Below are 54729 nucleotides of genomic sequence, written 5' to 3' on the forward strand. Positions count from 1 at the left end.
CGCGGCGATCGAACGCGGTTGCCGGATCGTGATTTTCCCCGAAGGAACGCGCAAGGCTCCGCTGGCTAAGGCGGATTATCGGCAGGGCATCGCCCGGCTTTATGCCCAGCTCAATGTGCCTGTTGTACCGGTGGCACTCAATTCAGGCCTGTTCTGGGGTCGTAATAGCCCTGTGATCTGGCCCGGCACGGCAAAGGCGCGCTTCCTCCCACCTATCGAGGCGGGGCTCCCGCCGGATGTTTTTATGCAGAGACTCAAAAAAGCCATCGAAACCGATTCGGATGCACTGATTCTGGAGGCTGCCGAGCAAGGACTCGCTCGTCCGATGGATGGCGACTTCCGGGCAAAGCTGGAAGATCTTAAGGCGGGCCAACAGAACGCTGACCAAACTACATATTGACGCTTCTGCTGCAGAAGCCATAGATGTAGTAGGCAAAGGCAGACGAGTTGACGCGCGTTTTAATTTGTTCTAGTTTTGTTCTAAGTTGATGCGCTCTGGGGCTGGCGTGAAATGATGATTACCGAAAGCAGAATCGTTGCACACGGCTTCAACCGGCACAGCAACTGGGTCGGCCGCTCCGGCCGGGCTTATGGCGCCGTCAGCGAAAGTCTTGAACAATTTGCCATGAATGATGGCCAGCTCTACCTGATCGCCAAGGGCAGTCATGTGCTGTGGGTTGGCTCAACGGATGAACTGGTAAGCGACCCCATGAGCCGCTCGCGTTTCCGCCTTGCGCTCGATTGTGGTGAGCGCGCTTTCCGCCTGATCAGCCCCGGTGCAGCGGATCAGCGGCTTTCCACGATCTGGGATCTGGAAGGTGCCGTGCCCCAGTTGAGCGCCAGAGTGGCCGCTTAGACAGCTTCCTGCTCGAGCACGGCGGCCAAGGTCATCAGGGCGCGGTCGCGAATGCCTAGTTCTGCCAGGTGCCGTGCGGTATTAAGCACATAATCGATATTGCGCCCCGATAAGCCAACGCCCGCCCGCACCATGGCCAATTGCTGCTCAGGGGTGAGGGTACCGGCAAATTGATGGTGTTGCTCATCCACCACAAAAGCCAGGGCACTTACCCTTCTGCCATCCGCCAAGCGCACCGGCCGCATGACATCACGGTAAACAGCCGTTACTTGTTCGCGCTCCTCCAGATATGCGCGCACGGCCGGCCATTCCCTGTCGGCCACCTCGAACACCATGCCCCGGCAGGAGCCGCCACGCACAAGGCCAAACACCAACCCCGGCATCTCCACAGTGCCGCGATGATAGTGCGAAACAATAGACAAGCTGCGATGGGCGCCGCGCAACAGGCCCTGTTGCGCGGAGACATAAGGAAAGCCCGGGTTCCAGATAAGCGAGCCGTAGCCAAAAACCCAATGGTTAGCGGCGTCAGTTATGGTGCTGGTCATGCGTCCCCAATATCAGACTTTCTTTGTTTGGTTGGATTTGCCGAACGAAGTGGATCAGCGCTTCAACCAGCCGGATGGCAAAGGTAAGACTGCCATCATGAAAAAACGAATCATTGTTCTGGGCAGCGCCGTTGTTCTCATCGTGGTCATCTGGAGCGTGGCCTGGTTTGTCCTCGCCGGCATGATCCGGCAGAATATCGAGGCCCAAGCCATGGCTGACGGCGTTTCGGAGCCTCGAGTGGTCTGCGGTACGCTCAATGTGAGTGGCTTTCCGTTCCGGTTCAATGTCCGTTGCGAAACGGCGCAGATCGCGATGGGGGACATTGCTGTGGATGTTCCCGAGATCCGCGCCGGGTTCGTGGTTTTTTCGCCAACAGCAATCCGCCTATCAGCTCAAGGTCCGTTGCAGCTCACCGATGGCTTCACCGGGACGCGCAATTCCGTGGCCTGGTCAGCGCTCGATGCCAGCATCCGCCTCAATGATTGGCGCATTGCGCGCGCCTCTGTGTCGGGCAAGGACCTTCAATGGTCCGACACGCTGATGGGCGAAACCACCATCGCGCAGAGCCCGCTCGTGGAGCTGCATCTGTTTGACATCCCCGAGCAGCATGATCCGCAGCGCGGGCTTGCAGCTCTGGCCGGCTATGCCCTGGCCAACGAGGTGTCCTATCCCGGCATGACGCTGACCAATGCCGCAGCCGAGGTCCAGCTCGAACTCACCGGGCTACCCGACGATATCAGGAATTGGGGTGATCCGCAGCTCCTGCTGCTGATGCAGCAGGCCGGCGCGCGGCTCAACATTGTCTCGATTCACGCTACGGACGCCGATTCCGTATTGGACGCCAGCGGCGCGCTCACGCTCGACGCACAAGGCCTGCCTGATGGCGCCATCGACATCAAGTCTGTCGGGGTTGCAGAACGGCTTGGGGCCATGCTGGCCGAGCCTTGGCGGACACTGGTATTCGGTACGCCGGCAGAGGATGGCTCCTTTGCCAACCAGATCCGGTTCAGCGGCGGCAGCGTTTACTCGGGCCTTGTGCCGATCGCCAGTGTGCCGCCCCTGTTCTAGGCGTCGTCACCACCGCCGTGCTCGCGAACCAGTTTGCGGTCCGGGGCTGGTGGGGCGTCATGCGGGCGGCCGAAATCAGGCGCCGCGGTTTCCTGGCCGGCTGAGATAATCGAGCGGCGGATGGCACGGGTGCGGGTGAACATGGCTTCCAGCGCGGGACCGTCACCCATGCGCACGGAGCGCTGCAAGGCCGACAGGTCCTCTGAAAAGCGCCCGAGCATTTCAAGCACTGCATCGCGGTTGGTAAGGAAAATATCGCGCCACATCACCGGATCAGACGCGGCAATGCGGGTGAAATCACGGAAACCAGAGGCCGAGAACTTGATCACTTCGGACTGTGTCGCAGCTTCAAGATCGGCCACCGTGCCCACGATGTTGTAAGCAATCAGATGCGGGATATGGCTGGTGATCGCCAGCACCATGTCGTGGTGAGGGGCATCCATGGCTTCAACCTGGCTGCCCATGGCACGCCAGAAAGCGGCAAGCTTCTCGGTTTGCGCCGGATCGACTTCGGCCCCAGGCGTCAGCACGCACCAGCGGCCGGCAAACAATTCGGGAAAGCCGGCGGAGGGGCCGGAATGCTCGGTTCCAGCCAGCGGATGGCCCGGGATGAAATGAACGCCTTCAGGAACCAGGGGCGCAACAGTCTTGACCACATGACCTTTAACTGAGCCCACATCGGACAGGATCGCACCCGTCTCGAGAGCTGGAGAGATCGTGCGCATCACGCCTTCATAGGCACCCACAGGCGTGCAGATGATAACGAGATCGGCCCCGCGCACGGCTTCGGCCGCGTCGAGCGTATAGATGTCGCCCAGCTTGAGCTCGCGCGCTTCGTCCAGTGTCTCGGGTTTGCGCGTTGCAATGGAGATCACATCCACCAACCCCTGGCGCCGAGCGGCCAAGGCAATGGACGAGCCGATCAGCCCGATGCCGATCAGGGCGAGTTTGCGGAAGTGCACGCTCATGAGATTTGAACCAAAGCCTTGAGGATACCAACAACGCCGCGCATGGCCTGTTCCGAGCCGATGGAAATCCGCAAACCTTGTGGAATGCCATAAGAACCGCCGATTTCACGCACGATCAGCCCGCGCTCCAGCAGCGTCTCGAAAGCAAGGGATGCGTGCTCGGCATCGGGAAACAGCACCATCACGAAATTGGCTTGGCTCGGCACCACATGCATGTGATTGCCGTCGAGTTCAGCCGTTATCCAGTCGCGCCATTGCGCATTGTGTGCCTTGAGTTTGGCTGTGAACTCAGTGTCACGAGTGGCTGCCGCGCCCGCCATCTGCGCGGGCAGATTGACGTTGAATGGCCCGCGAATGCGGTTGATGGCATCAACCAGATGAACTGGTCCGACCATCCAGCCAATACGTACGGCGGCCAGGCCCATCTTGGAAAAGGTGCGGACCATGGCAACGTTTTGCGCTTCGTTGACGAGGTCGAGCCCGGTCGTGAAATCGGGCGCCGTTACGTACTCGGCATAAGCGTTGTCGATCACCAGCAGGATGTCGGGTCGCAATCCGGCATGCAGACGTCGGATCTCGCTGTCGGGCAGATAGGTGCCGGTGGGATTGTTGGGGTTAGCCAGCCAGACGATCTTGGTCTGGGGCGTCACAGCCGACAGCAGCGCGTCGACATCGGCGGTATACTGGTCCTCATCCACCATGACGATCTCGGCGCCGGCGGCCTTGGTGATGATGGGATAGACTGAAAAGCCGTAGCGGCTCATGATCGCCTGGTCGCTTTCGCCCAGATAAGCCTGGGCGAGCAGGTGCAGCAGATCGTCCGATCCATTGCCGCAAACGATGTGATCGGGGTCGATGCCATGCACCTCGCCCAGTGCCGTCCGCAGAATCTTGGACGAGCCCTCGGGATAGATGTCGAGCTTTTCTGCTGCGGCCCGGTAAGCCTCGATCGCCTTAGGGCTCGCCCCCAGCGGAGATTCATTGGACGAAAGCTTGACCGCATTGCTGCCGGGTGCGCCGGCTTTGCCCGGCACATAAGCTGCAATGTCAAGAATGCCGGGCTGCGGGACGGGATGATCGGACATGGATATTACGCCGGGTTGAATGCGCGCGGACCATAGTCAAAGGGCCCGCCGAACGCAAAGGGAGTCAGAGCCAGTCAGGCACGCTGTCGAGCGCGATCAGCTCCTCCAGCGACTTGCGCGGGCGGATCACATGGAAGCGGTCGCCATCCACCAGCACTTCGGGAATGAGGGCGCGCGAATTATAGGTCGACGCCATAACAGCGCCATAGGCCCCCGCGCTCATTACTGCGAGCAGGTCGCCTTCCTTGACGCCGGGCATGGTGCGCGCCTTGGCCAAATAATCACCCGTTTCGCATACGGGCCCAACAATATCGGCCTTGATTGGGGCGAGATTGGAATGGTTTACCGGCACAATATCGTGGTGCGCTTCATAGAGGGTGGGGCGGATAAGATCGTTCATCGCTGCGTCAACGATCACGAAATTGGTGCTGCCTTCCTTGACGTATTCGACCTTGGTGACAAGGATGCCGGCATTGCCCACCAGCAAGCGGCCCGGCTCGATTACAAGGCTGACACCGAGCTGCCCAATCTTGTCCCGGACAACAGCGGCATAGGCGCTGGGCAGGGGTGGGGCGGTTTCGTCGACGTTATAGGGAATGCCCAAGCCGCCACCCACATCAACGTGCTCGATGTGGTGACCCTGCGCCCTTAGCGCCGTCACCAATTCGGCCATGAGGCCAAAGGCGTTGCCAAAGGGCTCAAGGTCGGTGATCTGCGAGCCGATATGCATGTCAACGCCGACAGCCTCGACATTAGGCAGATCGGCAATGCGCTGATAAACCTCATGGGCACGCTGATAGGAAATGCCGAACTTGTTTTCGGCCTTGCCAGTGGAGATTTTGGCGTGCGTGCGCGCATCGACATCGGGGTTGATGCGCACCGATACCCTTGCGGTCAGCCCCATATCGGCCGCGACCATGGAGAGCCGCTCGAGCTCGGGTTCGCTTTCGACGTTGAAGCACTTGATGCCAGCCTCAAGTCCCCGGCGCATTTCCGCGATGGTCTTGGCCACACCAGAAAACACGATCATGTTCGGCCGGATGCCTGCCGCCAGGGCGCGCTCCAGCTCGCCCAATGACACCACATCGGCGCCAGCGCCTTCGGCAGCCATGAGCTTGAGCACGGCTTGATTGGAATTGGCCTTCATCGCATAGGCGAGCAGGGTCGGAATGCCTTCAAAGGCAGACTTCACCACGCGCACATGTCGGCGCAGCGTCGCTGCTGAATAGACATAGAAGGGCGTGCCCACCTCCGTCGCAAGGTCATTGAGGTTGACGTCCTCGGCAAAAAGCGTGTCGCCGCGATGTTCGAAATGGTGGACCAAGGCTGTTGTTTCTTCCCGGTGGGGTCCCGCAACAGACCTCATCCTGAGCTTGTCGAAAGACGAGGTCGTGGCATGGTGCCGTTCAACCTTGTGGTTCGACAGGCTCACCATGAAGTTGAACCCGGGACCAATGCTGCACACGCTTCTTCCCCAAGAAAGAAGGGTTGTCATGCTCTAGTGCAGTGATGGCAAAAACAAAAGCAAGACTTACCGGTCCGGCTCATAAGCGGCTTCGATGCGGTCGGCTACCAGGGACTGCAGCTGCCAGAGATGGGGATCATGGATGCCCATTTCCTCAAGGTGCTGGACGGTGGCAAACAGATATTCGGCCATCGAACCCCGCGAGCCGACAGCCGTTGCGAGCACGTGGGCGATCTCCTCAACCGAAAGGCCCGAGACATAGCGACCCGAATTCCGATCGATGCAGAAGGTCAATGCCCTGACGGTCCTGTCGCCGGCGCGGGCATTGACCCAGCGCGGCGGGAAGGCGGAAGGCAGCCAGGCCATTTCGCGCTCAAGGAGCTGCGTCATGCATTCTTCGATCCGATTAGGCGGCAGGCGATAAAGGACGCCCTTGCAGGCGCCGCCACGATCAAGTGCCAGCATCAGCCCAGGATTTTCGTCCGACCCGCGGAAGCGATTGTTCCAGCCGAGGCAAAAGGCACGGTGCCAGCCGCGTACCAGGCCGGTGCGCATTTCCACGAAATCGCAGGCTGGTTTCCAGATCAGCGAGCCATAGGCAAAGATCCAGACCTCCCCCATGTCGCCTTCGCGGCTAATCAGCTCGGCTATGGTGCGCTGGTGATCCTCGGGCGTTGCCGCATGATAGCCCTCGGGCGGTGGCGGCATCTCCTCGGCGAGATCAAGCGGTTGCAGATAGCCGACATGACGCTCGGTGAGCCGCATCTGTCGGGTTGATCTGGGCACCGCTCGCTCCGTGTTTGCCTTGGGCAGACGGTGACTTATTCGCCCGACCTATTCAACCCCGCCATCGCCATGGCCGCCATGCTTTTTCTTGCCCAAGAGCTTGGGTTCATGGCTTTGTCCCGTTAGCAGGGTTTTCCAGCGAGCTGCCTGCACCAACACATTTGCTGGTGCCGTGCCGCCATAGGACTGCCGCGCTGCAACGGAGGCTTCCACGGTCAGCACCTTGTGGATACGGCTGTCGATGCGTTCATCGATCGTCTTGAAGTCCTCGATAGTGAGGCCCTCCAATTCACAGCCCTTCTGCTCGGCGAGAGCCACGACCTGCCCCGTGATGTGATGGGCATCGCGGAAGGGAATATTGAGCTCGCGCACCAGCCAATCGGCAATGTCGGTCGCCGTCGAGAATCCGGCCGAAGCCGAAGCCCGCATGCGCTCTCGATTGGCCATCATATCCCCGATCATTCCGGTCATAGCGGCGAGGGAAAGCGAGAGAGCATCAAGCGCGTCAAAGGCAACTTCCTTGTCCTCCTGCATGTCCTTGCTATAGGCGAGCGGCAGGCCTTTCATCACAACCAGCAAGCTCGTCAGCGCGCCCAGGATGCGACCGATCTTGGCGCGCACCAGTTCGGCGGCGTCAGGATTGCGCTTTTGCGGCATGATGGAGGAGCCAGTGGTGAATTTATCCGACAGCCGTACAAAGCCGAACTGCGCCGAACTCCAGATGACCATCTCCTCGGCGAAGCGGGAAAGATGCATGGCGCAAATGGCTGCAGCCGCCAGCGTCTCGAGAATGAAGTCGCGGTCTGAAACGGCATCGAGCGAATTGGCAGTGGGGCGATCGAAGCCGAGCTTTTCAGCCGTCATATGGCGGTCGATGGGGTAGGGCGTACCGGCCAGTGCCGCAGAACCAAGCGGGCTTTCGTTGAGGCGCTTGCGGGCGTCCAGCAGCCGTCCCGCGTCGCGGCCCAGCATTTCGACATAAGCCAGCAGATGGTGGCCAAAGGTCACCGGCTGGGCACTTTGCAGATGGGTGAAGCCCGGCATGATGGTTTCGGCTTCCGCTTCTGCGCGCTCCACCAGCGCGAGCTGAAGGGTGTGTACCTGAACCACCAGAGTATCGATTGTGTCGCGGACATAGAGCTTGAAATCGGTCGCGACCTGATCGTTACGCGAGCGCGCCGTATGCAGGCGACCGGCCGCATCGCCGATCTTTTCGCGCAGGCGCGATTCGACATTCATGTGAATGTCTTCAAGCGCCCGCGAAAAGGTGAAAGTGCCGCCCTCGATTTCGGCCAATACCTCGTTTAGACCCGCAACAATGCTGTCGCGGTCCTCATGCGTCAGAATGCCCGTCTCACCGAGCATTGTCGCATGGGCGATCGATCCGGCAATATCCTGGCGGAAGAGACGCTGATCGAATCCGATCGATGCGTTGATTTCTTCCATGATGGCGTCGGGTCCGGTTGCAAACCGGCCGCCCCACATCTTGTTGCTCATTGAATGACCTCGGAGACCGTTTATGACCGATACGCATGCGCCCCGCCCCGGAGCAACACGCAGCGTCCGGCTGGCGATCATCCTGGGCTTGGCTGGATTGGTGCTAGCTATAGCTGCGTGGGTGATGCTGGGCAATGCCGGAGAGGCGCGGGAATGCCCCGTGCAGGAAGAAGCGGCAACAGCAATCGGGGACGCAGCAGTGGGTGAGCTCGCCGCGCTCAATGGCACGGGGGAAGGGCGTGGCTACGGCACGATGGCGTTCAAGGACGCTGCGGGCCAGCCGGTGACCATCGCTGATTTCAAGGGCAAGAAGCTCCTCGTCAATTTCTGGGCCAGTTGGTGCGTGCCCTGCCGGGAGGAAATGCCGGCGCTCGACGCCTTGGCGACGCAGTACAATTCGGATGCGTTCATGGTGCTGCCGATCAATCTCGATATTGGTGCCGGCGGGCTCGAAAAGGCGCAGGCGTTTCTGGACGAGAACCAGTTCAGCAATCTGCCGCTTTATGCCGACAACACTTTCGCAGCGTTTGAGCGGCTCAAGCAGCAGGCCGTGGCCGTGGGGCTACCTGCAACGCTGGTGCTGGACGAGAACGGGTGCGAGCTTGCCGTGCTGCAGGGCCCGGCCGAGTGGAACAGCGATGACGGGCGTGCGGTGGTGGAAACACTGCTCCGCTTGGGCGCCTAAGCGGCCCGTCCAATAGCCTCACGGTGAGAGGTCACAGCTAGATCAGCCGGTCCACCACGGCGCCTGAGTCAACCACAGGCGTCTCGGCTTCTCCATCAGGGCTGAGCAGCGCTGCCCGAGCCTGCTCGTCACTGATAGCCCGCTGGAGCGCGAGGCTGAGTTCAGCCACCTTGCCAAGCTGGGCCTCCACTGGCGTGCCGGAGCGATCCACCATGCGGTTGATCATGACGCTTGAGCCGATGCCGAGCGGATTGCCCATCGCCGTCCTCCAGCCCCTTATGCGAGCTTGTCTAGCGCGCCCTGTCCTGGGGGTGGCGCCGAGCGCGCCGACTGCATGAGCGTATCAAGCAATTCGGCCTGCATCTCGTGCGTCTTCTTGAAGACGGCAATCTGCACGCTGCCCTGCAGCTTGGCCGAATTCATCGCCATCACCTGCATGCTCAGGTCAGTGTTCATCCGGACCTCCTTGGGTGATGTCCAGGAACGAACCTAGAGCCAAGCGGTAAACAAAGCTTTGGGCTATTTGTCCTTCTTGAGGTCTCCGTAATTGCCCGGCACCCAGAGCACGTCGCGGGCGCCATTGCCGTTGGCAACGCGGCAAAGAACGAACAGGAGATCCGACAGGCGGTTGAGGTAGCGCACAGCTTCCCCGTTGGTGTCGGGCTCGGCTGCCGCAAGTTCAACTGTCAGGCGCTCGGCCCGGCGCGTGATTGTGCGGGCGAGGTGGAGACATGCCGCGAGCGGCGTGCCACCCGGGAGGACAAAGCTTTTAAGCGGCTGCAGATCGGCATTGTAGTGGTCGATCTGTTTTTCCAGAAACAGTGTCTGCACGGGACGCACGCGCAGGGACGGGTGCTCGGCCGCGGGGTCGTCCTGCCCCGGTGTGGCTAGATCGGAGCCGACATCGAAAAGGTCGTTCTGAATGCGGCTTAAAAGCATATCGATCTTGGGCATGGAGCCGGTATGCAGCCGCGCCTGGCCAATGGTGGCATTGGCCTCCTCCACCGTTCCATAGGCATCGATGCGGATATCGTATTTGGGCCGGCGAGGGCCGCGGACCAGGCCGGTCGTGCCGTCGTCGCCAGTGCGGGTGTAGATGACGTTGATCTTGACCATTGCCTAGCTGCGCCCGCCAAACAGGAAGAGCGCACCCAAAAGCAGGGCGAGTGCCACGGCCTGGCCGATAACGCGCAAGCGCATCAGGCGTTGGCTGGTATTGCCCGGACCGCCCTTGAGCATGTTCCACAATCCCATGATCAGCACGATCACGACGAAAAGCAGAGCCAAGGCGATGGCGATATTGAGAAGGGTTTCCATGGAATCCTCGGTGGGGTCGGGCTAGCCTCTTATATACGCAGCGAGCCCCTCGGCCAGAGCATCGTAAATGGCGCGAATGCGATGGGAAGTGAACACTTCCTTGTGCGTGGTGAGCCAAACCTCGAGCGGCGGGATGCCTAGGTCAACGGGCAGGGCAACAAGGCCGGGCGTCAAATGCAACAGATTGCCCTGGGCAATGCCGATGCCCAGCCCCGCTCGAACCAGCTCCCACTGGTTTGCCTGATTGTCGGTACGCAAGACGAAATGATCGCGTCGCAAAGGTAGTCCACGCGCTTGCGCGAAATCGATAATGGCGTCGGAGCGATCGAGGCCAACCAGATCATGGTCGGTGAGCTCAAGTGGTGTTTGCGGCGTACCGCGCCTGTCCAGATAGCTCCGGTGCGCGGCCAGCACGAGAGGGATGTTGCCCAAATGGCGTGTCACCAGTTCCAGCTGGGTGGGTCGGAACATGCGAATGGCGATATCGGCTTCGCGCAACAGCAGGTTTTCAGTGGAGTCCGCGGGGACGATCTCGATGGCGATGCGGGGATAGCGCTCACGGATGGCAACCAGCATGGGCGGCAGCACATAATGCGAGATCATCACACTGGCGGTGATGCGCACCGTGCCACTATACTCGGCTTGTGCGCCTTCGGCCATCATGCTGGCCTGGGCGAGCGCTGCCTGGGCTTGTGAAACGGGCTCGAAAATGCGGAGCGCGGCAGAGTTGGCCTTGAGCCCGCTCAGCGTGCGCTCAAAAAGCGTGAGGCCCAGATCGCGTTCCAGCGTCTCGATGTGGCGTCCGACCGTAGGTTGGCTGATGCCCAGCTCGCGCGCGGCGGCGGAAAGGGAGCCATGGCTGACCACGGCGGCAAAGCTGCGCCACAGCGCCCAATTTGGTTCCCTGTCCATGCCAGCCCGCCCCTTATCGGCTATCGAGCAATAGCCGATAATTGCGGAGCAAACAAACTGGCTAGCTCAGGCGGTAGGCATCCTTGGCCGCCTGGTAGCTGAGGTGATGAGCGATATCTCGAGCGCTCGACCTGGTGATGCGGTTCTCGCCGACCCAGCGGCCCAGGAAGCCACAAACCTCGCGACGCCAAACATCATGGCGCGCAGGAATGGAAAGTAGAGCCCGCGTATCGTCGTTGAAGCCGGCCAGATTATAGAAGCCTGCAGTTTCGACGACCTGGTCGAGATAGCGGCGAATGCCCTGCGGCGAATCATGGAACCACCAAGGCGGGCCAATCATCAGCGAGGGCCAATAGCCAGCCATGGGCGCGAGCTCGCGCGCATAGGTGGTTTCGTCGAGGACGAACATGATCAGGCGCAGATTGGGCTCGTTGCCGCAGCGCGACAGCAGCGCCCTCAAACCATTGACATAGTCTGTGGGGCCCGGAATGTCGGCACCGAGGTCCGGGCCCCGCTCACCAAACAGCAACGGGTCGGTGTTGCGGCGCGAACCGGCATGGATCTGCATGACCATGCCGTCCTCAACCGACAGCAAGGCCATTTCCGTCATCATTTGCGCGCGGAACAGTTCGGCATCAGCAGCGTCGTGACGTCCGGCAAGAATCTTCTCAAGCAGCGCCTGTTTTTCAACAAGCGGCAGGTCCGCGGTCATGGCTGTAGGCACACCATGATCCGTTGCGACAGCACCATAGTGACGGAAATATTCGCGCCGCTTGCGGTGGGCATTGATCAGCCCATCCCAAGTCGTGATGTCCTCGCCAGTGATCTCGCCGAACTTTTGTAGGTTTTCAACGATTGCCGGCCGGCTTGGATCGGTGACGTCGTCGGGGCGGTATGTTGTGCGAACGCGGCCTATGGTGCCATTGGTTTCCATGGTCTGGTGATGCAGCAGTGGATCAAGAGCGAATTCGGTGGTGGCGATGACCTCCACACGCGCGCGGTCCAGCAGGGCATGGGGCAGTAGTTCAGGCGTTGCGAGCGCCGCATCGATCGTGTCGTAGATCGCGTCGGCCGTTTCGCTCGACAATTCATCCTTGATGCCAAAGGCCCAGTCGAGCGAATGGTCGACCCAGGTCTTGGATGGGGTACCGGCAAAAAGATGATAATTGGCCGCAAACAGGCGCCATGCGCTGCGACCGTCTGCAACGGGCTTGCCATCCTTGCGCGGCACGCCCAGATCGTCATAGGTCAGCCCGCGGCTGCGTAGCATGCGCAACACGTAATGGTCGGGGGTCAGGAATAATGCCGCGGGATCGGAGAAGCGCCCGTTATTGGCAAACCATGCCGGATCGGTGTGCCCGTGCGGGCAGATCAGCGGCAAGTCGGCGATATTATAATAGAGCTCACGCGCAATCGATTGGGCGGGCTCGGACGCGGGAAACAGACGATCGGGGTGCAGATGGGTCATGGCTGCGTTCTTGCCACGATCCCTGCTGGAGATCAACTATCTTCCATACAAGATAGGATTGTCGCGCATTTGAGTAAAATTAACCCCATTTGGAAGATGCGGTTCGTGGCTTGGCCCTACAGGATTACCGTTAATTTCGCAGGGTGAGAACAGCGCAAAGCGGCGACCCAGGAATGTGTTCAGCCGGTTTGCGGACCGGTGTGCTTGAGGGGCCCAGCGCATGGCAAATCTTGATGCCGACCACATGTTTTCCGTTTCCGAGGCCCGCCGCCGCGCTCGCGCTCATGGGCATCTTCATCGTGCCCAGATCATGATGGTGGCTTCAGGCCTCGCCGCATTCGGCATCATTGCCGTCGCGGCTGCGATGATGGGCACTCTTTTTTAGACAGGGCGATCCACAAACCTTAATGTGCGCTCCAAAGACTGGGGCATGCATGCGGATTTTGCTTGTTGAAGACAACGAGGATTTGGGCGAGGCGATCGAAAAGCGCCTGCGCAATGCCGGCCATTCGGTAGAGTGGGTGCGAGACGGCAATGAGGTTCTCCATGCCGCCCAAGGCGATGATTTCGATGCGGTCGCGCTGGATCTCATGCTGCCCAATCGCGACGGCATCAGCCTTATCGCCGAACTGCGCCGCCGCCGGTTCAGCGCGCCTATCCTTGTTATCACGGCGCGCTCGGAAATCGATGACAAGGTCAGCCTGCTTGATCTTGGCGCCGACGACTACCTCGTCAAACCCTTTGATCTGCGCGAGCTCGAGGCGCGGCTACGTGCATTGATCCGGCGCTCGGGCGGGCAAACCAGCAGCCTGCTGACGGCCGGTAATCTCGAAATGGATCTGGCGGGCCTCAATGCCAGCGTGGGCGGGGTGTCACTCGAGCTGGGCCGGCGCGAGTTTCGGCTCCTTGAAATCCTCGTCACCAATCTTGGCAGGGTGGTGCCCAAGGAACGGCTGATGAACCAGCTGTTCAATTTCGACGAAGCTGTTTCGGTCAATGCGCTGGAGCTCCATATCTCGCGCCTGCGCCGCAAGCTCGAGGCGGCCGATATTGAAATCGGCACGGTGCGCGGCGTCGGCTACGTGGTGCGGCCGCCCCATGCCGGCTAGACCCTTTTCCATCCGCCGGCGCATTCTGGCGCTGGCGCTGGCGCTTCTTCTTGGCGCAGCCCTGGTGCTGATCATCTTCATCCGCGACTACGCCGACCAATCGGCGAACCGAGCCTTTGACCGGCTGCTGGCCGCTTCGGCGCTCACCATTGCCGGGGCGGTGCAGGTGGAGGGCGAAAATGTCATTGTGGAACTGCCCTTTGCTTCCTTCGGTATGTTCTCAGGGCGCGACCGGGTGTTCTATGCCGTGGAAGATCCCGCTGGAGCTGCCGTCACGGGCTATGCAGACCTCTCCGCCATGCTGCCGCAAATGCGGGAAGCAGGACCCCTGTTCACCGACATCACCTATCGCGGCGAGTTGGTCCGGGTGGTCAGTGTTGGCCGGCTGACCTCCTCGGGGGGCGACACCGATTGGGTGACCATCCATGTCGCTGAAACGCAGAACGAGCGCGGGGCGCTGGCGGCCGAGATCTTCGGCAATGCCCTTATTCCGGTTGTTGCGCTGACCCTTCTGGCGATTGCCCTTGTCTGGTTCGGCATCGGTCGGATGTTCACCCCGCTCTACCAGCTCGAGCGAGAGTTGCGCGGCCGGGCGCCGGACGATCTATCCCTTGTCCATGTTCCCGTGCCCGATGAGGTCAGTCACCTCGTGGGTGCTCTTAATGGCTTCATGGCGCGCCTGGGCAGTGCGGTGGAGCGGGTCACCGGCCTTGTTGCCGAGGCAGCCCATGAAGTGCGCACGCCTTTGGCGTCATTGCGGGCACAGGCCGAAATCGCCATGGAGGAGCAGGACCCTGAGGCGCTGCGTCGCCGGGTCGGACGTATCCACCAGGGCGCCGTTCACGCCAGCCAACTGGTGAGCCAATTGTTGATGGAAGCGACCATTTCGCATCGTCTGGAAAATGGCGAAACAGAAACGAGCGCCATCGGTTCGGTGATCGATGAAGTCTGCCAAAGGCTCGATCCCGAGCAGGCAAAGCGCCTGGTGCTTGAGTGTCCAGCCGCGCTTGGCGAAACCCGGGTGCGCGGGGATCGAGTTGCCTTGCGCGAAATGCTGCGCAATGTGATGGACAATGCGCTGGTTTATTCCAGTGGACCGGTGCAGATCGGCGGCGCTGTCGGGCAAGGTCTCTTGCGCCTGCAGGTCAGCGATCGGGGTCCCGGCATCCCGGATAGCGAGAAAAGCATGGTGCTGGAGCGCTTCAAGCGCGGCAGCGCGAGCGGCGCTACGGCCGGTTCAGGGCTCGGGCTGTCCATCGTCAAGCGCGTAGCCGAGGCCCATGGCGGCGCCTTGCGGCTCCATGGGCGCGCTGGCGGTGGCCTGACGGTGGAGATCGAATTGCCTGTCGTAAAAGCCGATGGGAAGGCGGAGCCTTTGCGCAAGGCGCTGGCTGGCCTTGCCGGCGCGTTTGTGTGCCTGCTTCTAATCAACCCTCAGCAGGCCCATGCCGCCACCACGCGCTACCCCGCGCCCGATAACAGCAGCGCTGCCGAGCTCACCATATTGGGTGTGACCGACACCCCCCTTTTCCGGCATTTCATCGAAGGCTTTCAGCGGGTGCGGCCCGATGTGACGGTGATCTACGAAGAAACGGACTCCGTCCCGCTCTATGAGCGGTTCCTGGCCGGCGAACTTGATCCCACCCCGGACCTGCTGATCAGTTCGGCATCCGATCTTCAGGTTAAGCTTGCCAATGACGGCTATGCCATGGCCTACCAGAGCCCCTGGCTCGACCAGCTTCCCCCATGGGCGCATTGGCGCGACGAGGTGTTCGGCTTCACCTTCGAGCCGGCCGTGATCATCTTCAACCCCGAGCGGATCAGCCCTGCCGAAGTGCCCCGCACACATCTCCGTCTTGCCGAAATGCTTGAAGCAGAAGGCGAACGCTTCAGCGGCCAGGTTGCCACCTATGACATTGCCCTTTCGGGCGTAGGCTACCTGCTGGCTTCGCAGGACCAGGTGATCTCCTCCAATTTCTGGCGCCTGGCAGCCGCCTTCGGCCGCGTCAATGCCCGTTTCTCCGGTCATAGCCCGGCCATTCTCAACGGCGTCGCCGACGGATCGCTCGCCCTGGGCTACAATGTGTTGGGCTCCTACGCTTTTGCCCGGAAGGCCGCTGGGGCGCCCATCGAAATTGTGGTGCCCGACGACTATGTCTTGGTGCTGACGCGGTCCATGCTCATCCCGCGCGAAGCTCGTTTTCCCGATCTCGCCAAGGCTTTCATCGACTTCGCTCTGTCGCCTGCCGGCCAGGACATCGCCGCGGGTGAAACCGCCCTGGGATCACTGATGCCTGGTTCACAGGGAGATTGGACGAGCCAGGCCATTTCAGCGCGCGGACTCGGGGTCATCCAGCCCATAGCACTGGGTCCGGCCCTGCTTGTGTCCCTGGACCAGCAGCGCCGAAAGCGCTTTCTCGATAGCTGGGGCGAAATCGTATCGCCACAGCGTTGACGCTATGCGCCGTACGCATGGGTACGGTTGTGTTTAGCTCCTAACTCTACAGAAAACTAAATTAAGTGATCTGATCGATGACCCCAGTGCATGGCTGGCTTGATGGTCTCGACCTACTCCAGCGCCCCTTCGAGGCCTATCTTCCTAGTCATGAAGCGATCCGGCAATCCGATCGGGTCTGAAAGGGAAATGGTCATGAGCACTTTGCGCAACAATCGCTTGTTTGCGACCCTCGGCACGATTGCCGACGTGTTTGGCAGCGCCGCTGCCGCTGCGTCGGCGGTTGAGGCGGGGCGGCAGCCCAAGGCCCGGGCCCTGAGGACCCTTGGCATCGATGCCGACGCTTTCCGTTCGATCGGCAAGCTCTAAACATCCTGACGCGGGGCGCTGTCCCTCCCATCGCGACCTGCGTCGAGCAGCCATTGAACCAACGAGCCCGGATGCCAGTAGTGGCGTCCGGGCTTTTCATAATGGAGCTAGGGGCAGTAGGGCTGGCGAGTGAAGACTTCAGGTGCCACGACCTCGTCCTCCGACAGGCATGGATGAGGTTCGCCGGGCGCGGCCCGCACTCGCCCTAGAGCCCCACCGCCCGCCGCACGTCTGCGGCCGTCCAGCCTTTTGCCCGCAAATCGCCCAGGCTTTCCGAGTCGCGAGACTTGGCCAGCTTCCGCCCAGCATCGTCCAGGATCAGTTTGTGGAAATGGTAGATGGGTGATCGGAGCCCCAGCAGCATTTGCAGCAACACATGCAGGTCCGTCGCCGCCTCCATATCCCGCCCGCGCGTCACATGGGTAATTCCCTGTTCGCTGTCATCCACCACACAAGACAAATGATAGCTAGTGGGGGTGCCCTTGCGCTGCAGTACGACATCGCCCCAGCGCTCGGGACGGGCGTGGCGGATCTGCGGGCGATCAGTTACGAGCGGCCCTAGCACGGTAAAGGTCAGCATGCCCACGCGCGCCATGGCCGATGCGGTATCGAGCCTGAACTGCACGGGATCGCCGCGTTCGAGGCGCTCGATCTGCTCGCCGCGGTTGAGATGCTTGCAGGTGCCCGGATACAAAGGCGCACCATCTGGATCCTTGTCGGTAGCCTTGGCTGCAATTTCGGAGCGGCTGCAAAAGCAGGGATAGAGCAGATGCTGGTCGCGCAGATCATTGCCGGCATCAGCATAGATGTCGAAGCGCTCCGATTGCTGCAGCACAGGCTCGGGCCATTGCAGGCCCAGCCATTGGAGGTCCTCGAAGATGGCAGCGACAAATTCGGGTTTACTGCGTTCAGGATCAGTGTCTTCGATCCGCAGCAAGGTCGTACCACCCAGCAGCTTTGCAGCATTCCAGGTGTAAAGCGCCGAATAGGCATGGCCAAGATGGAGCCGCCCGTTGGGGCTGGGGGCAAAACGAAGAATGGGTTTAGCGGATGATTGCGGCACAGGTTTTTCTTACATGAGTTTGGCCGAGCCGTCACCGCGTCTTGAAAGCGCCGCGGCCGTCAGCGCACATCTGGAGGCGTTGGTGGCGCTGGATCCGCGTCTCGCCTCCGTGCGCGAAATCGCCGGCACGGTCGAGCCACGCATCACCCAGCCTGGCTTTCCCGGCATCGCCAAGGTCATCTGTGGCCAACAATTGTCGGTCGTCAGCGCTGCGGCAATCTGGAAGCGTTTCGAGGCGCTGCCCGGTGCCCTGGATCCGCAGACCTATCTCTTGCTCACTGAAGAGCAGGTTCGGGCCACGGGCTTTTCCTCCGGCAAGTTCCGCACCGTTCGCGTCATTGCGCAAGCCATCGTGGCAGGTGAGCTCGACTTCACCCATCTCGAAACCCTTCCGGCCCCGGAAGCTGTGTCCTATCTTGTGGCACATAAGGGTATCGGTCCTTGGACGGCGGAGGTCTACCTTATGTTCTGCGCCGGGCATCCCGATGTTTTCCCCGCCGGCGATCTGGCTCTCCTCAAGGCAGTGCAGCACGGCCTTGGTCTTGACGCCCGCCCAACCATCAAGGACATGATCGGCATTGCCGAGGCTTGGTCGCCCCATCGCTCTGCTGCGGCCTTGATGTTCTGGCGCTATTTTGCGGTCCTGCGGGACCGAGAAGGAATTTTGTTGTGACCAAGCTTTCGGGACCCATGCTGGCGCCTGCATCGGGCAAAGATCCGAGCCAAGCCGTTGTGCTGCTCCATGGTTATGGCAGCGATGGCAATGACCTGATTGGCCTTGCGCCGCATTGGCAGCCGATCCTACCCCACGCCTTGTTTGTTTCGCCCAATGCACCGGAAATGTGCGCGCAGTCGGCGTTCGGCTTTCAATGGTTCGACATCAGCTTTGATGGCGACCGCCTCGCCAAGCGGCAGACCGGGGTTGCGCAGGCGAGGCCCGTGCTCGTGGAGTTCCTTCAGGACCTTTGGAGTCAGACTGGCATTGCGTCCGAGCAAACCGTGCTGGCCGGCTTCAGCCAGGGTGCGATGATGGCGCTGCATGTGGGGCTGTCCCTGCCGCAAAGACTCATGGGCATTATCGGCTTTTCCGGTGCTTTCCTGCCGCCTGAGGGCTTTGGATCGGATCAATTGCCTAAGCCACCGGTCTGCCTTGTACATGGCGATCTCGATGATGTGGTCGATCCCCAGCATAGCGCCGATGCCGACCTTGCCTTGCGTGGGGCAGGGGTCCCCGTCAGCTATCATGTGAGCCGAGGGACGCGTCATGGAATAGCGCCCGATGGGCTCCAATTTGCCAGCACATTCCTGCAGGAACTTGCCGCGTAAATAGTGTGTTAATCCAGCTTCACAGCGGTGACACAAAGGGCCTATTATAACGGAGCTATGGACTTACTCGATTCCCGTTCCGGGAGCCTGATGTGACCATCCATGTGTCGCCTGAGGCCTGTCCCGCGCTTGTGCTGAATGCCGATTTCAGACCGCTCAGCTATTATCCGCTGTCGCTCTGGTCTTGGCAGGATGCGATCAAGGCTGTGTGTCTGGATCGGGTGAACATCGTGAGCAATTACGACACGATCATCCATTCTCCCAGCTTTGAAATGCAGCTGCCGAGCGTCGTGTCGCTCAAGGATTATGTAAAACCCGCCCGCCATCCAGCCTTCACACGCTTCAATGTGTTCCTGCGCGATCGCTTTCAGTGCCAATATTGCGGCGCCAGGGAAGACCTCACCTTTGATCATGTGATCCCCCGCTCCAAGGGCGGATTGACCACTTGGGAAAATGTCGTAGCCGCCTGCGCCCCCTGCAATCTCAAAAAGGCTAATCGGATGCCCAGCGAGATTAAGATGTTCCCCCATCAGGCGCCCTATCATCCGACAGTGTATGATCTGCACAATAATGGTCGTGCGTTCCCGCCCAACCACTTGCACCAGAGCTGGCTCGACTACCTCTACTGGGACATCGAACTCGAGCCCTAAGCCTTAGCGCCGCCGGTTATGCCGGATTTGTGCCCAGATCGAAACCAGTAGTAGTGCAACGATCCCAAGCGAAATCAGGGCATTGAAGCCTGCAAGTGAAATGCCGGCCAGGCGGAACTGTACCACGTCGCAGCCGATCACCGGCGTCATGTTGTTGAGCGCGTTGAAGTCCATGATTTCGCCCACCCCCGTGCAGGCGGTGGGGCCGGGCCAGAAGCCCCATTCCACCCCGGCATGGTAGGCGCCCATATAAACGCTCCAAATGAAAATCGCCGTGACGATCGCCATGGCGATATACCAGACCGTCAGGGGCAACCGGTTCCAGAACACGAGCACCGCCAGCAACAAGGGCAAGCCATAATAATAAGGCCAGCGCTGTTCGAGGCACAATTCGCACGGCACCAGCCCGCCGATCACTTGCGACGCCAAGGCTGCGGCAATGGTCAAGAAGCCGATAACAAAGGCGAGTCCGGCAGACTTCTTGTCGAGCGGGAGGAGAATGGAAGAGGCCATGGGCAAAATTCTCAGGTGACGCTTTGGCGTTGGATAGACCGGAGCCTCCCTGAACTCCAGCGGGAAACAGCGTTTTGATCAATCAGCGGGATAGTTGATGCCCAGCGCCTTGCGCAAAGCGATGGCGTTGGCGGGGGCATGAAGCTTGTCCTCATGGACAAAATACGCGAACACATCCTTGCCCTCGTCTGCCCAGTTCCGGCAGGTCTCAGCCCAATCAGCGATGTCGGGCTCGCCATATCCCTGTGCGTCGGGTCGGGCTGGCCCCTGGAGGCGGCAATAGGCGAAATCAGCCGTCGATGTGCGATCGGGATGCTGGATGGTATCGGCAATGACGCGCGCCACATTGAAGCGCGTCAGTAGCGCGTTCACCTCTGGCGCATCAAAGCTCGGGTGGCGCAGTTCCATGGCATGCCGGATCGGCCCAACGCCGGCCGTTTTGAGAAATGGCTCCGTCTTGAGCCGGCCATCGGCCTTGCTGGCGAGCGCAACATATTGCTCGGGCGTTCGCGGCAGCAGGGCGAGAAAATCTTCGATCACGCCGGCATCAAAGCTTAGATTGGGCGGTAATTGCCAGATGAATGGCCCGAGCTTCATACCCAAGGCCAAAGGCCCCGATGCAAGGAAATTGGCCAGCTCGCTTTCGCAGTTCCTGAGCCGCTTGATGTGAGTCACCAATTGCGGACCCTTGATCGAGAAAACAAAGTGTTCAGGTATTTCGCCCGCCCATTTCTGGAAGCTTTCCGGCTTCTGGTTGGCGCGAAAAGTAGCATTGATCTCAATGCTCCCGAGGCGGGAACTGGCATAGGCAAGCTCCTTTTTCTGAACTAGGCCTTGGGGGAAAAACGTGCCGCGCCAAGGCGCGAACACCCATCCTGCCGTGCCTGTGCGCACAATCCCTGCCTTGGCCATGCTGCCTCCCGATGATCCATCCGGCGGGCACGTTCTCACTCCCCTTGCCTTGAGGCAAGGGAGAGCGGCACAGTAGCGGCAAACGGTGAGGGGGAGCGTTGAATGGATTTCGGCCTGGATGGGAAAGTTCTTGTTGTCACCGGCGGCACACAGGGCGTCGGGCAGGCCATTGCGCTGCGCGCCGCGCGTTCGGGCGTCAGCGAGATTGTCGTGGGCGGCCGGAATGTGTCACGCGGCGAGCAGACGGTGGGTATGCTCGAAGAGCTGGGCGTCTCCGCGTTATTTGTCCCCGGAGATCTCGCCGATAGCGCCACCCCGCAGGCGATCTTTGAGTCAGCGCTCGCAAAATTCGGGCAGGTCGATTGCCTCGTCAATGCAGCGGCGCTTACCGATCGCGGATCGGTTGTTGATGCCAATGCCGAATTCTTTGACCGCATGTTTGCTGCCAACACACGCGCACCCATGCTGCTGATGCAGCAGCTGATCCAGCACCTCAAGGCACGCAAGGCGCCGGGCTCCATTGTCAACATCCTCTCGATCAACGCCCATGGCGGAACGCCTGAACTCGGGGTCTATTCGGCCAGCAAGGCTGCAACCTTGGTCCTCACCAAGAATGCAGCCTTCGCCCACCGGTTTGACCGCATCCGGATCAATGGCATCAATCTGGGCTGGACTGACACGCCGGTCGAGCGGGTCATGCAGGCCGAAACTCTGGGCAAGGGTCCCGGCTGGCTCGATGAGGCAAATAAGCGCATGCCCTGGGGCAGGCTTGTGGAGCCTGACGATGTTGCGCGGCTGGCCCTGTTTCTCTTGGGCGATGCCTCCATTCCCATGACCGGCGCCTTGATCGACCAGGACCAGAACTTCGTGCTGGGCACTGTTGGCTAAGCCGGCTGATATACCCTTAGGCGACCAGGCGCCGCCTATTATGCTGGGCAAGCCAATTCTCGAAATCCACAAGCGGCAGGGGCTTCGCGAGGAAATAGCCCTGCGCCTCGTCGCAGCCCAGATCGCGCAGGAGCCCATAGCTTTCGGCAGTTTCAACGCCTTCTGCCACCACGCGGAAGCCAAGGTCTGCAGCATCTTGGTCATGGAGGTGACCAGCTGGAGCTCAGGCCTGCTTGCAGCCAGCGGTATCACAAAGGCGCGGTCGATCTTTACGCAATAAGCGGGAAGCCGCTGCAGATAGGCAAGACTGCTGTAGCCAGTCCCGAAATCGTCCACCGCTCTGGCCAGCACGCTGTCCTTGTATTTCTGGTCGACCAGAAGGTCCTGCACAACCAGCGTGCCCGAAGTATCGGACACTTCGGCGCAGGGGGCCAGCTCGCGTAGAATCTCCCAATGATCCACCCCCACGCGCGACTTGAATCATTGCCGGTCCGTGTCGGTCAGTGACACCGCCGCAATGAGCAGGCCAAACAGCTGGGAAGCCATCCGTGTTATGCGGTCGAAACTCTCGGCCGGCGGCATATCGAGCAAATTGAGTGCGCGCAGGGCATCTAGTCTGTTAAATTTGTAAGTCATGGCTAGCCGCTTGGTAACTCCATCCAGAAACCCACGGTGCGTCGCAATACTTCGCTAATCGGACCGTTAAAAAAGCGGCCTTGATGAAACTTGGCCCGCTCGCCCGCCAAGAAGTTGCGCGGTTCTGCGTAGGTCGCCCATCTGCCCTTAGCGCTTGAAACCCTTGCGCTAATTTGCTGCTGATTAACCATGATGCCCTATGCTGCGCGCCGGACGCAGGAGAGCAATTTGTTCCGATTATTTTCTGGAAGTGGCGAAACACAGCGCATGAAAAGCTGGCAGGAGGCCATCTCGCGCAGCCAGGCCGTTGTGGAGTTCAAACCGGACGGCACGATCAGCTGGGCCAACGACAATTTCCTCGCGGTAATGGGATATGCCCGCGACGAGATAATTGGCCAGCATCACAGCATGTTTGTGGACCCCCTTTATGCCCGGTCGGCTGCCTACAAGGCGTTCTGGCAGGAGCTCAAGAAGGGCAAGTTCCACAGCGACGAATTCCAGCGGTTCGCCAAGGGCAATCGCGAGGTCTGGCTTCAGGCCAGCTATAATCCCCTTGTCGGCAATAACGGCGAGGTGATCGGCGTCGTCAAGTTCGCCAGGGACATTACCAGCCAGGCGATGAGCAATGCCGACCACCAGGGGCAGGTCGCGGCTATTTCGCGCGTGCAGGCTGTGATCGAGTTCGATCTTGACGGTACGATCAGGGACGCCAACCAGAACTTCCTCGATGTCATGGGTTATCGGCTCGATGAGATCGTGGGCAAGAAGCACAGCATGTTCGTATCGGAGGATTACAGCAGAAGCCCCGACTACAAGGCGTTCTGGGATAATCTTCGCGCGGGCAAGCCCGTGGCGCAGGAATTTCATCGCATCGGGAAGGGCGGGCGCGAGGTCTGGATCGCCGCGTCCTATAATCCCGTTTTTTCGCCCTGTGGCGGGCTGACCAAGATCATCAAATACGCCACCGATATCACGCAGCGCAAACAAGCCGAAAGGCTGGTCCTGCGCCTTGAGGACGGGCTTTCGCGCCTTGCCGGGGGGGACCTCGGCGGCCATATCGAAGATGATTTCGGCGGGCAATATGAAGAGCTGCGCCAGGCCTTTAATACAACTGTCGAACAGCTGAAAACCATTGTGAGTGGCCTGCAGGAAACCTCGCGTTCGGTCAAGCTTGCCACCAGCGAGATCTTGTCGGGCGCCAACGATCTGTCCGAGCGCACCACCAAGCAGGCGGCTACGATCGAGCAGACCTCAGCCGCAATGGATCAGCTTGCCATCACCGTGGTGGAAAATGCGCGCAAAGCCGAAGATGCCTCGGCAAAGGCGGGCGATGTATCACGTTCTGCCGAAGAGGGCGGAGAGGTGATGCGCTTGGCCAACCGGGCCATGGAAGAAATCACCAGTTCAAGCGCTAAGATCTCCTCCATCATCGGCATGATCGATGACATCGCTTTCCAGACCAATCTGCTCGCGCTCAACGCGTCGGTGGAAGCGGCGCGGGCAGGCGAAGCGGGGAAGGGCTTTGCGGTTGTTGCGGTGGAAGTCAGGCGCCTTGCGCAATCGGCCGCGCAAGCTTCGGCTGATGTCAAGACGCTGATCGATCAGAGCGCGCGGGAAGTCAGTGGCGGCTCAAGGCTCGTTTCCGATGCCGCTGCCAAGCTCACCGCCATGCTGGAAGCCGTTCGGCAAAACACGACTCTACTGGACGGCATAGCCAATGCCTGCCGCGATCAGGCCTCCTCCATCGAGGAGGTCAACGTCGCCGTTCGCGTCATGGACGAGATGACCCAGCACAATGCAGCGCTCGTGGAACAGATCAATGCGTCTATCGAGCAGACCGAAATGCAGGCTGGGGAACTGGACCGGATCGTGGATGTGTTCCGCGTCAACGAAGCAGCGCCGGTGCCGTCTGTGTTGCCGAAGCGCCATTTGCCAACGCAGAACTCTGCCCAGGTGCTGCCGCTGAAGGCCGCAGGCGCCAGCCGCTAAGAGCAAAAAGAAAGGCAGGCGCCACATGCGCCTGCCTCCATGCTTCCGAAGTATTATTGCTAGAACTTGTAGTTCAAACCGGCGCGAACCACGCTGAAGTTCTGCGTGACGTCGATATCGCCACCCGGCAGGCCGCTATAGGTCTGGGCACCCAGGTCGGTATAGAGATACTCGGCCTTGACGGTGATATTGTCGCTCGCCTTGGCCTCGAGACCTGCGCCAACGGTCCAGCCGACATGGTTGGCGGACTGGGAGGTCACGACATTGCTTGCATTGGTGATGCTGGTCGTGCCGCGACCTGCAGCGAAACCGCCGGTTACATAAGGCATCACGGCGCCAAAGGTCATACCGGCGCGACCGCGAATGGTGCCATAGACGTCGATGTTGGATTCAGAAACGCTGCCGCCGGGAATGTCTTCGGAATAGCCGATATTTGCCCATTGCAGATCGGCTTCCGCGCCCACTAGGAAGCCGCCCATGTCCATGTTGTAGCCGACTTGGCCACCGAACTGGAAACCGTCCGAATTGTTGTCGATTTCCGGCCCGCCGCCGGTCGGTTCGCTGGTCGTGCTGCCCCAGCCATAGCCGGCGTTAACACCGGCATAAAAGCCCGACCAGTCGCTGGCGGGCGTCGCCGAATAGATATTGCCGGGGCTGCTGTTCCAGTTCAGATCCGCAGCATGGGCCGCAGCGCCGGAAAGCAGCAGGGCCGCGGAAAGCATGATGCCGATACGCTTCATGGGTGTCCTCGCATGATTAAGGGGGCGTCGAAATTTCCGGCAAAATGCGACCGGTCCCGTTAACACTGCGGTAACAAACAAGGTTAACGGCGCGCTTGGTACGCATGGCTCATGCTGACGTTTGCGTGAGGCGCATGGAACGCGCTGGCGCTTGTGGAAAGCGCCATTTCATGGCGGCAAATGTCGCTCACCACCGGCACATAGAGCCAAGCGATAGCTTGAACATGGCCGTCGGCGCAGCAGCTTGTGGCCCACCGATCAAGCAGGGAACAACTGATTTTTCGAGGATGAGGAAAGTTGTCACGAGTGACGCCGTTTCGCTCATCGGCGAGATTTAGCCCAAGGAATCCGGGGCTTTGACGAGCTCTAAATGAAAAGGGCCCGCACTTCTCTACCATAGTCCCGCTCAGATTCTGGCCAAAAAAGAAGGCCGGGAGTGTCCCGGCCTTGATTTTAAAGCAGGCCCGCGTCCTGGAGGTGGACCTTTGGGAAGAAGCACCCTCTCAATTCCGGGAAAGCTTTGTCCACTCCTGCTTTTCTGACCACCGCGCTAGTCCTTCGACGATCTTCCCCTCGTTGCCGTGCCAACATCCCCAATGAGATGTAGCGAGCTTCGAACTGGGCCACCGATAGTGGATCGATGAAGTAGTTCACCCCCTTTGAGCCGCGAGAGGGTGCGACGAGTTCATCGGAGTCGAGAAGTTCCACAACCGCTTCCGATTTGACCTGCCACCGCTTGCAGAGTTCGGTCTGGGTTAAGGTTGAGCTCAGCACAACGCCACTTGGTCCATTCTCGTGGGCTGAACGGAATAGCTTGCCGGTGGTCGACTTCCCGAACAGACCGTATGCTTCGGAGCGGAGGAGAAGGAGACCTTGGAACAGCCTTTCCCCTGATAGCCTTCCCAACCAGGACAGCTTACCCTCCAAGACGGCGCGGACGAGTTCGAGCATATGGGGCGCAGACCGCCAACCTGCGCGACGGAGACTCACCATTTCCTTGCCGCGAAGTGGAACCTGTTCGGCGCCCTTAGAGATACGGTCGATAAAGGCGTCGACCTCTGGCCGCCGGAACGACATCAACAATTTCCGATCCTCGAAGGCAGGCTTCAAAAAGCCTGCATCCACCAAAGCCAGGATCTGCTCCTGGGTGGCACCGAGCTCGCGAGCCAGGGCGATAATGGAGACAACATCGACGAAGTCGCCGAACAGGCGCTCAGCATCGTCCGCCATGATCACCATGGGCCCTGGCCGCGGCCCAGCTCGAACAGGGCGGATGACCCCGGCCAACTTGCCGACCCGGCCCGCCGTGACCCAGTCCACACCAAACCGACGCTCGATGTCATGCACGGTGTGAAGGCGCGGGGCGCTGTTGGGCACATCGAAATAGCACTCATGCCCGGATGTCGGGAAAGTGGCATAGATCTTGGTCGCTACCACCTTCCTCAATGCATTCAGTTCCTCCTGCTCGCTCACGGAATGCAACCAGGTCAGAGCTGTGCCCAGGGAGCCCGCGGCAGTGTGACTGCGGGTCAGCCGCTGGTCCCCTTCGCAGAGCAGGCGCTCGAAGAGTTCGCCAATACCATCCTCACCCTTGGTAAGTACCGCCAAGCCGGCGTCCCGCGCATCTGCAAGCTCGCCATCGTTGAACGAGGCGTAACGACGCTTGGGGCCATAGAGTGCAAGGCGCCCGAAGATCTCGCACGCAGAGCCGGCCTGGTAGAGCTTCAGGTCGGATAGGAAGGGGAGCATGGGAGCCCGTCCCTCCAGTCGCTCCATGTAGTACACCTCGTAGGGCGAGGGGTCGCGCAGGTCAGAGACGCTGGCCAGCGCGTCCAGGTCGTGGAAGAACTCGCCCACCCTGAAGCTGAAATCGTGATAGCCGAACCCTTCGGGCAAGTCGGTCCTGACCTCCACGAGGGGGTGCCTGTGGATGGGGCACGTCCGCAAGGGCAACGAGTGCCACCAAACGCGGTCGTGCACAGCCTGATCTGGTCGGAGGTCGGCATTGGCCGCGATGTCTTCCTTGGCGCAGAGAGGACAAAGACGATAGCGGCCCCTGGGGTACTCGAAGGGTGTAACTTGCTCACCTCGAACGAGCAGCATCGATCTGTGCAGCCTCACGGGCGAGTTACGGACCAGTTGGATCGCGTCGGCGCCGGCGATTTCCGCAAGCGTCGCCAAGGTCGTGGCGTCACCAGCGACGATCTTACGGAAGCCAACGCCAACGTCGTCCCAGAACTGGCCCGGCGCAACATTCCACAGTGAACTCAGACGACAGGCGAAGCTGGTTCCAGTTTCTTCCCGACCCAAGTCGAGCGTGATGGAGAGCGGCGAAACGTGCATGTCGATCCTCTTTCCTATTTCTTCTTCTTGGCAGAAGGGGCAGGCGGAGCAGGACGCCGTTCGCCAGCGGACTGTGCCATGATCAAGGTGGGGTCGATCTCGCGCCATTGGTCGACCGCGAACGGATTTGCCTCATCGCGGCAGTTCATCTTGACCGCATAAGCTGCCTTGAAATCATCGATGGCGACCGTCTTGTCATCGCGCGCCGCGGCACGAGCGAAAGCGATCTTGATCAGAAGAAGAACCAGTCCCAGAGAGTAATTGGCCGCATGGATGAGACGCTTCTCGATCTCCAGGGCGGTATCCACCTGTACGGAAACCCCGACGAGCCCGCTGTAGATCGTAAAGATCGCGGTCACGTCCCCCGAGTTCGCAAGGGTCATGGCGGTCAGCGACTCGAAGTCGAACCGGTTCCGCAGAGCCTGTCGCTCGAGACTGTCATGATTGATGCTGGCCACGATGGAAGGAAGCCCGCTGACCACTACCGGGATGGGCCATTGTGCACTGTCAAGGATGCCGCTGAGCGTATTCCAGACAGCATTCTCCTCCTCCTGGCGGGATCGACCCGGAGACGTAGCCGGATACAGGGCCCACTGAAACTCGTCGAGCCACAGGGCGGTGTAGCGACGGGTTGCCAAAGCGGGCATGAGACGAGACAGGGCCGCCCCAGGCGGCATGTCCCGTCCATCGGGGTAGCCGGTGGCCCGCAGCAGGCTGTTGAGAAAGGTTGACATGCTCGCATAGCTCGGGCAGCGGAAGCGAAGTACCTTCGGTTCGAGATGCGATCCGTCAGGCAGAACGATCGGGGGGAGGCTTTTCAGCGCTTCCCTGATCGAGCGCGACTTCCCGTAGAAGCTCGGGGCGGTGAAGGCCAGCGCACGGCACTCCAGGCGATTGCCGGGATCGAACGGAAGGTCGGGATCGTTCCGGAGGGCCACGGTATCGTGCAGTTCCTTCACGCGAGACTTTACCTTGGCAACGTCGGGTGTGGGCAGGACATAGGCGCTGAGGATCTCCACGACGGGCTTCAGCATGGGATGGGTTTCGTCGAGCAATTGGACAGTCATGAGCATACTCCATTGAGTTCTTGGCGCAGCCGACCTCGGCTGCGCAGGGGGTCAGTCGTCGAGCAGATTCCACAGGCCCTTGGGGGCCGCTTTGCCAGAACTGGAAGAGGTCTGGGGCGCTGGCGGCTCATAGGATTTCGACACGGCAGGGCGTTCACCCGATGGGACAAAGGCACGCCCCATGGTGCCGGCACCGATCGAGGGCACGTTGCGGTGCGCACCAGGATCGTTGTCGTAGACGACGTGCAGCTTCAGGGAGGCAACGAGAGGACCCAGGTTCTTGCCGGTGACCTGCAGATCCCGGAGATGAGCTTCCGCGATTGCCGCCTCGCTGGCAGATTCCATATCTCGCATGGCACGCGCCACCGTAGGCCAATCAAGCGCTTCTTCGGCCAAGTAGCGGCGCTCGAGTTCGCGATTGACGGAGATCCATTCGTGCAGCCCGCAGCCATCGAGTTCGGGAGGTCCGCCCACGGTGACCCATGTCTTGTCCAGCAGGACGCTGATCTGCCCGATGTCCAGGGGATCGATGCGTACCTTCACGGTCTGTGGACCGTGTTGTTGAAGGAAGGCTTCCAGCCGGCGACTGCGATAGTACATGACATTGGCATGCCTAATGCCCCAGCGCCCGAGTTCCCGTTCGACTTCGATCCCGAAGGACTTGCGCAGGAGTTCCTTGGTCGGCGCCGGCTTCAGGCCTGTCTCGTCGGCGAGGCGCTTGAACTTTCGGTAGGGCGACTGCGATCCTACGGCTGCTGGCCGGCTGAGATGGTAGATATCCACGATCCAGCGGATAAGGCTGTTGCAGACTGCATCCACGGCCATGGTCGCCCTGGCCTGAGGATTGTAGTCTCCCTTGTCCAACACGTTGGACCCTGTCCTGCCTGTGAAATCGGGCAGGAACATCTTGTCCATGGTGCCGAAAAGGCGCTCGATCTTGCCGCGGAGGCGAGGGTGGTCGCCTGCGGACTTGCGGACGTGTCCCGCGATGGACGCGGCTGGCATCCAGAAGTCTTTTGTGGTGAACACAGGACCTCCATCGGTTTCGACGCAATCGAAACTGAAGGGCTCAAGCCAGTCCTGCTGACAGCCCAGGAGCCGGGCAATGCCGCTCCTGTCCATCAACGCCATGCGGAACGCCCCCAGCACGGCGTCCGTCTTCTCCGAGATGGAGAACGAGATGCCGGGGATGCAACCGGTGGCGCTGTCTTGGAGAACCGCGACCCACACCCGCAATGGCTTGATGATATCCTTCTCTTCGGGGCCCAGAAGGCTCCAGCGACCGCACTCCTTGTAGATGGACATCAGGTGCATCTGCCAGCAGTCCATCATGACGTGCTCGCCGACCCGGGTGTACTTGGGACCTTCGCCGACCATAGCCAACTTCTGGCGAGCCGCGGCAATGTTCTCGCGGCCGACCAGGGCTTCGACCTCGGGCATGGTATCGCGCACGACCCTGATGACCGTTTGGAGGCAGGGAAGCTTCAGCGGAACCTGACGGCCTGCGTTCAGAACATCGAGCTTGCCGCGCAGCTTACGGCGAAGCCCAGAATAGGAAGGCTTCATTTCTGTCTTGTAGCCTTCGCCGATCTCCTTGAGCGCGTTCCGGATCTCGGGGTCGATCCGGGGGCCACCTTCGGTGCAATTCTCCCAGCCCGGTACCAGGACCATCACGTCCCAGTTGTTGGCCTCGAGCTTGCGCAAGGCATCCCGAAGAGCGGTCGCACCGGGTGCATCGATGGTGGTCCAGCGACGGTTCTTGCGCTTCTTCGTACGCTTGGCAGCCTCAGCGGAACTGACGGCTTGGCCATCCGTGGACAAGCTTGCCAGGATCGGGCGAAGCTCAACCAGCATGGCTGGATATTCCTTCTCGATCCACAGCGTCAGCGCATTGTGCGAGAGCGAGGGGCTGCCGGTCTTGTCACGGCTTTGCTTGAGCTTTTCGGCCCACCGAAGGTCGCACAGAACCTGCACCTGGATTTGGTTGCGGTATTCGCCCAACACCCGGAAGCGCGACTTGCGACCGGCAATGCTGCCGCTCGGAGTGAAATAACCTTCCTCGACAAGCAGCTTGCCATCGCGGACACCATGGTCCATCTCGGTGCGGGACATGGTACGTTCGTCGGCGTCACCGTCCAAGGTAACGAGCACGAATTCAGACTCGTCGCGGACGAGCACCTTGTAGATGCAGGATCCGTCGATTACGGCGGCCAACGGGCCGGGTTCGATGCGTGGGGTTGTGTTACGCAGCTTCACGAGCTTGCCTTTCATTGCTGGAGCGCACGAAGCAGGCGCTGTCGATGCGAGCGGGTTCGACGAGTTCAAGAAATCCGTCCGCGATCAGGCGGACGCAGGGACGGAAGGCTTTGCGACCTCCACCATGCATGGCAGCAAGGTCGCGCATCTGGATCGAACCGCCCAAGCCGTTCGCCGTGTGGAGGACTGCGTCGTGAAGATGGGTCCACGGATCACGCTGTACCGAAATCAGGAGGACCGCATTGGCGACCAACCAGGCCGGAAGGTCTTCTTCCGTGACCAGGGCCAGCATGTCCGCGAAATCGACCGGCAACGAGTCCGCCAAGCATTGGAGCAGGGTCTGGGCTTCGGAAGTGGTCGTGCGGTCCTTGGGCTTGGCGAACACCGCTACCCTCGTGCCCGACTCGATGGTCGTATGGAAATCGAAGGTGTGGCTGAAGGGCTTGCCATCGGGTCCCACGACCTGGATCGCCGATGGTTGATCCTGGATGTGGATCACCGTGCGGTCCGCCATGGCTGTGAGAAGGAACCGGGACTCGATTGTGCTTTCCGCCACGAATGTCTTGGTCGTGAGCAGGTCGCAAACGATGCTGGTGCTCGCCTTGGTCGAGACGTGCTGGGCGCGAGGGTTGCCGGCCTCGTCGAAAGGAGAGAGGCGGGACGCCCCGGAGGGCACCAACTCTTCGACGATGAGATCGCAGCGGTCCGGCTGGCCGACAGGCCATTGCGTATCGTTGGCAGGCACGGGCGATACCATCTGCATGCCAGTGGCCGGTGCACGGCCTACAGAAAAGGACCCAGAAAGAGTGGATGGAAGATCGAGCATGATTTTCTTTCCCGTCGTACTCGACAGGGACGCGACCTTGACTCCGATCCAGGAGGGCCGCATCCATGAGGGGCATGACGCTTGTATCGAGGGTGGCGACACCTCGTCGGTGAGCGCCTTGACTGGTGATCATCGGAATGGCTCGAGTGGTTGGGCCCGATGATCTGCTAAGTGGAGGGCTCGGGTCTGCCAGGACCCGGGCTCTCCCATTGCTTCAAGCTATGCTGACTGCTTGGGCACGGTGCGGACTGCGTCGATCGCCTTGCGACGGTCACGACGCCTGGCGATCTGCAAGCGAAGGCGGGGACGCCGTACCGGCCCATGCGACTTGATGCGCAGGAAGCCGCGGTCACGAGCATGAGAATGCCGGCCCGGCGCAACCGGGACGAGTGGCACAAGGGGCCGAGGCCGCACCGACTTCTTGTAAAGAGAAATCAGGAACTGCTGGAGGTAGCGATCCCAGCAAGACCCCTCGAGATGGAGAGACCAATCGGCGAAACTGGATGAACTAAGGCTACGATGACCAAACGCCTTCATGCGTGCATGCGGGCGGATAGGTGCCCAAGTCCATCCCAAGTACATTTGCCAAGAACCCCATCCCATGCCCAGGACAAGGGCAAAAGCGGAGCAGTTCAAGACGGGCGGAGACTTCATGATCATTCCTTTCGGTGGCAAGCGAGGAGGAGGAGTTGCGCTGCCGATGGTCGTGACTATCCAGACGTTTGCCTTCGAAGCAACCGAAGAAAAACGAAAAATATGTGTTTATTCAAGGAGTTACCGTGTAGCGGGAATGCACCTCGGTGCCGGATCAGGTCCGGAGCGGCGCGCTTATCTGGCGCGTTTATACGGAGCGTGCCGGATCCGGTCCGGCAGGGGGAACAGGCACGAGAGATGCCTCCGGGCCGGTTCCGGATGCCACCGCCTGCCGAAACGATTGTCCCAAAATTAACGCTGAAAAAGGTTCCGTATGCGTTCTGGATTATTTCGTCGCGTCGATCGATGATCAGGGAATTCACCCCATCGAGGATAGCCGAATGCCCGCCAAGACCACTTACAAGCAGCTCGTGTTGAACGCCCGTGAAGCCGTACTTGCCGACCTGGAGCAGAACCCTGACGAGTGGCGCGATCCGGAACATTTCTTCCACCTGACCTACAACGAGGTGAAAGAGATGGTTGTCCCCGAGGACGCCGATTTCGAGTGGGCCGTCCCGATCCTTCGCGAGAAGCCCGAGCTTCTTGAGCGCGAGAACGCGCAGTCCTTCGATGCAGCGATCTACGTGATCTGTGCGGCCATAGAGGAGCAAGTCGTTGCCGACGTAACAGAGATGTTCCAGGCCACCGCCGACCGCCTCATGGATCCCGACTTCGACAACGACATCGATCGGGTGGATGGCGTGGTCATTCCCAGGGCAAGCAAGTTCGGACGGTGAACTCGATTCACCGCCGGTCAAGAATTAGATGGGATGGTCCTCGCAATAGGGGGACAATCCATGACCAAGAAGAAGATCCAGGCAAATACCACAGAACCGAGACTGAATGATCTGCTCGTCCTGCACCGCTACGCGCGTGCCAGGCCGATGGGTCAAAAGCTTGCGGGCACCGAATTCGTCAAGCAGCACGCTTCGGAACTGACAGCTGACCGGTTCGCTGAAACGGTTAAGCGGCTCGAAAAGGACTTCGACGAATACCTCTTCGTCAAGCGACCGAAGAGCAAACAAGAAACCAGAATGGAGTACCATCATCCGGAGCAGTTCCAAGTCCACCTGCACGGCCCTCGTAGGCCAAGGCCGAACGGGGCCCCGCATCCTGACATGACCCCTGTAGACGTTGGCGGTCAGATGACGCTCGCCGGAGAGCTCCTGGGAGAACTCGCTTCGCTGGTGGCGGGCTATGTCAGTGTTGCGTCGCGAGCCGTTGCACCAACGCCAGGTGGTAAGCGCCCATCCGATGAGGACCTGTATGCTGTGCTAGGTTTTCTGCGCCGAGAACGCAGGCAACTACACCGCATGGTGACTGTTTCCCGCGATGACACATCTTCTGTTTACGATCTGGGACTGTATCTCAACGAAGAAGTATTCGAGCCTGAAGCCAGCGACACACAGGACATGGTAACGTTGGCGATCCCGCCATGCCATCCTTCCGAGGAATACGAAGAAGAGCCAAAAATCACGCACCGGCCGGCGCCGAAAACCTCGACAGTCGTACCATTGAGCGCAGCTTTCAGGCGCTTCAGCCGGGGGGTGGCCAAGAAGGACGCGGTGTAGTTGATCGTAGGCGCCGGGCATGATCTCTAGGCGGGATTGTCATTGCCACATCCTGGGTCCGTCGGTCTTGCGGCGAAGTTAGGCAGGACACTTCTTGTGTGGTGGCAACACCGGAACAAGCTTACGCAGGGGTATAGAACCTCAGTGATCATGGTGACGGTTCAGGGGGGATGAACTGCGGCGCCAGGCTATGAAGCCGGAAAGAGAGCGCAGCCACCGGTTGCCGCCGGCAGTTAGCCAGTGATGTCCGACCACATTGCACAGTTCCAACGTGGTCGGCACTACGTGACTTCATAGCGGCACACTGACGCCCTCTCATGAAGGTCGATCGGTCTCGGCCCCATGTTCAAGGCGGCGGGATCCGAGAGGGATGACGTTTACTCCATAAGGTTCCGGCAGGCCTGCCCGCCTCTCGGCTTCCCGGATGGCGGATCGGGCAATAGCCGTGAGGGCGCCATGAACGGCGTCCTCATAGCATTTGTCACCCAGTTGGACGCGTACCTGAACCAGGCGGGCAAGCACCCGGATCAGCAATGTGTCATCCATTCGCGGTCTCCTTCCCACCGAGAGCGGTCGAGCTCTCGCCCATGATGTGCAGGAAGCGCTCGGTCCCGACGTGCCGCTGTTTCACCAGGTCCGTTGCCAGCGCCTCCACCCGGACCCTGTTCTCGCGCACGAGCGCCACAGCGCGGGCGTACAAGCGGCGAAGGTCCTTCTCCACCTCCATGCGAACGTCCGGGTTGGTTGCCAACACCATCGGCACCTCTTCAAGATTGGCCTGGTAGACCAAGTGGCTGCCCAGACCGGTGCCCAAGTGCAAGAGACCAATGGACCTTGTCGCAACAGCCAGGTCGCTTTGCGGCCCACCGCCCGAGCCGGTTCCAGCTTCGCCCAGAATGACCTCTTCCGCGGCCCGCCCGGACAGTAGTTGAACGACCATCCGCTCCATCTCCCGACGTGTCGGTGCCTTTCCGTCGTGCTCCACCATGGTGTAGCCACCGAAGGTACTACCTTGGACAATGGACACTGCATTCACTCGGCCCAGCCCGCTTGCATACGCGGCCACGGCATGCCCCGACTCGTGAACCGCGATGCGCCAGACCAATTCAGGCGTGCGAACATCAGGCGGGGCGATTACCTCAAGGAGATCAGCCATCGACATGGATCTCTTTGCAATGCGTGCACGTCGCCTTGCAGCCCTCACCCACTCGACCACAACCGCTCCTGTACTACCTGCTGCAAGTCGGGCGGCCTCGCGAAGATCTACGTTAGCTAGATCCTTCCCCAGATGCTGGCGTAGGATACCGGCAAGGGCCTCCTCGTCCGGAGGGCCAACCTCTAGGATTCTGGAGAAACGGCCAGCCCTGGTCAGGGCGCGATCGAGGCGTTCAGGATGGTTCGTAGCGCCTACTACCACGAGTTTGTCGGTCTTGCCGGAAACTGCTCCATCTAAGGTTGTCAACAAATGTGTGATGACGGGTAACCACCAGTCTGCTCCGCGTGGGGAAATAGTCGCCCTGGACGGCACAGCATCCAGCTCATCCAGGAAAACAATCGCTGGTGCAACGGCCTTGGCAGCAGAGAATGTCTCGTCGATTTTCTTGATGATACTGTCGAGGTACCCTGGACTACTTGCAAACCACTCACCTACAGAGGTCGCGACAAGAGGAAGTCCCGTGCTCTTCGACAAGCTACGAAGTAGTGCTGTCTTGCCAACCCCTGGGGGACCCGCGATTATGCAGGAAGCACTGCTGATTTCGCCGAAGGAGATCTCGCCCCGGCGCCATGCCTCCAGGTCATCGACAAGTTCAAGCGCCCAGGTCTTTGCTGGACCCATGCCATGAAGACTTTGAATCGGCGGGACGTCCTCGCTCGATGTAACGGCAGACACCTTGCTATCCGCAGCGCGGCGAAGTCGATCGACGCATTCTGCCGCAGTGGCATTGCGACGAATGCACGAGACAATTTCGTCGAACGTCAGACCGCGTCCGAGCGTTGGCGGCACCTCCACCGGAAGGTTTCCCGTGACTGCTTTGATGGCTTTGCTGATCGCCTGCGGGGGAATCGGCGGGAGAACGATCGTCTTGTCGGCAGCAGTCAGCATGGCGGAAGGCAACAGCTCCGCCGGCTGCTGCGAAACGCCGAACACACGCCCACCACCGGCGAGCGCCTCGACCATCCGTTCGGAGGTGTCGTCATCGGAACGGGAACGCTTCATGGAGCTCTTGTTGACATAGTAGTCCCAGTCGCCCAGCCGCTTGATGGCCTTGTAGATGGGTGTGACCCAGTCAACCGAAGGGGCTTGAACGACGAGGCAAAACCCGTTGCGTGTCGAGATTTCCTGGATGCCCTTGGCCCCCACCACGCTTTCGAGCAACGCCAGGGGCAGGCACTTCACAGCGTCGTCTGAAGGTTCGAGATCATCGTCGAAGTAGTCGTCTGGTTCGTTGTCTGCCATGTTTGGCTCCTATCCTGAGCTGCAGGCGACCAATTCAATAGATGGTCGTGCCTGCCTGGTCGTGTTGGAGAGTGGGTCGGCGGAACGTGGGGCGGATGCTTAGTCGACCAAGCCATGCAGGGTTGCCGGACCGAGTTCGTAGAAGCGGGATAGGGTCCTGACCCAGCGACGTCCCGGATCGATCGCGTAGATCTCCGAAGTGACTCCTGTCCTTCCTTCCGCGATGAGCGGGTGGTTGAACATGTAACCGGTGAGGCAGGGTCGGGGACGCTGCTCAAATGACCAGCCACGAAGGAGCGGCGCTTCCCGGAGCAGGGCTGGGGCAGGATGTTGTCCCAACCCCAACTTGCGCAAGTCAGTCGCCAGCCGTTCCAATATGGCGGCAGTCTGTTCTGGGTCGCAGCCCAGGAAATCGATGTTCTTTGGCATGAGCTCAACGAACCTGCTTGAAGCGAACCGTGGTTGCCGGAGCGATGGCCGCGTTGAGATCGATGTCGATCGCCCCGATCACCCCAAGGTGGAGAACAGCCCCGACCGGATCAGGATGGCGGAGCAAGCCGGCGAGTTGCGCAAGGGTGCCGCCGCCGTTCTTGAGCAGGTAGGAGATCACGGTCATTCGATCGGTCCCGCTGACCTCGTACTCCGGCCCGAAGGTGACGCGGCTATTGTCCAACCGCTGCGGCCTGCCAACAAGCGCTTCAGGAGCCAGGAGGACTTCATGCCCCGACGCCTTTGCGGCGGCCTTGACCTCGTTGAAAAGGGTCATGGATGCGGGATTGTTCCAGTGAACCTGCGGCACGCAGACCAGGCAGATGCGGCGGCTCTTGAGCATGATATCGAACTGGCAGAAGTCGTGCTCGTCCAATTCCTGCCGGCGCGCCAGTTCCGTTACGAGCTGGTTGGTACCGAGCACGACAAGGCCGCGATGGCTACGCAGCATGGCCTCGAGACTGTGACGAAGGCGATCGGCTTTCTTGCGGCGAGCGCTACGGATATTGTCGTCCGTTGCTTGTTGGAGTGGCTGGTTTATGGACATGACTTCTCCTCTCGTGCGTGAGCACGTGTTCAGATCGAAGTGCCTGGAGGCGGTGGTTAGTTGAAGCCGGACGTGTGCAACCACCCACGTCTCACGAGAGAGACGCAGCTTGAACATGCCCGGCGAGTGTCAGGGTACTAGTGCGTCGGGCAGGAAGCCCCACACATCATCAAGTGAGCGAAGCATCCAGCAGGATCGTGGCGCCGTCCGGGTGGACAGGCTAGATCGTGGATGATGCTGGCTTCGTCTACGAGCATAAGCAACAGGCCGGATCCGCCACCGAGGTCCAAGCCGGCGGGACGCAGGCCAGACTGCGGCAACAAGATGCAGCGTCGCCCTAGAGCGTGCATGCGGTTTCTGGCCCGTTCGAGCCTTGCCATGGCGATCGGCTTGTTCCAGAGCCTGTCAGGAATGCCCACCACGGTGACGGCGGTGTTGTTGCACAGGACCTGGAACGGTGCGGTCGTGGGAGGCTCACCTCCGAGATCATTCAGGACAGCACGGAACAAAAGGTCTTCGCCAACCAACGTCACCTGCTCTTGACCTTGCATCATCTGCTTCAGGTCGTGCTGGATGCGGGAACGTTGGCTCTTCTTACGCCGGCGAGGCTTCTTATTGGACGAGTGACCCGCATCTTGTTTGAACAGCATGAATTCTCCTCCTTGTCCTTGCGGACAAGCCCATCGGTCTTCCAGTTTTGGGATCGTCGTCCGTATGGACGCGGAGGGAAGGACTGTTATTGCGGCTGCCACTTAAGAGAGGCGCTCACTGCTTCCGTATGTATAGTCACTATAGGAGCATGCAAAGAAAGTCAAGCCTTCTTTCTCAAAATGTGCAACGGCGAATTTTTCGGTTAAGCTATGGTTACCGATCCGATTCGGAGCATTTGCATTGACCGATCATCTTCCCAGTGCTGCCCAGGTGCGAGCAGCGCGAGCCTTGTTGGCCTGGTCCCAAGAGGACCTGGCCAAGGCGAGCGGAACTAGCCGCCGTACGCTAGCCACACTCGAGGGTGGAGGCATCGTAAGCAGCGAAACCATGGAAGCCGTGCGTTCCGCCCTGGAAGCCGGCGGCATAGTTTTCACAGGAAATGGCGGCACGGAGGGTCTCAAGAGGAGATAGCCTCTCGGACTTGTTTGGCCGGATGCTGCGAAAGGCTGGTACCTCGAAGGAGCTGCGACGGATGGAGCCTGGTCTCAGATGGCGGCCATGGTCGAGTAAGACTGCACAGGACAGACGCCGTTAGGATCTAAGGGCGGGGCGCCGGGCGTGTTGCGGTTGAAGACATATCTCCGCTCGCATACATCAACGGCAGGCGGTTGCCCTGTCGCGTCGAAGATATCGGTGCCTTCCTTGAGATTACGCCAAAATGGAGCGTGAGGGCTGAATGCCTTGGCGCTTAGGTTGGCTTCGGTCATGCGGAACGGCAGCAGCTGCAGATGAACGGAGCGATTGCCGCCGCGAAATGACTCGCGAACCATGGCGTAGATTTCCTTGATCCCCGCATCCGTTATGGCGAAGCACCCCACCGACTTGCAGTCTCCATGCACCATCAAGTTGGTGCCGGTGCGGCCCCAGGCCTGATCGAACTTGTTCGGAAAGCCAACATTGAAGCTCAGCCAATACGCCGACTTCGGGTTCATCAATCCGGGGGTAACTTCGTAGAAGCCTTCCGGTGACTGGTAATCGCCTTCCTTGATCTTGGGTCCAAGAGCGCCCGACCACTTGCAGATCGAATAGCTCTTGAGCAGGGCATACCGTCCGGTGTTCGTCCGTTTCCAGACTTCCAGCTCGGACGACTCCTTGAACACGCGGATTGCCATGGCCTCGGTGGGGGAGGATCCGATTTCGGTCATGCGATCCAGTAGGGCCTTGGGCACAGGCACGTTGTGGCGATTGTCACCCACGAACTGGCTGCAGCCACCAATGAAGAAAACAACTGCGATCAGTGTGACGGCACGTAGAATGTGGATGAGCATCGGTAAGTCCGTTTGAGCGTCCGTCATCCTAGCGCGTCATGGTTACCGTATGGTTCTGTGCCGGAGCTCAGCGCGAATGCCAGTGTGGAAAAAGCAGATGATAAATGTGCCAGCCCAGGAGGGCCAATATCGCCAGAACAGACAGGGCAACCAGGAACTGGAACATGGATTCCGTAAAGAGCATCCTTGGACGGGCGCGCTCGTCCATTTCATTTACCTCCCCACTGAAATGCTAACACGGTAAGTTCCAGGGCAAAATGGACCAAGGGCCTACGTCCGTGCACCGCAGAATGCACCGAAGTCATTGCACGGCAACTACCTGAAGGCGCCGGTACGCCCCAAGGCACGATAGCGGGGCAACTCTGAGGGGCGCCATTCAGCTTCACCGCCTTCGTCGCCACGCGCGCCACGCTCCGATGCTAGGTCGTGTCCTGACCCTTTTTGTGTTCCACCCGGTCCGCATGTTCGATTTCAATCGTTGCATGCTCAACCTGGAAATGGTCGTGCAAACTTTCTTTCAGCGCTTCCTTCATGTCGGTCGCCGCCGCCAGATCGTTCCTGTCGGTGGCCAGGTGCACTTCCATGGCGGTGCGGCCTTCGCTGATCTCCCAAACATGAAGGTGATGGACGTCAACCACACCATCGGTGGCGCGAAGATGGGCGAGCAAACCATCATGATCGAAGCCCTTGGGTGCACTGTCCATCAGTACCGAAATTGACGCCCGGATCTCGCTGCTGCCGTGAATGAGAACGTAAATGGCGATGAGCGCCGTGACTGCCGGATCGACCCACGTAGCGGATGGACCCCAGACCATGATGGCAAGGCCGCTGGCGATCACCGCCACGGTGCCGAGTGCATCGGCGATCATGTGCAGGAACGTACTGCGGACGTTCAGGCTGCCGAGATCCTTGCGAAGAACCCAAGCTGCTGCAACGTCTTCAATGAACGCTATGGCACCGACGATCAGCACCGTTGTCGGCACCACTTCCGCAGGTTGAAGGAAGCGGGAGCCTGCCTCCCACAGCAGGTAAAGTCCGATCATGATCAGCGTAGTGAGATTGATCAGCGCCCCTACGGTTTCCGCCCGGGCATAGCCAAAGGTGCGCCGTTGCGTTGCCGCCCTCTGCGAGATGCGCCAAGCAATATAGGAGACCAGGATCGAACCGGCGTCGGACAAATTGTGGGCGGCATCCGCGATCAATGCCAGGGAGCCTGACATCACACCGCCTATCACCTCGGCAACGGTAATGCCCAAGTTCAGCACCAGTGCAATCAGCAGCCTGTTGCCCCGACCCGGGCTCCGGTCGTTAGTTCCGTGCGAATGGCCCATCGATACCTCCTTGGTGAAGAGACGAGGAGCCTAACTCCTGCAGCCGCTAGAGGAGCAAGCATGTTTTGACCGGATCGATGAAGCCTTGCCAGCACGAGATCCGAGTGTGACATTGCCCCTATGAAGACTATTTCAGCTACGCTTCTTTCGTTGGCCGTCATGATTGTAGGCGCGGGTGCATCCGAGCTGCCAGTCGTCATCCAAGATGGCGTTGTGCTCGAAGAGGCCTGGGCGACAAGCGATGGACAGGGCGGATTGGAGGTCTTTCTTGTCATCAACAACCGGACCCTGACCGAAGTTGGCTCGTTGAAGGTTGACGTCTTGGGCGCATCTGAAACAGAGCTGCGTTCTGCGTCAGGAGCGGAGATCGCCCCGGTAATACCCGCACGTGCCGAGCTCTACATGCAGCCAGGCGGCGTATATATCCTAGCCACAACAGCCGTGGAACCTGGCGCAACAGTCCCGGTCAGTGTCTCTGTCGCCGGGACTGCTCCGACATTGATCGATGCCAGGGTACTGTCTCCAGGAGAAGACGTTCCCGATCACCACGATTACGATCACGGCTAGCCGGCGGCTTCCAGAGCCGCTTTGACAACCATCTCGGAGTCGCGACCGGCACCCACAATAAGACCTGAGGCTCGGTTGCGCTGCCATGGGCGACCCAAGAAGAAAATCCCGGTTTTGCTGCGATCAACATCGATCCAGTCATCATGATTCCAGTATCCGACCGCCCAGATGAGCGTGTTCACATCAGCCCTGCTTCCATTACCGAACCATGCGGTTCGGCCTTCCACACGATCGAGGCGGGGCCGCACTTCGACGCCGAGCTCGCGAAGGGCCGTCAAACTCCGTCCTCGATCGGGGAACGGGTCCGTGGCCTGCATGATCCTGCCCAACGGCGATGTCGCGGATGCAGACAGAAGGCCGAGGCGGTCCATCCAGGTCCAGGTGCTTCGCCCGAGTATTCGCTCGGGGAAAAGCCGACGGGGTTTACCCGTCGCGAGCACGACCTTGTGGGTCTTGACCAAGTCGATGGCGATGTCACGTCCCGAGGCGCCGTCGCCCACGATGAGCACCGGTCCGGGCCGAACGCTCATCGAGTTCCTGTAGTTGGAGACTGTCAGCTGAACCACGTCGGTACTGATGCCAGAAGCGAGCCCGGGAACAATAGGTTGCTGGAAGGCCCCCGTACAAACGATCACTGACCCCGCCTCTACCATCGGACCGTTGTCCAGCTCGGCAATAAAGTCTTTGGTGGTTTTACTTAACCGGATCACCTTGGTGCCGCTCATCACCGGCAAGCCATGCCTTGCAGCATAGGTTTGGAGATAATCTGCGAACTCGATGCGGGTGGCGTAACCATTCGGATCGCCTGGCAGAGGCGAGCCGGGCAGGGCGCTAAGGTGCCGGGGGGTGAAGAGTGTCAGGCTATGGTATCGCCGGCGCCAGCTGTCGCCAACCTTGTCAGAAGCATCGATGACCGCGTGCGAGGCGCCGGCCTGCTGCAGCCGCCATGAAGCCGCCAGGCCGGCCTGGCCGCCCCCGATCACCAGCACGTCGACCTTTTCGATCATCGAACGGCGGCGACCTCGTTGGCAACCAAGGTGGCAAGCGCCTGGGGATCCGTGCTGTCAGGAGCCTTGCCGTTGACGAAGAAGGTCGGGGTCTGCTGCACGCCCAATGTCTCGATGTCCGCCATGTCGGCATTGATGACACCGATCATGCCCGGACGCATCACGTCTTGCCGAGCCTGTGCGACATCAAGGCCCGCCTCCCCCGCTATTCCCCAGGCGAGATCGAGGTCAGGTGCACCGTGCACCGCCCATTCAGGCTGCCGTGCAAGGAGAGCCTCCAACACCGGGATGAACTTGTCCTGCAGCCGGGCCGCCTCAAGGAGTTTGACGGCCTGGTCGGATCCCTCGTGGAACGGCGCATAACGTAGCACCAGCTTCACCTGGCCGGGGTGTCGATCCATGATCTGCTTGACGATGGGGTAGAACGCCCTGCAGGCCTCGCAACTCGGGTCGAAGAATTCTGTGATGGTCACCGGCGCATCGGCAGCACCGATGACCGGGGAGTGGGGGCGCACATAACCCGCTTCTTCGATCGTGGCGAACACGGGCGCTGCACTGGATGACTGCAACTGAGGCTGTTGATAAAGCCATGTAGCGACGCCAAAGACCAAAATGGCCACTGCGGCGACGACATAAACGGCAGTGCGGGAGTTCATGGGGTATTCCTCTTGAGTGGCAGCAGGAGAACGGAGATAGCCGCGAAGCTAAGTGCCGACAGGTAGGGAATTGGGATGCCCGCGAAGAGCATGCCCTCTCCGGCACAGGAGGGGCCGGTCGCCTGACAGGGAACGATCGGCGCCGGAATGATCCCGGCGTAGAGCAGGGAGTGGTAGCCCGCGACGGCCAGCCCGATGACTGAAATCGGCAGTGCATATGTCCAAGCCGCAAGGTCACCGCGGAGAGCAGCTATCCCGAGTAGCAGGGCCAGGGGGAACATTGCGATCCGTTGATACCAGCACAGCACGCACGGCATCTGTCCCATGACCTCGCCGATGAACAGGGCGCCAAGCGTCGCGACCAACGCCAACGTCCATGCGAGGAGCAGTAGGGTAGGTGCGTTTCGGTTCTCTGACATGCGAAACTCCAATCACTGACTGCAGGCTAAAACCTCAAGCCACTGGAGGAGCAAGGACGATGTTGTCGCAGGTCGGGCACTCAACGCCTGCGATGCCTGATTGTTGTCCACATAGCAAAGAGGAACCGAGTGCTACATTTTGGTATAATGGGGGTCAGCAGGCTCGGTCGGTTCGGAAACGATCAGTAAACGATTCCCGATGGTGTCCCCACGAGCTATGTTGTGTGCAGCTTATGGTTGTCCTGCCTTGGCATCCAAGGCTTGCTCAAGTGGGTGACAAAACTCCAAGGACGGCCAGCAACGCAATGATTGCGGCACTGACGAATATCTCGGCTACCGTTCCCTTCCACAGCAGACGGGCGCCGGGACCGTTGTTCGGGATGCGCGGGACAAAAATATAGCGGTTGACCAAGGCGAGAACCAACATCACGCCGACCAGTCCAACCTTTACAGCGAGTAAGGCTTGATAGGGCACCGCAATGTTGAGCTCCGCTTGGCGCAAAATGATCCAGCTGTTGAAGACACCGGTCGCCAGTGCGATTGCCACAGCGTAGTGGCCCAGGCCTGAGAATTTACGCAAGGCTAGGTTCGCGTCACTCCCCAGCTCGAGAGATGAGAGCGATTTCAGCGACAATAGCAACGGCAGCAGCGATCCCAGCCAGAACCCGGAACTCAGTGCATGAAGGACATGGCTGAGGCGATTCAGAAGTCCGACAAAGCCATCGACTATGGTTGCATGCCCGATCAGTCCAAGGCTGCCAAGAGCGAACGCACACAGCAATGAAAGTGCTGCCCAACCAGCACTGCTGCCCAGACCGAACACGGCAAGAGGCAGAAGGGAAGCCGAGATCAGCAGGTGCGATAACCATACCTGGCCAAATGATGTTTTGGACGCTACTGCGTTGATGACAACCGGGTTTACAGTATCAGTCCAACCTGATCCCATGGTCCCGGCCATAAGCATAAGCCATGCAACACCGCTAACCAGAAGTATCGTTGCAGCCACGATCGCGAGTTGCCGCAACGGACCGGCAAGGGTCCGCTGCAGGCGAGGGGGCGCAATCCATGTTTGGAAGATCGCCAGACCGAACAGCTGCAAAGCCGCCGAGTAGTGGAGGAACCGAACGGCGTAGAGTAACTGGTCCAATCTTATGGGGCGACCTTGAAGGTATAACTACCCTCAATTTTATGTCCGTCATTGGACACCATCGAGTACTCCACAATGTACGTACCGCTAGGCAGCTCGTCCGCCACTGTAACGATGACTGTTTTATTATCCATCGGTGCAAGGCTCAAGGTGCCGAGCTCTATCTGCTGACCATCATCTCCCGTTACCGTGACATTCGCGAAAGCTAATTCCAGACTTTCCGAAAAGGCGAGACGCAGCTCTTTGGGAGCTGAGGAGACGGGCTGCTCCTGACCGGGTACGGTTTCAAGCAGTTCAGCATGCGCATAGACAGGAAGGGGAGCTGCGACAAGGAGCAAGGTAAGAGCGATAGCGGCTGGGGCCCAGCGGCGGATATGAACATTTTTCATTCGAGAGGCTCCTTGATGCAGAATGGTAAACACAGTTGAGATTTGGCAAATTCACCTTCCATCGGATCACTCAACTAAGTTCGCCGGTCGGCGATCATGGGGTGAATGTCTCATGCTGGCAAGTTGACAGGTATTCTCGCTGCGGGATTTAACTGCCTCTTTGGGCCAAGTCTTTGCGCAGGCGCAAGCTTTAGACTTATTCGCATAATGGCTACGCTCGTCTTGCTACAAATATGAATGAGGCTTGCCAACATGGCGAGAAATACTTCATTATTGCAAATGATTTGCAATAGCATGTGAGGCGGAGGATGGACGAACGTGCTCCGAAAGAATTTACCGGTTGGGCTCGGAGCGATAGTGGGCCTTCGCTTTCCGACGTGCACAGGACAGTTCCAGTCCGTACCACCGGCTCGACTTGGCGGCGGGCAGCCGCGTTTGTGGGGCCCGGTTACCTAGTTGCGGTCGGCTACATGGATCCCGGCAATTGGGCTACTTCCTTGGCCGGTGGATCCAAGTTCGGCTATGCACTGCTAGTGGTCGCCCTAGTGTCCAACATTATGGCCATTGTCTTGCAGTCCTTGTGCGCCCGACTGGCCATCGCATCGGGGAGGGACCTGGCACAGGCCTGCCGCGACGCTTTCCCCAAACCGGTCTCATATGCCTTATGGGGATTGGCCGAGATCGCCATCATCGCCACCGACATAGCGGAGGTCATCGGAACGGCGATTGGCCTGAACCTGATCTTCGGCATCCCGTTGGAGATCGGCGTCCTGATTACGGCACTCGACGTGTTCCTGATCCTCTACCTCCAGAAGCTCGGCTTCCGCTGGGTGGAAGCCTTGGTGATAGCGCTGCTGGCGGTGATCGCCGCATGCTTCGTCGTGCAGATCGCGCTGGCCGATCCGAACTGGGCCGATGTCGTCCGCGGCTTCGCACCGACCACGGAGATCGTCACCAACCCCGAGATGCTCTACCTGGCGCTGGGTATCCTCGGTGCCACGGTAATGCCGCACAACCTCTACTTGCATTCAGGCATCGTGCAGACGCGGGATTACGGCAACAGCCTGCCTGAGAAACGCGAGGCCCTGAAGTTCGCCACCATCGACTCCACGGTCGCCTTGATGTTCGCCTTGTGCATCAACGCCTCCATCCTGATCCTCGCCGCAGCTACCTTCAATGTAGCCGGTCAGACGGAAGTGGCGGAATTGGGAGAGGTGCACAACCTCTTGGCGCCCATGCTCGGGCTGGCGATAGCGCCGACATTGTTCGGCATCGCCTTGCTGTGCTGCGGCATCAACTCGACCGTGACCGCGACGTTGGCGGGTCAGATCGTGATGGAAGGGTTCCTCGACATCAAGCTTCCACCATGGCTTCGCCGCCTGATCACCCGTGCCATCGCGATTGTTCCGGCGGCGGGTGTCACCATCTGGTTCGGACAGTCAGGCACTGCGCAGCTCCTGATCCTGACTCAGGTCGTACTCAGTTTGCAGCTGTCATTCGCGGTGTTTCCGCTGGTGATGTTCACTTCGGACAGGGAAAAAATGGGAGCGATGGTTGCGCCGAAATGGCTGATCGCGTTCGCTGTCCTAATAGCTGTCGTGATCGCTGGTTTGAACGCGAAGCTCCTGGTTGATTTTGTACTCTGATCTCATTGGGGCAGCTGTTCGAGCTACCTCATCGGCATTATGACGAGCGTGAACCCAGTGACCCGAGTACTGTCGCGGCAAATCGGTCGTCAGCTCGATCACCACCTTCATCCCGTTCTCCATTGGTGTCGCCCACGTCTGCAGCTCACCGGAGACGAAGACGCGAAATTTAGGCTAGCTGTTCCCCGAGGTTCCTTCGCGGTGCGATGGAGGTGCTCCGGAAAGGAGGTTCAACAGACCAAGCCTGCTCAGCACCACTATGGCGAAGGGCCAGACGATCGCGGAAAGGAAGCTTGCCAGGGCCATCTGACGCTGATCGGAGCTTCCGGTCAGCCCAGGCCAAAGGAGCGCCACCTCAACGACTATAACGCAGATCAGAGGCAAGGCCGTAGATTTGAATCGGCGTCCGACAATGCACACTGTGAAGAACACCAGGAGCCCGGTGTGAATATGTAAAGGATCGGCAAGGATGTTCATGGGGCGGGCTTGCTGTCGATTGAGTTCCGCTCACCCATAGCAGAGTCGCGCGCTTCGCAAATCCTGTGGTGCGTTTTGAACTCGCACCTTTACGGCGGCTTAAGCTTAACACCGCATCATGCCGCGAGTCCTGAAGGTGTCTGCACAGCAGCATACCTTTGGGACGTGTATATGAGCGGAAACCAATATGCGCCTTCTTGCTGGCATCGTCGTGATTTTTGTTTGTGTGTTCGGCGGTTATTCCGCAATGGGGGGGCACCTCGAGGTGCTTCTGCAACCGTTCGAGTACGTCATCATTCTCGGGGCAGCCCTCGGTGCCTTCATCATCGGCAACCAGGGTGCAGTGCTCAAGGGATCGCTGGGGGTGTTCGGAAAGCTGTTCAAAGGGCCGCAGTACAACAAGAAGGCCTATTTGGAACTGCTGGGCATGCAATTCGCAATGTACAAGCTCGTCCAGTCCAAGGGTATCCTGGCGCTCGAGGCTCACATCGAGCACCCGCATGAATCCACGTTGTTCAATGCCTTCCCGACGTTCGCGAAGAACCACCACGCCGTAACGTTTGTTTGTGACTACATGCGCATGGTCACCATGGGCGCCAACAATGTCCATGAGATCGATGCGCTCATGGACGAAGAGCTGGAGACGCACCATCAGGAACAGGAACGCATGGTCAATGCCATGCAAACCCTGGCGGACGGTACTCCGGCGCTGGGCATCGTGGCTGCCGTGTTGGGCGTGATCAAGACCATGGGCTCGATCAACGAGCCACCCGAGGTACTCGGCCATATGATCGGCGGCGCCTTGGTGGGGACCTTCTTCGGCGTCTTCATCGCCTACGGTTTCTTCGGGCCGATGGCCCAATCGCTGCGTGGGATCTACGAGTCCGAAAGCAAATACTTCCTTTCGCTCAAGGCCGGGCTCCTTGCCCACATCTCCGGCCAGGTGCCAGTCATGGCCGTGGAGTTCGGTCGCAAGGCCTTGATGTCCGAAGTGCGCCCGACGTTCGAGGAAGTCGACTTGGCCACGCAGAACCTGCCGGCCACCGCATAAGGACAGATCATCCTATTGTTGCCGAAGTCTTGGCTATGGTGTCTGGCGTTATGAAGCAGCCGTCCCATGAGCACGGATCGATCGCCGGAACAGCCGTGGCGGGACGCTCTGTGCGCCGTGCCTGTGCCCTCCTTGTGACCATGCTCCTGTTGATTCTTGGTGCTCATCACGCGACATTCGCTGCCGAGGCTGAGCAGGGCGGATCCGTGATCGTCCAGAGTGTTCCGCTTGTTCAGCACCATTGCGGCGGTACGGCCATCCACTCTCCAGTTTGTTGCCCCGGAGCGGTCATCCCTACTGCGGCGTCCTTACGCCTTCCCGCCAGTGCTGCCAGTTCGAGCCCCGAACGAGGCACCTCGGTTTCCCGCCAACTTTCCGTTCGCTCGAGCGTGTTCCGCCCTCCGATCGCATCATGAAGAACGGTCCTGCGGTCACCAAGGCCCAGGCCGGTTGCGTCCTATGATCGCTGCCCTTCAAGGCCGGCAGTCCATGCATCCCTTCTTGCGAGACGAAAATGAAAAGACGAGACCTCCTCAAGCTCATGCCTATGGCAGCTTTGCTGCCCCTCACCGGTCCGGCCCGTGCTCAGTCGCTCTGGGACATGATGAACCAGACCAAGAGCCTCAGTGACGCTGAACGCGAGGCCAACAGCGCCGCAGCAATCCAGGCCATCGATACAGTCGAGCCCATCCTGTCATATGACACGGTCAACAATTTGCAGATGGCCATCGCGCAGTATGAGCCATTTGTCGCGAGAGGCGGTTGGGAGCAGGTACCGCAGGAAACCTATGGGGTCACCATGGGCATTTCCCGTGACGGAGTGGTCCAGCTCAAGAGACGCTTGCTTGCCTCCGCGGACATGCCAATGGTGGACAATGTCGACGACTCGATGGACGCCGCGACCGATGCCGCCCTGCGTCGATTCCAGGCCCGTCACGGACTGCAGGTGAATGGCCAGGTTGACGAAGCGACCTGGTACGCCCTCAACGTACCGGCGGAAACACGCCTGCACCAGCTGCGGCTGAACCTGCTGCGGGTCCAAGCCATGGCGCCGGCCTTGGCCGACCGTTACGTCGTTGTCAACATTCCTGCAGCCTTCATTGAAGTAGTGGAGGGGGGCATGGTGCAACGCCGGCACACGGCGGTCGTGGGGCGCATCGACCGGCAGACTCCAATCCTCAAGAGCCGCATCCACCAGATCAATTTCAATCCTTATTGGAACGTCCCGGTATCGATCATCCGGCGGGATCTCATCAAGTACATGAACGAGAACCCCAACTACCTGACCGAGCAGAAGATCCGGATCTTCGATGGCAGCGGCAACGAGCTCCAGCCCAGCCAGATCAACTGGCAGACGGAAGAAGCAGTCAACTACTCTTTCCGTCAGGACCCAGGGCCGCAAAACTCGATGGGGAACGTCAAGATCAACTTCCACAACCCTCACGCGGTCTATCTGCACGACACTCCCACCAAAGGCCTGTTCGGCGAGAATGCCCGCTTCTATTCCTCGGGATGCGTGCGGGTGGACCAAGTGCATGACTTCGTGACGTGGGTTCTCCGCGACAACGGGGATTGGGGACCAAATGAGGTGGCGACCGTATTCTCGACCGGTGAAAGGAAGGACGTAAACGTCAGCAACCCACCCGAGCTCCACACCACCTATATCTCGGCCTGGGCGAACCGGAACGGCGTCGTCAGTTTCCGCGACGACGTCTACGAATTCGACCAAGCCGGCAAGGTCACTTTCGAGACATGAGCCGCCCCGACAAACTGACATTCGCGATTTCGGGCATTGCTTGCCCGGATTGCATCAGCGTCATCGAGAATGCCGCCTTATCCCTCAAGGGTGTGGACTACGTCGGCGTGTCGCTTTCGGGCGGCACCATGACGATCAGGCCGGGTCCGGGTCTGGATCTGCCCCGACTGATCTCGACGATTACGGCTCTGGGTTACATAGTCGAACCTGCGACGACGGGGCAGGGTGGTGTCGCTGGTCTGACCTGCCCGTGCAGGCGCTAATTGAGTCTCCTGTGGGGTTGCTGTCCGGAACTTGTGCCAGCGACCATCCGGATTTCGAGCAATATTGGGTGATAGGGTGAAGTTCCCATGAGGCTCCGACCAGCGGAAGTGGTCTTGATTTGCCCACGGGACTTCATTCTATGAGGCGATATCGCCGGTTGACCAGGAACCTCGGGCGAGTTTGCATGGAATACCGTCGACTGGATAGAGGCCGCAAAAGCCCAGTGGTCCGCTGAGGGCGCGGGAGAGGACCCGCTGGACATCGGCCACGGCACCCCGCCTCAAGGCCGCGATGCCTGGCGCCTGCCGCGGTTGGCGAAGACGCCTCGAACACTCGACACCAGCAGCAGGATGACGCCGGCAGTGATGGCGATATCGGCAAGGTTGAACGTCGGGAAGTGCCAGCCACCGGCATGGAAGTCGATGAAGTCGGTCACGGCGCCGTCCGGAAGCCTATCAACCAGATTGCCAAGCGCCCCGCCCATGATGGACGCATAGCCGAGGCGCTCGAGCTGCAGGCTGCTCCTGTGCCAGAGCCATCCCACCACTGCGCAGATCACAGAAGTGGCCAGGACAATGGTCCACCAGCCTCGCGCTTCATCCGACGCGAACATGCCGAAGCTCACACCGGTATTGAAGCCCAGTGCAAGGTTCAATACCGGCAGCACCGGGACAATATTGCTGTCGAGATACATCAATGCAGCTTCCTTGGTCGATGCATCGAGGCCGATTACGCCCAGCATCAGGAAGAGGGAGGCGCCGCGCTGGCTCATCTTGCGGCCTGCTTTAGGTCGGAGCGGGCGTCACGGATGATGGACCAAGCCGATTGCAGGAAAAGCCCGGCAACCGCGAAGGCGACGACCAGGTCCGGCCATTGCGATCCGGTCCACCAGACCAGGGCGGCAGCTGCGACCACAGCCAGGTTGCCGATTGCATCGTTGCGGGAGAACAGCCAAACGGCTCGCATGTTAGCATCACCCTTGCGATGGGGGATCAGTACCACGGCAGCCAGGACGTTGACCACGAAGGCCACCAAAGCAAAACCGCCCATCAACAAGCTCTCGGGTTGGTGGTCGATGAAGACGCGAAAGACTGTGGAGGCCACCACACCCAATCCAAGCAGGCCCAGGAAGACACCCTGCAGCAGGGCCGCCTTGGCACGGGCCGCAAGGCCCCAGCCTACGGCGACCAATCCGAGGAATGAGATCAGTCCATCCCCCAGGAAGTCCAGCGAATCCGCCTGTAGCGCCTGAGACCCAGCAAGGAAGCTGCCGACGATCTCGACAACGCCGTACCCGACGTTGAGCAGGACCACTATCCACAATGCGCGCTTGTAGGCGGGGGTGACATGCGACAGGTCGGGAATGTGCTCATCGTCATCACCGTCTTCGTCATGATCGTGCTCGCGTCCTGAAGCCTTCTGCCCACCAAGCCGGTCGAGCTGATAGCCGAGGTCGGCGACGGCGGTTTCCAGCACCGGCAACTGTCGGGCTGGATCGTCCACCTCGAGCGTCATGATTTGGGAGGCAATGGATACTTTCACGTCCTGCACGCCCTCGACCTTGCGAGCGGCGCCCTCGATCTTTGCGGCACAGGACGAGCAGTCCATCCCGGTGACGTGATAACGAATGGTTTGCGCAGTAGCACTCATGCTCGTGCTCCTTCTTGAGGTAGATCGGCATGACGGCTACAACCTGTAGTGACTACAGGAGCAAGAGAAAAATGCAGATCGGGGAATTGTCGCGTGAAACCGGGGTCAATATCGAGACCATCCGGTACTACGAGCGTTCGGGAGTGCTCCCTACGCCAGTGCGGCAGGACAATGGCCGGCGGGTCTATGGCGCCTCAGACGTTCGCCGCCTTGGTTTTATCCGGCATGCCCGCAATCTGGGATTTGACCTGCAGTCGGTGCAGACCTTGCTGGCCTTGCAGGAGCAGCCGCAGGCTTCGTGTGCCGATGCCAGCCGCATCGCCCAAGCGCAACTGGACGAAGTAGAGCAACGGATTGCAAGGCTGCAGAGCCTTCAGCTTGAATTGTCCAGGATGGTGGCGGAATGCAGGAAGGGAATGGTGGCGGAATGTCGGGTCATTGAAGCGCTCGACACGCCATTGTCCTAATCGCAGCAATCACATGTGTCCGAGCGGATCGGCCTGGGCTCAGTGAGGCAGGCAGATCTATCTCGACCGGTGCGCCATCTGCCATGGTTGGCTCTTGACCGGCTTGTCTCACTCCCAACGTCGGTCTAGTCATCACGCATTTCATAGGTCGTCCCGAACCGAGGTGCACCCATGCCCGTCTACGCCAGCACAGCCCTGATCTATGCCGGTGCGGCAATGGCTGAAATCGTCGGTTGCTTCGCGTTCTGGTCATGGCTGCGCCAAGGGCATTCCCCGGTGTGGCTGTTGCCGGGCGTCGTGTCACTGATTGCTTTTGCTTGGCTGCTGACGCTGGCTCCCTCGGAGAACGCGGGCCGGGCGTATGCGGCTTATGGTGGCGTATACATCCTTGCTTCGCTGCTTTGGCTATGGCTTGCAGAAGGGCATGTGCCCGATCGTTGGGATCTGACCGGGGGGGCACTTGCACTGGTGGCGGCTGCGATCATCCTGTTCGGGCCGAGAGGGTAGTAAGTAGTCGCTCTCTCTTCGCGGCGAGCTGGCGGTTCGTCAGATCAGTTGTTGCCAATATGGCGGCGCACTTTCGCCAGTCGCGTCTCGAATCCCTCCTCGGAAGCAAGCGTGCCGGAAAACCGCCCATCCGCAGTGACCAATTGAATGGACGCCTGATGTTCCATTTGGTAGTCGCCGCCTTCCAAAGGCACCTTCTCGAAGAAAATGTAGCGGTCCTTGGCCATGGTGGTTACCTGGTCCAATTGGCCGGTCAGGCCGGTGATGCGAGCGTCGAAATACTCGACGTAATCCTTCATGATCTCCGGGGTGTCACGCTCCGGATCGACGGACACGAAGACGACCTGCAACTTGTCCGCGTCAGCCCCAAGCGCTTCCAATATCCCCGACATCTCCGCCAGTGCAGTAGGGCAGACGTCAGGACAATGGGTGAAGCCATAGAACCATGCCGACGGCTTGCCGAGGAAGTTGGCCTGGGTAACCGGAGTTCCGTCCTGGTCCACCAGCTGGAATGGTTTGGCATAAATGGCTTCCCAGGCGCTGGTAGGCGACTGACGGGGACCGAAGGCGAGAAACGCACCGCCGGCAGCCGCCACGGCGACCAGCATCCACAGAAGTACCCTAAGTCTCCGCATACTTGACGGCATCGCGCTCACTGACCGTGACCTTCATGACCGGGACCGTCTGTTAGGGAGCGTTCCTCCACCTTGAAGGTGATGTCGATCCGACCTGCCTTTTCGAATACCAGGGTGGCGGGAACTTCATCGCCCACTTGGTACCGCTTGGCCGGTTTCACGAACATGGCGTGGGTGCCGTCGTCGCCCAACCAGACGATGTCACCGGCGGGGATGGTGAGACCTTCGGTAAGAGGCTGCATGCGGGCGATACCATCGGTAACGGTGGTCTTGTGGATCTCCACCTTCTCGGCAGCCGAGCTCTCGATTTGGATCAGGCGGTCATCCGTGCCACCATTGTTGTGGAGGGTCACATAGCCACCGATGACCGGGGCGTTCGGTGGCGCTTCCTCGATCATGGGATGATCGATGAAGATCGTGCCGGCGGTGAAATCGTGTGCCTGCGCCGTGGGAGCGAAGGCGAGAAATGCTGCTATGACGATCTTGTGCATGTTCCCCAGTCGATCTGTTCGTCTGTTTATCCCGCTGCTTAGATAAGTTCGCGACGGGATGGAATGCGGCGAGATGGCCCCCGCCATTTCAAGGCGCAAGGGCGTCGATAGCCGTCACCAACTCATCGAGAGACGTCTGGTTTAACGGACCGACATACCTGCGCATGACCAGACCATCTGCCCTTACCAGGTAAGTCTCCGGCACTCCGTATACGCCCCAATCGATCGCGGCACGGCCATCTCTATCGGCGCCGATGGCATCGTATGGATTACCCAGTTCCTCGAGGAAGGCCGTGGCATTTGCCTCCTCGTCCTTGAGGTTGATGCCGAAAAGGGCGACGCCCGTTCTTCGCTTGAGCTCGACCAGGAAGGCGTGCTCGTCGCGGCAGGGAATGCACCAGCTGGCGAAAACGTTGACCACGCTTGTCCTGCCCAAGAGATCGGAGCGGGCTAAGCCGGGGATCCCCGAAGCCGAGATTGGCGGAAGCTCGAATTCAGGCGCCGGGCGGTCGATGAGAACGGAGGGCAGGTCCGTCGATGTGTCCTTCAGGGCCACCGCGAAAGTGCCGACAAGCGCTAGCAGTATGATCAGGGGAATGCCGGCCAGAAGCATGCGACGGAGAGGTGGACGCGAGGAGGAGGGCTCGCTCATGGCGTGTTTGCCGGAACGCTGGCCGGTGAAGGCACCGTCACCTGTGCTGTCGGATTTGGTGTGGTGGCCCTGAAGGACAGCGGCA

The 54729-nt window shown here is 60.0% G+C and carries 62 protein-coding genes and 1 pseudogene (2 of these 63 running past the window's edge); 23 read left to right on the forward strand and 40 right to left on the reverse strand.

Going from position 1 to position 54729, the window contains the following annotated elements; all coding sequences use genetic code 11:
* Positions 1-400 carry the 3' portion of a lysophospholipid acyltransferase family protein gene (locus DDE77_RS14545; protein WP_108398203.1) on the forward strand. It extends 422 nt beyond the left edge of the window, so only the last 400 of its 822 coding nucleotides appear in the window; the start codon falls outside the window, past its left edge; the stop codon is at positions 398-400.
* A gap of 111 nt (positions 401-511) precedes the next feature.
* The gene (locus tag DDE77_RS14550; protein WP_108398204.1) at positions 512-856 is read left to right on the forward strand and encodes a hypothetical protein; all 345 of its coding nucleotides are present in this window, start codon (positions 512-514) and stop codon (positions 854-856) included.
* Here DDE77_RS14550 and DDE77_RS14555 read toward each other — a convergent pair.
* Complete coding sequence (locus DDE77_RS14555) at positions 853-1401, reverse strand: gamma-glutamylcyclotransferase (RefSeq protein ID WP_108398205.1); 549 nt, start codon at positions 1399-1401, stop codon at positions 853-855. The genes DDE77_RS14550 and DDE77_RS14555 overlap by 4 nt on opposite strands.
* A gap of 97 nt (positions 1402-1498) precedes the next feature.
* Here DDE77_RS14555 and DDE77_RS14560 point away from each other — a divergent pair, with 97 nt between their 5' ends.
* A complete protein-coding gene (locus DDE77_RS14560) occupies positions 1499-2470 on the forward strand; it encodes a DUF2125 domain-containing protein (RefSeq protein ID WP_157959842.1) in 972 nt (323 codons plus the stop codon).
* Here DDE77_RS14560 and DDE77_RS14565 read toward each other — a convergent pair.
* The 5 genes from DDE77_RS14565 to argH form a co-directional block, all read right to left on the reverse strand.
* Positions 2467-3438 carry a prephenate/arogenate dehydrogenase family protein gene (locus tag DDE77_RS14565; protein WP_108398207.1) on the reverse strand — a complete coding sequence of 324 codons (972 nt, stop codon included), beginning with the start codon at positions 3436-3438 and terminating at the stop codon, positions 2467-2469. The genes DDE77_RS14560 and DDE77_RS14565 overlap by 4 nt on opposite strands.
* Entirely contained in the window at positions 3435-4523 is a 1089-nt protein-coding gene (gene hisC / locus DDE77_RS14570; protein WP_108398208.1) for a histidinol-phosphate transaminase, read from the reverse strand. Before hisC ends, DDE77_RS14565 begins: the two co-directional genes overlap by 4 nt.
* A 64-nt stretch (positions 4524-4587) precedes the next feature.
* The gene (gene lysA, locus DDE77_RS14575) at positions 4588-5889 is read right to left on the reverse strand and encodes a diaminopimelate decarboxylase (protein WP_108398356.1); all 1302 of its coding nucleotides are present in this window, start codon (positions 5887-5889) and stop codon (positions 4588-4590) included.
* Positions 5890-6054: 165 nt separating this feature from the next.
* Positions 6055-6774 carry a gamma-glutamylcyclotransferase gene (locus DDE77_RS14580; RefSeq protein ID WP_157959843.1) on the reverse strand — a complete coding sequence of 240 codons (720 nt, stop codon included), beginning with the start codon at positions 6772-6774 and terminating at the stop codon, positions 6055-6057.
* Positions 6775-6822: 48 nt separating this feature from the next.
* Positions 6823-8271: an argininosuccinate lyase gene (gene argH / locus DDE77_RS14585; RefSeq protein WP_108398210.1), complete on the reverse strand. Its 1449-nt coding sequence runs from the start codon at positions 8269-8271 to the stop codon at positions 6823-6825.
* Positions 8272-8293: 22 nt separating this feature from the next.
* Here argH and DDE77_RS14590 point away from each other — a divergent pair, with 22 nt between their 5' ends.
* The gene (locus DDE77_RS14590) at positions 8294-8956 is read left to right on the forward strand and encodes a TlpA family protein disulfide reductase (RefSeq protein WP_245895277.1); all 663 of its coding nucleotides are present in this window, start codon (positions 8294-8296) and stop codon (positions 8954-8956) included.
* Positions 8957-8993: 37 nt separating this feature from the next.
* On the opposite strand, the gene DDE77_RS14595 is transcribed toward DDE77_RS14590, so the two are convergent.
* From DDE77_RS14595 to uxaC, 6 genes are all read right to left on the reverse strand, one after another.
* Positions 8994-9215, reverse strand: coding sequence for a hypothetical protein (locus DDE77_RS14595; protein WP_108398211.1), 222 nt, complete (start codon positions 9213-9215; stop codon positions 8994-8996).
* A gap of 17 nt (positions 9216-9232) precedes the next feature.
* Positions 9233-9412: a putative motility protein gene (locus DDE77_RS14600; protein WP_108398212.1), complete on the reverse strand. Its 180-nt coding sequence runs from the start codon at positions 9410-9412 to the stop codon at positions 9233-9235.
* 63 nt (positions 9413-9475) lie between these two features.
* Positions 9476-10072, reverse strand: a complete 597-nt coding sequence (locus DDE77_RS14605; protein ID WP_108398213.1) for a cob(I)yrinic acid a,c-diamide adenosyltransferase — start codon at positions 10070-10072, stop codon at positions 9476-9478.
* 3 nt (positions 10073-10075) lie between these two features.
* Complete coding sequence (locus DDE77_RS14610) at positions 10076-10273, reverse strand: twin transmembrane helix small protein (protein ID WP_108398214.1); 198 nt, start codon at positions 10271-10273, stop codon at positions 10076-10078.
* Positions 10274-10294: 21 nt separating this feature from the next.
* The gene (locus tag DDE77_RS14615) at positions 10295-11185 is read right to left on the reverse strand and encodes a LysR family transcriptional regulator (protein ID WP_108398215.1); all 891 of its coding nucleotides are present in this window, start codon (positions 11183-11185) and stop codon (positions 10295-10297) included.
* A gap of 61 nt (positions 11186-11246) precedes the next feature.
* Positions 11247-12653 (reverse strand): glucuronate isomerase, encoded by a 1407-nt coding sequence (gene uxaC, locus DDE77_RS14620; RefSeq protein WP_108398216.1) that lies wholly within the window; start codon positions 12651-12653, stop codon positions 11247-11249.
* Positions 12654-12873: 220 nt separating this feature from the next.
* On the opposite strand from uxaC, the gene DDE77_RS19520 reads away from it, so the two are divergent.
* The 4 genes from DDE77_RS19520 to DDE77_RS19690 all read left to right on the forward strand — a co-directional run bounded on the left by DDE77_RS19520 (position 12874) and on the right by DDE77_RS19690 (position 16586).
* Positions 12874-13038 (forward strand): hypothetical protein, encoded by a 165-nt coding sequence (locus DDE77_RS19520; RefSeq protein ID WP_157959844.1) that lies wholly within the window; start codon positions 12874-12876, stop codon positions 13036-13038.
* A gap of 49 nt (positions 13039-13087) precedes the next feature.
* Positions 13088-13762: a response regulator transcription factor gene (locus DDE77_RS14625; RefSeq protein WP_108398217.1), complete on the forward strand. Its 675-nt coding sequence runs from the start codon at positions 13088-13090 to the stop codon at positions 13760-13762.
* On the forward strand, positions 13752-16217 hold the full coding sequence (locus DDE77_RS14630; protein ID WP_108398218.1) for a sensor histidine kinase: 2466 nt from the start codon (positions 13752-13754) through the stop codon (positions 16215-16217). The genes DDE77_RS14625 and DDE77_RS14630 overlap by 11 nt, the downstream gene beginning before the upstream one ends.
* Positions 16218-16412: 195 nt before the next feature.
* Positions 16413-16586, forward strand: a complete 174-nt coding sequence (locus DDE77_RS19690; protein ID WP_170116531.1) for a hypothetical protein — start codon at positions 16413-16415, stop codon at positions 16584-16586.
* A gap of 205 nt (positions 16587-16791) precedes the next feature.
* On the opposite strand, the gene gluQRS is transcribed toward DDE77_RS19690, so the two are convergent.
* Complete coding sequence (gene gluQRS / locus DDE77_RS14640; RefSeq protein WP_245895278.1) at positions 16792-17649, reverse strand: tRNA glutamyl-Q(34) synthetase GluQRS; 858 nt, start codon at positions 17647-17649, stop codon at positions 16792-16794.
* 13 nt (positions 17650-17662) lie between these two features.
* Here gluQRS and DDE77_RS14645 point away from each other — a divergent pair, with 13 nt between their 5' ends.
* The 3 genes from DDE77_RS14645 to DDE77_RS14655 all read left to right on the forward strand — a co-directional run bounded on the left by DDE77_RS14645 (position 17663) and on the right by DDE77_RS14655 (position 19625).
* Positions 17663-18322, forward strand: coding sequence for a DNA-3-methyladenine glycosylase family protein (locus tag DDE77_RS14645; RefSeq protein WP_108398220.1), 660 nt, complete (start codon positions 17663-17665; stop codon positions 18320-18322).
* Positions 18319-18975 carry an alpha/beta hydrolase gene (locus tag DDE77_RS14650; RefSeq protein WP_210204402.1) on the forward strand — a complete coding sequence of 219 codons (657 nt, stop codon included), beginning with the start codon at positions 18319-18321 and terminating at the stop codon, positions 18973-18975. The genes DDE77_RS14645 and DDE77_RS14650 overlap by 4 nt, the downstream gene beginning before the upstream one ends.
* A 92-nt stretch (positions 18976-19067) precedes the next feature.
* A complete protein-coding gene (locus DDE77_RS14655) occupies positions 19068-19625 on the forward strand; it encodes an HNH endonuclease (protein WP_108398221.1) in 558 nt (185 codons plus the stop codon).
* A gap of 3 nt (positions 19626-19628) precedes the next feature.
* Here DDE77_RS14655 and DDE77_RS14660 read toward each other — a convergent pair whose 3' ends face one another.
* Together DDE77_RS14660 and DDE77_RS14665 are read right to left on the reverse strand one after the other, a co-directional pair.
* A complete protein-coding gene (locus DDE77_RS14660; RefSeq protein ID WP_108398222.1) occupies positions 19629-20138 on the reverse strand; it encodes a disulfide bond formation protein B in 510 nt (169 codons plus the stop codon).
* Between the two features lie 78 nt (positions 20139-20216).
* Complete coding sequence (locus DDE77_RS14665) at positions 20217-21050, reverse strand: DUF72 domain-containing protein (protein ID WP_108398223.1); 834 nt, start codon at positions 21048-21050, stop codon at positions 20217-20219.
* 102 nt (positions 21051-21152) lie between these two features.
* On the opposite strand from DDE77_RS14665, the gene DDE77_RS14670 reads away from it, so the two are divergent.
* Positions 21153-21938 carry an SDR family oxidoreductase gene (locus DDE77_RS14670; RefSeq protein ID WP_108398224.1) on the forward strand — a complete coding sequence of 262 codons (786 nt, stop codon included), beginning with the start codon at positions 21153-21155 and terminating at the stop codon, positions 21936-21938.
* 16 nt (positions 21939-21954) lie between these two features.
* Here DDE77_RS14670 and DDE77_RS20230 read toward each other — a convergent pair.
* Positions 21955-22406: pseudogene (locus tag DDE77_RS20230) on the reverse strand (EAL domain-containing protein).
* A 12-nt stretch (positions 22407-22418) separates the two neighbouring features.
* Positions 22419-22574 (reverse strand): hypothetical protein, encoded by a 156-nt coding sequence (locus tag DDE77_RS19525; protein WP_157959845.1) that lies wholly within the window; start codon positions 22572-22574, stop codon positions 22419-22421.
* Positions 22575-22802: 228 nt separating this feature from the next.
* Between DDE77_RS19525 and DDE77_RS14685 the strand changes: the two genes are divergently transcribed.
* Positions 22803-24563, forward strand: a complete 1761-nt coding sequence (locus DDE77_RS14685) for a methyl-accepting chemotaxis protein (RefSeq protein ID WP_245895279.1) — start codon at positions 22803-22805, stop codon at positions 24561-24563.
* 59 nt (positions 24564-24622) lie between these two features.
* On the opposite strand, the gene DDE77_RS14690 is transcribed toward DDE77_RS14685, so the two are convergent.
* The 5 genes from DDE77_RS14690 to DDE77_RS14710 all read right to left on the reverse strand — a co-directional run bounded on the left by DDE77_RS14690 (position 24623) and on the right by DDE77_RS14710 (position 31795).
* A complete protein-coding gene (locus DDE77_RS14690) occupies positions 24623-25303 on the reverse strand; it encodes an outer membrane protein (RefSeq protein WP_108398226.1) in 681 nt (226 codons plus the stop codon).
* A gap of 453 nt (positions 25304-25756) precedes the next feature.
* Positions 25757-27646 carry a TniQ family protein gene (locus DDE77_RS14695; protein WP_157959846.1) on the reverse strand — a complete coding sequence of 630 codons (1890 nt, stop codon included), beginning with the start codon at positions 27644-27646 and terminating at the stop codon, positions 25757-25759.
* A gap of 14 nt (positions 27647-27660) precedes the next feature.
* Positions 27661-28701 (reverse strand): AAA family ATPase, encoded by a 1041-nt coding sequence (locus DDE77_RS14700; protein ID WP_157959847.1) that lies wholly within the window; start codon positions 28699-28701, stop codon positions 27661-27663.
* A 63-nt stretch (positions 28702-28764) separates the two neighbouring features.
* Entirely contained in the window at positions 28765-30969 is a 2205-nt protein-coding gene (locus DDE77_RS14705; protein WP_157959848.1) for a Mu transposase C-terminal domain-containing protein, read from the reverse strand.
* Positions 30956-31795, reverse strand: a complete 840-nt coding sequence (locus DDE77_RS14710; protein WP_157959849.1) for a hypothetical protein — start codon at positions 31793-31795, stop codon at positions 30956-30958. Before DDE77_RS14710 ends, DDE77_RS14705 begins: the two co-directional genes overlap by 14 nt.
* Before the next feature lie 800 nt (positions 31796-32595).
* Between DDE77_RS14710 and DDE77_RS19530 the strand changes: the two genes are divergently transcribed.
* Both DDE77_RS19530 and DDE77_RS14720 read left to right on the forward strand, forming a co-directional pair.
* The gene (locus DDE77_RS19530) at positions 32596-33225 is read left to right on the forward strand and encodes a hypothetical protein (RefSeq protein WP_157959850.1); all 630 of its coding nucleotides are present in this window, start codon (positions 32596-32598) and stop codon (positions 33223-33225) included.
* A 60-nt stretch (positions 33226-33285) separates the two neighbouring features.
* Positions 33286-34059, forward strand: a complete 774-nt coding sequence (locus DDE77_RS14720) for a hypothetical protein (protein ID WP_157959851.1) — start codon at positions 33286-33288, stop codon at positions 34057-34059.
* A gap of 315 nt (positions 34060-34374) precedes the next feature.
* Here the strand turns inward: DDE77_RS14720 and DDE77_RS19535 are convergent, their stop codons facing one another.
* From DDE77_RS19535 to DDE77_RS14740, 4 genes are all read right to left on the reverse strand, one after another.
* Positions 34375-34605 carry a hypothetical protein gene (locus tag DDE77_RS19535; RefSeq protein ID WP_157959852.1) on the reverse strand — a complete coding sequence of 77 codons (231 nt, stop codon included), beginning with the start codon at positions 34603-34605 and terminating at the stop codon, positions 34375-34377.
* The gene (locus DDE77_RS14725; RefSeq protein ID WP_108398233.1) at positions 34598-36517 is read right to left on the reverse strand and encodes an AAA family ATPase; all 1920 of its coding nucleotides are present in this window, start codon (positions 36515-36517) and stop codon (positions 34598-34600) included. The genes DDE77_RS19535 and DDE77_RS14725 overlap by 8 nt, the downstream gene beginning before the upstream one ends.
* A gap of 433 nt (positions 36518-36950) precedes the next feature.
* Positions 36951-37553 carry a hypothetical protein gene (locus tag DDE77_RS14735; protein WP_108398235.1) on the reverse strand — a complete coding sequence of 201 codons (603 nt, stop codon included), beginning with the start codon at positions 37551-37553 and terminating at the stop codon, positions 36951-36953.
* Between the two features lie 137 nt (positions 37554-37690).
* Positions 37691-38203: a hypothetical protein gene (locus DDE77_RS14740; protein ID WP_108398236.1), complete on the reverse strand. Its 513-nt coding sequence runs from the start codon at positions 38201-38203 to the stop codon at positions 37691-37693.
* 241 nt (positions 38204-38444) lie between these two features.
* Here DDE77_RS14740 and DDE77_RS14745 point away from each other — a divergent pair, with 241 nt between their 5' ends.
* Positions 38445-38675 carry a helix-turn-helix transcriptional regulator gene (locus tag DDE77_RS14745; protein WP_108398237.1) on the forward strand — a complete coding sequence of 77 codons (231 nt, stop codon included), beginning with the start codon at positions 38445-38447 and terminating at the stop codon, positions 38673-38675.
* A gap of 74 nt (positions 38676-38749) precedes the next feature.
* On the opposite strand, the gene DDE77_RS14750 is transcribed toward DDE77_RS14745, so the two are convergent.
* The 3 genes from DDE77_RS14750 to DDE77_RS14755 form a co-directional block, all read right to left on the reverse strand.
* Positions 38750-39532: a L,D-transpeptidase family protein gene (locus tag DDE77_RS14750; RefSeq protein ID WP_245895281.1), complete on the reverse strand. Its 783-nt coding sequence runs from the start codon at positions 39530-39532 to the stop codon at positions 38750-38752.
* A gap of 67 nt (positions 39533-39599) precedes the next feature.
* Positions 39600-39740, reverse strand: a complete 141-nt coding sequence (locus DDE77_RS19540) for a hypothetical protein (RefSeq protein WP_157959853.1) — start codon at positions 39738-39740, stop codon at positions 39600-39602.
* Positions 39741-39951: 211 nt separating this feature from the next.
* On the reverse strand, positions 39952-40863 hold the full coding sequence (locus DDE77_RS14755) for a cation diffusion facilitator family transporter (protein WP_108398238.1): 912 nt from the start codon (positions 40861-40863) through the stop codon (positions 39952-39954).
* 120 nt (positions 40864-40983) lie between these two features.
* Here DDE77_RS14755 and DDE77_RS14760 point away from each other — a divergent pair, with 120 nt between their 5' ends.
* Positions 40984-41430, forward strand: coding sequence for a copper chaperone PCu(A)C (locus tag DDE77_RS14760; RefSeq protein WP_108398239.1), 447 nt, complete (start codon positions 40984-40986; stop codon positions 41428-41430).
* On the opposite strand, the gene DDE77_RS14765 is transcribed toward DDE77_RS14760, so the two are convergent.
* The 5 genes from DDE77_RS14765 to copC form a co-directional block, all read right to left on the reverse strand.
* Complete coding sequence (locus tag DDE77_RS14765) at positions 41427-42437, reverse strand: flavin-containing monooxygenase (RefSeq protein WP_245895283.1); 1011 nt, start codon at positions 42435-42437, stop codon at positions 41427-41429. The genes DDE77_RS14760 and DDE77_RS14765 overlap by 4 nt on opposite strands.
* A complete protein-coding gene (locus tag DDE77_RS14770) occupies positions 42434-43093 on the reverse strand; it encodes a DsbA family protein (protein WP_108398240.1) in 660 nt (219 codons plus the stop codon). Before DDE77_RS14770 ends, DDE77_RS14765 begins: the two co-directional genes overlap by 4 nt.
* A complete protein-coding gene (locus tag DDE77_RS14775) occupies positions 43090-43512 on the reverse strand; it encodes a disulfide bond formation protein B (protein WP_108398241.1) in 423 nt (140 codons plus the stop codon). The genes DDE77_RS14770 and DDE77_RS14775 overlap by 4 nt, the downstream gene beginning before the upstream one ends.
* A gap of 265 nt (positions 43513-43777) precedes the next feature.
* A complete protein-coding gene (copD, locus tag DDE77_RS14780; protein ID WP_108398242.1) occupies positions 43778-44659 on the reverse strand; it encodes a copper homeostasis membrane protein CopD in 882 nt (293 codons plus the stop codon).
* Between the two features lie 2 nt (positions 44660-44661).
* Complete coding sequence (gene copC / locus DDE77_RS14785) at positions 44662-45048, reverse strand: copper homeostasis periplasmic binding protein CopC (RefSeq protein WP_108398243.1); 387 nt, start codon at positions 45046-45048, stop codon at positions 44662-44664.
* A gap of 308 nt (positions 45049-45356) precedes the next feature.
* On the opposite strand from copC, the gene DDE77_RS14790 reads away from it, so the two are divergent.
* From DDE77_RS14790 to DDE77_RS14810, 4 genes are all read left to right on the forward strand, one after another.
* On the forward strand, positions 45357-46694 hold the full coding sequence (locus DDE77_RS14790; protein ID WP_108398244.1) for an Nramp family divalent metal transporter: 1338 nt from the start codon (positions 45357-45359) through the stop codon (positions 46692-46694).
* Between the two features lie 664 nt (positions 46695-47358).
* Entirely contained in the window at positions 47359-48222 is an 864-nt protein-coding gene (gene motA, locus DDE77_RS14800; RefSeq protein WP_108398246.1) for a flagellar motor stator protein MotA, read from the forward strand.
* Between the two features lie 514 nt (positions 48223-48736).
* Positions 48737-49978 carry a L,D-transpeptidase family protein gene (locus DDE77_RS14805; protein ID WP_108398247.1) on the forward strand — a complete coding sequence of 414 codons (1242 nt, stop codon included), beginning with the start codon at positions 48737-48739 and terminating at the stop codon, positions 49976-49978.
* Positions 49975-50241, forward strand: a complete 267-nt coding sequence (locus DDE77_RS14810) for a heavy-metal-associated domain-containing protein (protein WP_108398248.1) — start codon at positions 49975-49977, stop codon at positions 50239-50241. Before DDE77_RS14805 ends, DDE77_RS14810 begins: the two co-directional genes overlap by 4 nt.
* A 281-nt stretch (positions 50242-50522) precedes the next feature.
* Here DDE77_RS14810 and lspA read toward each other — a convergent pair whose 3' ends face one another.
* Positions 50523-51014: a signal peptidase II gene (lspA, locus tag DDE77_RS14815; protein ID WP_108398249.1), complete on the reverse strand. Its 492-nt coding sequence runs from the start codon at positions 51012-51014 to the stop codon at positions 50523-50525.
* Entirely contained in the window at positions 51011-51892 is an 882-nt protein-coding gene (locus DDE77_RS14820; protein WP_245895285.1) for a cation efflux transmembrane domain-containing protein, read from the reverse strand. Before DDE77_RS14820 ends, lspA begins: the two co-directional genes overlap by 4 nt.
* 71 nt (positions 51893-51963) lie before the next feature.
* Between DDE77_RS14820 and DDE77_RS14825 the strand changes: the two genes are divergently transcribed.
* Together DDE77_RS14825 and DDE77_RS14830 are read left to right on the forward strand one after the other, a co-directional pair.
* Positions 51964-52359 carry a MerR family transcriptional regulator gene (locus tag DDE77_RS14825; protein WP_108398363.1) on the forward strand — a complete coding sequence of 132 codons (396 nt, stop codon included), beginning with the start codon at positions 51964-51966 and terminating at the stop codon, positions 52357-52359.
* Between the two features lie 171 nt (positions 52360-52530).
* Positions 52531-52866 carry a YnfA family protein gene (locus DDE77_RS14830; RefSeq protein WP_108398251.1) on the forward strand — a complete coding sequence of 112 codons (336 nt, stop codon included), beginning with the start codon at positions 52531-52533 and terminating at the stop codon, positions 52864-52866.
* 44 nt (positions 52867-52910) lie between these two features.
* On the opposite strand, the gene DDE77_RS14835 is transcribed toward DDE77_RS14830, so the two are convergent.
* The 4 genes from DDE77_RS14835 to DDE77_RS19545 all read right to left on the reverse strand — a co-directional run.
* Positions 52911-53474 carry an SCO family protein gene (locus DDE77_RS14835; RefSeq protein WP_245895287.1) on the reverse strand — a complete coding sequence of 188 codons (564 nt, stop codon included), beginning with the start codon at positions 53472-53474 and terminating at the stop codon, positions 52911-52913.
* Between the two features lie 44 nt (positions 53475-53518).
* Complete coding sequence (locus DDE77_RS14840; protein ID WP_157959855.1) at positions 53519-53992, reverse strand: copper chaperone PCu(A)C; 474 nt, start codon at positions 53990-53992, stop codon at positions 53519-53521.
* Positions 53993-54080: 88 nt separating this feature from the next.
* Complete coding sequence (locus DDE77_RS14845; protein ID WP_108398254.1) at positions 54081-54644, reverse strand: DsbE family thiol:disulfide interchange protein; 564 nt, start codon at positions 54642-54644, stop codon at positions 54081-54083.
* A protein-coding gene (locus tag DDE77_RS19545) for a hypothetical protein (RefSeq protein ID WP_157959856.1) crosses the window boundary here: on the reverse strand, positions 54641-54729 show its 3' portion. It continues 88 nt past the right edge of the window; the window shows 89 of its 177 coding nt (coding positions 89-177); its start codon lies off the right edge, out of view; it ends in the stop codon at positions 54641-54643. Before DDE77_RS19545 ends, DDE77_RS14845 begins: the two co-directional genes overlap by 4 nt.

Origin of the sequence: Devosia submarina (assembly GCF_003056345.1) — a bacterium.
Taxonomy (GTDB): domain Bacteria; phylum Pseudomonadota; class Alphaproteobacteria; order Rhizobiales; family Devosiaceae; genus Devosia; species Devosia submarina.

Bases quoted from the DNA above. Each gene is read 5' to 3' on its own strand.
- DDE77_RS14590 (WP_245895277.1), top strand. From the start codon at position 8,294: ATGACCGATACGCATGCGCCCCGCCCCGGAGCAACACGCAGCGTCCGG.
- DDE77_RS19535 (WP_157959852.1), bottom strand. From the start codon at position 34,605: ATGGATGACACATTGCTGATCCGGGTGCTTGCCCGCCTGGTTCAGGTA.
- DDE77_RS14560 (WP_157959842.1), top strand. From the start codon at position 1,499: ATGAAAAAACGAATCATTGTTCTGGGCAGCGCCGTTGTTCTCATCGTG.
- DDE77_RS14760 (WP_108398239.1), top strand. From the start codon at position 40,984: ATGAAGACTATTTCAGCTACGCTTCTTTCGTTGGCCGTCATGATTGTA.
- DDE77_RS14720 (WP_157959851.1), top strand. From the start codon at position 33,286: ATGACCAAGAAGAAGATCCAGGCAAATACCACAGAACCGAGACTGAAT.
- DDE77_RS19690 (WP_170116531.1), top strand. From the start codon at position 16,413: ATGAGCACTTTGCGCAACAATCGCTTGTTTGCGACCCTCGGCACGATT.
- DDE77_RS14825 (WP_108398363.1), top strand. From the start codon at position 51,964: ATGCAGATCGGGGAATTGTCGCGTGAAACCGGGGTCAATATCGAGACC.
- DDE77_RS14740 (WP_108398236.1), bottom strand. From the start codon at position 38,203: ATGCTGTTCAAACAAGATGCGGGTCACTCGTCCAATAAGAAGCCTCGC.
- DDE77_RS14835 (WP_245895287.1), bottom strand. From the start codon at position 53,474: ATGCTGGTCGCCGTGGCGGCTGCCGGCGGTGCGTTTCTCGCCTTCGGT.
- motA (WP_108398246.1), top strand. From the start codon at position 47,359: ATGCGCCTTCTTGCTGGCATCGTCGTGATTTTTGTTTGTGTGTTCGGC.
- hisC (WP_108398208.1), bottom strand. From the start codon at position 4,523: ATGTCCGATCATCCCGTCCCGCAGCCCGGCATTCTTGACATTGCAGCT.
- DDE77_RS14610 (WP_108398214.1), bottom strand. From the start codon at position 10,273: ATGGAAACCCTTCTCAATATCGCCATCGCCTTGGCTCTGCTTTTCGTC.
- DDE77_RS14790 (WP_108398244.1), top strand. From the start codon at position 45,357: ATGGACGAACGTGCTCCGAAAGAATTTACCGGTTGGGCTCGGAGCGAT.
- DDE77_RS14565 (WP_108398207.1), bottom strand. From the start codon at position 3,438: ATGAGCGTGCACTTCCGCAAACTCGCCCTGATCGGCATCGGGCTGATC.
- DDE77_RS14695 (WP_157959846.1), bottom strand. From the start codon at position 27,646: ATGCACGTTTCGCCGCTCTCCATCACGCTCGACTTGGGTCGGGAAGAA.
- DDE77_RS14765 (WP_245895283.1), bottom strand. From the start codon at position 42,437: ATGATCGAAAAGGTCGACGTGCTGGTGATCGGGGGCGGCCAGGCCGGC.
- DDE77_RS14645 (WP_108398220.1), top strand. From the start codon at position 17,663: ATGAGTTTGGCCGAGCCGTCACCGCGTCTTGAAAGCGCCGCGGCCGTC.
- lspA (WP_108398249.1), bottom strand. From the start codon at position 51,014: ATGAGCCAGCGCGGCGCCTCCCTCTTCCTGATGCTGGGCGTAATCGGC.
- DDE77_RS14805 (WP_108398247.1), top strand. From the start codon at position 48,737: ATGAAAAGACGAGACCTCCTCAAGCTCATGCCTATGGCAGCTTTGCTG.
- DDE77_RS14690 (WP_108398226.1), bottom strand. From the start codon at position 25,303: ATGAAGCGTATCGGCATCATGCTTTCCGCGGCCCTGCTGCTTTCCGGC.
- DDE77_RS14750 (WP_245895281.1), bottom strand. From the start codon at position 39,532: ATGCTCATCCACATTCTACGTGCCGTCACACTGATCGCAGTTGTTTTC.
- DDE77_RS14615 (WP_108398215.1), bottom strand. From the start codon at position 11,185: ATGGACAGGGAACCAAATTGGGCGCTGTGGCGCAGCTTTGCCGCCGTG.
- DDE77_RS14830 (WP_108398251.1), top strand. From the start codon at position 52,531: ATGCCCGTCTACGCCAGCACAGCCCTGATCTATGCCGGTGCGGCAATG.
- DDE77_RS14770 (WP_108398240.1), bottom strand. From the start codon at position 43,093: ATGAACTCCCGCACTGCCGTTTATGTCGTCGCCGCAGTGGCCATTTTG.
- DDE77_RS14735 (WP_108398235.1), bottom strand. From the start codon at position 37,553: ATGTCCATAAACCAGCCACTCCAACAAGCAACGGACGACAATATCCGT.
- DDE77_RS14725 (WP_108398233.1), bottom strand. From the start codon at position 36,517: ATGGCAGACAACGAACCAGACGACTACTTCGACGATGATCTCGAACCT.
- DDE77_RS14595 (WP_108398211.1), bottom strand. From the start codon at position 9,215: ATGGGCAATCCGCTCGGCATCGGCTCAAGCGTCATGATCAACCGCATG.
- DDE77_RS14845 (WP_108398254.1), bottom strand. From the start codon at position 54,644: ATGAGCGAGCCCTCCTCCTCGCGTCCACCTCTCCGTCGCATGCTTCTG.
- lysA (WP_108398356.1), bottom strand. From the start codon at position 5,889: ATGAGGTCTGTTGCGGGACCCCACCGGGAAGAAACAACAGCCTTGGTC.
- copC (WP_108398243.1), bottom strand. From the start codon at position 45,048: ATGAAAAATGTTCATATCCGCCGCTGGGCCCCAGCCGCTATCGCTCTT.
- argH (WP_108398210.1), bottom strand. From the start codon at position 8,271: ATGAGCAACAAGATGTGGGGCGGCCGGTTTGCAACCGGACCCGACGCC.
- DDE77_RS14550 (WP_108398204.1), top strand. From the start codon at position 512: ATGATGATTACCGAAAGCAGAATCGTTGCACACGGCTTCAACCGGCAC.
- DDE77_RS14600 (WP_108398212.1), bottom strand. From the start codon at position 9,412: ATGAACACTGACCTGAGCATGCAGGTGATGGCGATGAATTCGGCCAAG.
- DDE77_RS14810 (WP_108398248.1), top strand. From the start codon at position 49,975: ATGAGCCGCCCCGACAAACTGACATTCGCGATTTCGGGCATTGCTTGC.
- DDE77_RS14625 (WP_108398217.1), top strand. From the start codon at position 13,088: ATGCGGATTTTGCTTGTTGAAGACAACGAGGATTTGGGCGAGGCGATC.
- DDE77_RS14820 (WP_245895285.1), bottom strand. From the start codon at position 51,892: ATGAGTGCTACTGCGCAAACCATTCGTTATCACGTCACCGGGATGGAC.
- DDE77_RS14605 (WP_108398213.1), bottom strand. From the start codon at position 10,072: ATGGTCAAGATCAACGTCATCTACACCCGCACTGGCGACGACGGCACG.
- DDE77_RS19520 (WP_157959844.1), top strand. From the start codon at position 12,874: ATGGCAAATCTTGATGCCGACCACATGTTTTCCGTTTCCGAGGCCCGC.
- DDE77_RS14840 (WP_157959855.1), bottom strand. From the start codon at position 53,992: ATGCACAAGATCGTCATAGCAGCATTTCTCGCCTTCGCTCCCACGGCG.
- DDE77_RS14755 (WP_108398238.1), bottom strand. From the start codon at position 40,863: ATGGGCCATTCGCACGGAACTAACGACCGGAGCCCGGGTCGGGGCAAC.
- DDE77_RS14710 (WP_157959849.1), bottom strand. From the start codon at position 31,795: ATGCTCGATCTTCCATCCACTCTTTCTGGGTCCTTTTCTGTAGGCCGT.
- DDE77_RS14670 (WP_108398224.1), top strand. From the start codon at position 21,153: ATGGATTTCGGCCTGGATGGGAAAGTTCTTGTTGTCACCGGCGGCACA.
- DDE77_RS14775 (WP_108398241.1), bottom strand. From the start codon at position 43,512: ATGTCAGAGAACCGAAACGCACCTACCCTACTGCTCCTCGCATGGACG.
- DDE77_RS14555 (WP_108398205.1), bottom strand. From the start codon at position 1,401: ATGACCAGCACCATAACTGACGCCGCTAACCATTGGGTTTTTGGCTAC.
- DDE77_RS14660 (WP_108398222.1), bottom strand. From the start codon at position 20,138: ATGGCCTCTTCCATTCTCCTCCCGCTCGACAAGAAGTCTGCCGGACTC.
- DDE77_RS19540 (WP_157959853.1), bottom strand. From the start codon at position 39,740: ATGGACGAGCGCGCCCGTCCAAGGATGCTCTTTACGGAATCCATGTTC.
- DDE77_RS14665 (WP_108398223.1), bottom strand. From the start codon at position 21,050: ATGGCCAAGGCAGGGATTGTGCGCACAGGCACGGCAGGATGGGTGTTC.
- DDE77_RS14630 (WP_108398218.1), top strand. From the start codon at position 13,752: ATGCCGGCTAGACCCTTTTCCATCCGCCGGCGCATTCTGGCGCTGGCG.
- DDE77_RS19525 (WP_157959845.1), bottom strand. From the start codon at position 22,574: ATGACTTACAAATTTAACAGACTAGATGCCCTGCGCGCACTCAATTTG.
- uxaC (WP_108398216.1), bottom strand. From the start codon at position 12,653: ATGACCCATCTGCACCCCGATCGTCTGTTTCCCGCGTCCGAGCCCGCC.